We start from the raw sequence: 57,671 nt of genomic DNA, 5'->3' as shown, positions 1-57,671 counted from the left end.
CGCTTCGGGCGTTTGCTCCGGGCTCAGCGACATCAGCAGCGGCGAGCGTTCTTCGACGATCGCCGACGCGCGCGGCCAGTCTTGTTGCACAACCGCGGCTTCGAGAGCGCGGGTCAGATCCAGCGCGCGGTTCAGCGAATCGTTCATCATGAGTTCCGGTTAGCGGCGTGCGTGCGTTACTTCGAGTTCAGGGAGCCCGACAGGCCGCCGCCGCCGAACAGCTGGTTCAGGTAGGCCGTGTTGTTCTGCATCGTCGTCATCAGCGTGTTCAGCGCCGAGAACTGCGCGTTGTACTGATCGGTCAGCGTGCTCTGGTAGTTCGTGAGCTGCGTCGCCTGATCCGACAGATTGCTCAGGTCGGTGTTCAGGTTTTGCGTGCGCTGGTCGATCGTGCCGCTCGACTGCGTGTACGTGTTGATGAAGTTGTTCAGCGTCGTGCCGATGCCGTTCGTCTGGTTGAACACGGCAGCGACGGTCGAGCTGTTGCTCGAGAGCGCAGTTTCCAGCGTCGTCGAGTCGACGGACAGCGTGCCGTCGTGCTGCAGGTTGATGCCGATCGACGACAGGCTGATGGTCTTGCCGCCGACGGTAATGCCGCCGCCGACCAGGCCGCCGAGGCTGTTCGTGATCGTGTTCGTCATCGAGTCGCCGAGCAGCGGGCCGGCTTGCGAGCCCGTTGCCTGGGTCGAGTCCCACGTCAGCCCCGTGGCCGTCGTGACGTAGCTGTTGTAAGCGGTGACGAAGTCGTTGATGGCCTTTTCGGACGCCGACGTGTCGTTCGTGATCGAGATCGTCTGCGTGCTGTTGGCCGTCGCGTTCGAGATGTCGATGTTCACGCCCGTCAGTGCCGACGTGATGACGTTCGACGCGCTCGTGATCGCGTTGCCGTCGATCGAAAAGTTCGCGTCCTTGCCCGTCGTGACCTGCGTGAAGCTGGCCGTGTTCAGGCCCGAGTCGAGACCTGTGCCTGCCGACACCGACACGGTGTTGGCAGCGCCCGTCGCCGTCGAGGTCAGGACCAGATGCTGGCCGTCGGCCGCCGTGATGACGGCAGCCGATACGCCAGGATTGTTGTTCGCCGTATTGATCGAATTGGCGATGGTCGCCAGCGTATCGCTCGACGATACGTTGATCTGCATGGTGCTGCTGCCCACACCGACCGTCAGCGTGCCGCTGCCGAGGCTAGCGCCTGAGGTGTAAGCCTGCGAGGAAATCTTGTTGGCGGTCGCAATGTTGGTGACCTGCAACGTGTAGTTGCCGGCCACTGCGCCCTTGCCGGTTGCCGTCGATGCCGTCACGCCCGTGCCGCTGACCGCGACTGCGAGCTGATTGAGCGACGTGCCGTCGGACAATCCGCTCAATGCCGTCTGCAACGACGAGAGCGACGACTTGATCTTGCCGATTGCGGAGAGCTCGGCGTTGTCCGAGGTCTGCTTGGTCGTGATCGCCGACGATTGAGCCGCAGTTTTCGCCGTCACGAGCGCCGACACCAGTGAATTCACATCGAGGGTCGACTTGGTCGAGCCGCTGATGATGGACTGCGCTGCCTGCTGTAGCAGGGTAGTGATGTCAGTTGATGAAGTCGAAGTCGACGTGGTGGTCATGCGGGTGCTCCGATTGGCGAAACGGACTGCGTTGGGTTCTCGGCGTTCAAATGCATGATGGGAGGCGAGCCTCCCAACCATGCGATCCAGCTATTTTTATAGTCCGAAGCCGGGCGTGAGCCGCGGCTTCGGCGTGCGGCGCCGTACTGCGCGCCGCCAGTCGTTACGCTTACTGGAGGAGCTTCAGAACTTGCTGCGGCATCGAGTTCGCTTGCGCCAGAACCGAAATACCAGCTTGCTGCAGAACCTGAGCCTTCGACAGGTTCGCCGTTTCCGTCGCGAAGTCCGCGTCGGTGATCTGCGAACGTGCTGCGCTCATGTTCGTCGCTTGCGTGTTCGTCGTCGAGATGGCAGCCTGGAACGTGTTCTGCGTTGCGCCCAGCGTTGCCTGGAACGTGTTCACGCTCGTCAGAACGCTGTCGATCGTGCTCATTGCTGCTTGAGCGCCCGATGCCGTCGAAACCGACAGGCCGCTGACGCCGAGGCTGCTCGCGTCCCACTTTTGCGTGCCGAAGTTGGCCGTAATCTGCTGGCCGTTGAACGCGCCGATCTGGAAGTTGACCGAGCCGATACCGTTCAGGACGGACTGGCCGTTGAACGTCGTTTGTTGCGCAACGCGCGTGATTTCCGTCAGACGGGTCGACACTTCCGACTGGAGGTTTGCCAGTGCGTTCGAGTCGAGCGAGCCGTCGCCTGCTTCCACTGCCAGCTGGCGGATACGTTGCAGGTTGTCGACGACCGACTGCAGCGCGCCGTTCGTGGTTTGCACCATCGAGATGCCGTTGTTGGCGTTGGACGAACCTTGCGTCAGCGCGTTGATCGACGCCGTTTGCGTCGTCGAAATCGCGAGACCTGCCGCGTCGTCGGCAGCGGTGTTCACACGCTTGCCCGACGACAGGCGGTTGATCGCCTGCGACAGTGCGCTTTGCGAACCCGACAGGTTGTTCTGCGCGGTCAGCGAAGCGATGTTGGTGTTGATATTCAGCATTTTGCGTCCTCGTTTGTAAAACGCCTCGATGTGGGAGGCTGTTTTGGCTCGGCGTCGCGCCTTACTGTGTGCATTGCGTCGCCGCCTGTCCTGGTTGACGGCGTGGTCAGAAGAAAACTTTAGGGGCGACCTCGCGAAATTTGGGGGCGCATGGGTGCGAGCGGGGCGTCTGTGGCAGTCGCGAAGAGCGCGTATGCTTGATGACCCGCTTTCCTCGCTCGTGGAGATGTCATGCAGAAACGCAAGCTCGGCACGTCGGCATTACAGGTCGTGCCGCTGATGTTCGGCGGCAATGTATTCGGCTGGACGGCCGACGAAGCGATGTCCTTTTCGATCCTCGACGCGTTCGTCGACGCGGGCCTGAATTTCATCGATACGGCCGACGTCTATTCTGCATGGGTGCCCGGCAATCACGGCGGCGAATCGGAGGCGATCATCGGCAAGTGGTTCGCGAAGTCGGGCAAGCGCGACAAGATTGTGCTGTCGACCAAGGTCGGCATGCTCGGAACTCGCAAGGGGCTGTCGGCGGGCAACATTCGCGCGGCCGTCGACGATTCGCTGCGGCGCCTGCAGACGGACTATATCGACGTGTATTTCTCGCATCTCGACGACGAGGAGACGCCGCTCGCGGAAACGCTCGGCGCCTACCAACAGTTGATCGAAGCGGGCAAGGTGCGGCTGATCGGCGCGTCGAACTACGGCGGCGGGCGGTTGCAGGAAGCGTTGCAGATCGCGCGGGACAATGGTTTGCCGCAATATCAGGTGATCCAACCGGAGTACAACCTGTACGACCGCGCCGCCTACGAAACCGACCTCGAACCGGTCGCGCTCGCCGAGCGGTTGGGCGTGGTCTGCTACTACAGCCTCGCGAGCGGTTTCCTGTCGGGCAAATACCGGTCGCGCGACGATCTGTCGAAGAGCGCGCGCGGCCGTAAGGTCGAGGCGTATCTGAACGAACGCGGCTTTGCGATCCTCGATGCGCTCGAACAGGTGGCGGGCGCGCACGGCAGCACGCCGGCTTCGGTGGCGCTCGCGTGGCTGATGGCGCGGCCCAGCATCACGGCGCCGATTGCCAGTGCGACGTCCGTCGAACAGCTGGAAAGTCTGGTTGCCGCCGTGCATCTGACGCTCACGGATGCTGATCTGCGCGTGCTGAACGACGCAAGTGCCTGATCGTAAACGTCAAAAGGCTGGTCGGAGGGGTGTTTTCCTGATATGATCGGGAGTGAATTGAGATCTTTGCTCGTTTCGTCATGGGTTACTGGTGGCGAAACGCTAGCTAGGCGCGGCGCTGCAACGTGCGCTGCCCGCGTTTCGCGGTGAACTCCCACCTCTCTTTTCCGGCCTCCGTGGCCGCATCGCCTCTCGTTTCAGTAGTGCTTTGCCAGATCTGGAACGACCGGAGGGCCGGCGCGTGAGTGGGCTGACCGCCACGCAATTAACCGTATCAAGCGTTTTTAGGAATTACATGACGACGATTCTTCTGAAGGAAAATGAGCCGTTCGAAGTGGCAATCCGCCGCTTCCGCCGCGCAATCGAAAAGAATGGCCTGATCGCAGAACTGCGTGAACGCCAGGCATACGAAAAGCCGACGACGGCTCGCAAGCGCAAGAAGGCAGCTGCAGTGAAGCGCCTGCACAAGCGCCTGCGCAGCCAGATGCTGCCGAAGAAGCTGCACTAAGCACGCTTCCAGGTACGCGAAAGCACGCCAACGGCGGTGTGAGCTTCGAAAGAAGCCACACCGCCGTTTTTCATTTGGAACGTTGGAAGCTGCGGGGAGAGGTGCGCGCGGCTGGTTTGGGAAAGGGAGAACTCAGGCGGCGGTGCGGACGCGTTCGTCGGAAAGGCCGAACTGACGGGCGATCGAGCGCAGACGGTCGCGCCATTCCCAGGTGCCGAAAACGTCGTGTACGTTCTGCAGGCAACTGAGCAGATCGACGGTGACCTGGTCGTAGATGTTCAGGTGAGAGCGCAGCAGCGCTTTCTTCAGCGCGGCCACGCCGACGTCCATATACGTCGGCATTTCAGCAGGCGTTTTGCCGATGAATCGCACGGGAATGCCTTCCATCGCGGTCATGTAATCGCGCGGGTGGATAAAGCTGCCGACCGGGCAACCGCCGCAATAGCCGCGGTACGCGCCGCCACCGCGAGGCAGCAGCGCCGCGCGGCCCTGGCCGAACAGGTGATCGACTGCCCGGTCGTAAATTTCCTGATGCGTCAGGAAGTTATGGTTTTTCATTTTGGTCTCCCCCGCGCATTTGCGCAGCGGTCATTCGTTTATGGTGCAAGGGTCGACAGTATCCTTTGACGGACTTTTCGCCTAAGCCGCGACTACGACGCCGATTACCGTCCAATTCGCGCTTTGCGGATGACCCGCGTTGCACCAGCGATGCCTTGACGCCTGGCTGACTTCCCCGTCCTGAGGCGCGTCGAACGACATCGCGTACATCAGTTATAACGAGCGAAACGCGAAAAAGGTCAGCCGTTGTGTTGGCTAGCGCTCAGTTCTCGCTCCCGGTGGTCATCACGGGCATTCGCCACATGAGCGCAGCCACGCGGGATGACTTTCCTGAAGCGGCTTTGCCCTTGGATCCTTGCAAAACATCGCACCCGTTCGAGCCGGGCGCGATGACGACATGTGTTGCAACCGCGCGACACGCATCGACAGTCGACATATGACGAGCGGCGCCTCACGTCGCGTTCTTCTTACGCCCCTTCTTGCCGAGCGACGCGCACCGCGAATAGCAGGCGCAATCGGTCTGATGGTCGTTGACCATGCCGACCGCCTGCATGAAGGCGTAGCAGATGGTTGTGCCAACAAATTTACAGCCGTAGCCTTTGAGCGCCTTGCTGAGCGCATCCGACACTTCCGTCGATGCCGGCGCGTGCTGGTAGCTCGTCCACGCATTCTGGACGGGCACGTTGTCGACGAACGACCACACGAAATCCGCGAGCGAACCGTGCTCCGTCTGGATCTGCTTGACGGCCTTCGCGTTGAGAACCGCCGATTCGATCTTGCCGCGATGGCGCACGATGCCTTCATCGAGCACGAGCGCGTCGATCTTTTGCGTCGTGTAGCGAGCGACCTTGTCGATATCGAAATTGGAGAACGCACGCCGGTATCCGGCCCGCTTGTTCAGGATCGTCGACCACGACAGTCCCGCCTGCGCACCTTCGAGCACGAGCATCTCGAAGAGATGCTGGTCGTCGCGCGAAGGGACACCCCACTCGGTGTCGTGATAGTGTGCGAGCGCTTCGCTCGTCGCCCAGTTGCATCGCTGCTCAGCCACGTTCAGGCTCCTGCTTGGTTGGTCGATCGCCGGTCGATCGGTTCGCGCCAGCTTAGCGGAACGGGGTGGAGCCGCAACCTGGCCGATCGGCTAATTGTCGTGGGCGGCGAGACCTGCCACGCTATGCAGTAACACATCAACGAGCGAATCGATGAATCAAGACCTCTATCTGATCGGCGTCGACGGCGGCGGCACCGGCACGCGCGTCGTACTGGCTAACGCTGAAGAGCAGGAACTGGCGCAGGGCACTGCGGGACCATCGGCCTTGGGGCTCGGCGTCGAGCGCGCGTGGGAATCGATCCTGGCGGCCAGTACGCAGGCGTGCGCGCTCGCCGGCGTGGCCGCCGACTGGTCGCGTTTCGTCTTCGGCTGCGGGCTGGCCGGCGTCAACAACCGGGACTGGCTGTCCGCGTTTCGCGCAAAGGCGCCGGCGCTCGCCGGTCTGTCGATCGAACACGACGCCTATTCGACGCTGCTCGGCGCCCACGGCGGCGAGCCGGGCGTGATCGTCGCGCTGGGAACGGGCAGCGTGGCGGCAGTCCTGGACCGCGACGGCCAGTGCCGCACTGTGAGCGGCTACGGCTATCCGTCCGCCGACGAAGCGAGCGGTGCATGGCTCGGCCTGCGTGCGATCGTGCATGCGCAGCAGGCGCTCGACGGCCGCGTTCCCGCCGACGAACTCTCGCAGGCATTGATCGAGCACGTCGGCGTGACGGATCGCGACGGGCTCGTGGTCTGGCTGTGCGACGCCAATCAGACGGCCTATGCGAGCATCGCGCGTGTCGTCGTCGCGCATCGGGAGCATCCGTTTGCCGCGCGGTTGCTACAGGACGCCGGTCACGAAATCGGCAAGATGATTGCCGCGCTCGATCCATCCGGAACCTTGCCTGTCGCGCTGTGCGGCGGGCTCGGCAAGCCGTTGAGCGAGTATGTACCTGCACCGTATCGAGATCGGCTCCGTGAGCCGCTTTCGGACTCGGCGCATGGGGCGCTGCAACTGGCCCAGCGGGAAGCCGTTCGGATCGGTCGTGCATGACGGGCAGCGCGCGAGAGCGGGATTGGAAGCGCGCGAGCCGGAACGAAGGGCGGTACGCCCGAAGGCGATAAAATAGACGTTTTCCGACGCCGCAGGCCGCCTCCCATGTACAAAGTCATCGCCAGCGATCTGGACGGAACCCTGCTGAACAGCAACCATCAGGTCGACCCTTTTACGATCAGCACGGTGCGCGCGCTCGAAGCGCAAGGCATACACATCGTGATCGCGACGGGGCGCCACTATTGCGACGTCGCAGGAATTCGCGACGTGCTGGGTATCCGGCCGTATCTGATCACGTCGAACGGCGCACGCGTCCACTCGCCCGACGACGAAATGATCTTCGCCGACGATCTCCAGGCGGACATGGTCAAGGAACTGGTGAAACAGAAGATGGTGGGCGAGCACGGGCGCGTGATCGTCAATCTGTTTGCCGATCGCGAATGGCTGATCGATCGGGACGCGCCGGAGTTGCTGCGCTATCACCAGGATTCGGGCTTTACCTATAACGTGACGGACTTGCTGCAGCACGACGGGGCGGACATCGCAAAGGCGCTGTATATCGGCGACCCGAAAGATCTCGCTGTGGTGGCGGCCAATCTGGAGCGGACGTTCGGCGAGGCGCTGTACGTCACGTATTCGCTGCCGGATTGTCTCGAGGTGATGTCGGCGAACGTATCGAAAGGACGCGCACTGCAGTTCGTGCTCGACCGGTTGAACGTGCCAGCCGCAAAGTGTGTAGCGTTCGGCGACAACATGAACGACATCGACATGCTGGAAACGGCTGGCCATCCGTTCATGATGAACAACGCCAATCCTGATCTGATGAAGCGCCTGCCGGAGGTGCCTCGCATCGGCAACAATTTCGAAGCGGGCGTCGCGCATCATTTGCGCAAGCTGTTTTCCCTCGACGACGAGTTGACGGCGTAAATCTCACCGATCAAATAGAAAGAGAAAGGCGCGTCCCCGTGCGGAGACGCGCCATGCCGAGTGAAGAAAACCAAACCTAGGCGAATGCAGTAGCCGGCTTATACGGCCTTAGTCGCGGTAGCCGCCGCCCCGGTGGTCATTCCATCGGTTGCCGTAGTTGTTGTTATTCCAACGATTGTCGCGATCCCCGCGGCCACGGTCCCAGCCGCGATCGTGTCGATAGCCGTCGTCTCGATGGTCACCCCAATACCGGTTTCCGTAGTACACCGGCTGCGGGGCGGGCGTGACATAGACCGGTGCGGGCGTTCCGAGCGACAGGCCGATGTTCAGGTCCGTATGCGCCTGTGCGACACCGCATGCGCCAGCGGCGAGGCCAACTGCTACGAGCATGTGAGTGACGATGCGCTTCATTGTGCTTCTCCTGTGAATGCGGCGTGTTTGCCGTACAGGTTCAATCTACGCGTCGTCGGCGCACGCTGCTGCGACAGGATGTTACGAAGTGAAAGCATGCGATGCCCGTATTGCCGGCGTATTCCAGTGCTCGGGCAATGTCTCATGAGACGCGACGTCACGAGGCGTCAGGCCCTTTGCCTATATACGTTGGGGCGGCGCGGGCTGGCCGCTCTGAGAACTGAAAGACATTCATAAAGGCGCCGAATGCGACCGTAAACCAGCCTTACATTTGAACCATCTATTAATGTGAAAGAGGCGCGTCTTTCGAGTGATATACAAGAAAACGGGGCGCCGAAGCGCCCCGTTTTCATTCAAACCGGATAGCGGCCAATCACGCCGTCACACGCTCGCGCTCGGCTTCCGCGACGTGCCACGCGCTGCCGGCAACCAGCGGATACACGATGCCGGCGATCACGGCGCCAAGAATCGGCGCGACCCAGAAGAGCCACAGCTGATCGACAGCCGCACCTCCGACGAACAGCGCCGGACCCGTCGAACGCGCCGGATTCACGGACGTATTGGTGACAGGAATCGAGATCAGATGGATCAAGGTGAGGCACAGGCCGATGGCGATGGGCGCGAAGCCGGCGGGCGCCCGCTTGTCGGTGGCGCCGAGAATGACGAACAGGAAGAAAGCCGTCATCACCGTTTCGCACACGAACGCGGCCGGCAACGCGTAGTGGCCCGGCGAACGGTCGCCGTAGCCGTTGCTCGCGAACCCACTTGCGACCAGATGGAAATCCGGATTCCCCGACGCAATGACGGACAGCACATACGCGCCGAGCACGGCGCCCAGCACCTGCGCGACGATGTACGGTACGAGGTCGCGCGCCGGGAAGCGGCCCGCGACAGTCAACCCGACGCTGACGGCCGGATTCAGATGGCAGCCGGAAATATGTCCGATTGCATAAGCCATGGTCAGGACAGTCAGGCCGAACGCGAGCGACACGCCCACGAAGCCGATGCCGAGACCATGAACCGGGCCGGCGAAATTTGCCGCTAGGACGGCGCTGCCGCAACCTCCGAGAACGAGCCAGAAGGTGCCGAACAGCTCCGCCGCAAGGCGCTTGGAGAGGTTCATCGTGTGTAATCCTAATAAGTACGGGGGATTCAAGGACGAGAGCGCACGCGCTGCCCGGCACTTGCGAGCGCAAATTTTAAGCAACGTTGCACAAATGCACTGTCAAGAATTGTCATTCACGAACGCGGAATTATTTCGTGATAAACAACCAGTCGTTTGAACGATTCAGCGATTTTTTATAAATACTCAGACGAAAACTTTTGATAGCGCGGTATTACCCGCCATTGCGAATTTCGTTGGCAGCGGCTAATCTCCGTGCTAACCACTTTTAGAAAAAGAGGGGAGCCCAAATGTCACAATACGCAGATCTGAAGGCGCAGATTGCACGCCTTGAAGCGGAAGCGGCAGAAGCGCGCCGCAGTGAAGTCGGCAATGTGATTGCCGAAATCCGCCAGAAAATCGCCGAATACGGACTTAGCGCACACGATCTCGGTTTCGCCGAGGCGGCGCGCCGCGGACGCCCGCCGAAGAAGGCGCCGCTGCCGGCGAAGTATCAGGATCCGAAGTCGGGCAACACGTGGAGCGGCCGGGGAAAGCCGCCTAAGTGGATTGCCGGCAAGAACCGCGAACGCTTTCTGATCGGGCAGGCGTAATTAGGACTGGCGGCGAAAGCCCCTTGAAGGTGTTCTGGCAGAATTCGCCACTTTTCAGATTCGGCTAATGCGCGGTACGCACTGAAGCACGGGGATAGCTTCATTCAGTAAAACGCATTGGCTGGCCATTGAAGAAAGCGCTTCCATTGCCGTAGCTTCTTGAACGATGGAAAAGAAAAAGCCGCCCGGGGAGGCGGCTTTTTACTGCGAGCGATCCGAAAACCGGACCTGAACGCTCGCGCAAACGACTTACATGAACAAATTACGCGTCAATTCAGTGCATCGGCAGAGTTGACCGTCATCAGCCCACTGCTGCCACGCGGCGAAGCATCGGACGGCGCGTCGCCTCGAGCAGCGCGGTGTAGCTGTCCACATAGTTCTGCGCCATGATCTTCGAGCTGAAGCGGCGTTCGAACTGCGCGCGGATCTCCGTGCGCGACAGTTCGTCGATACGTTGCAGCGCCGCCACGGCACCCTGCACATCCTCGCAGATGAAACCCGTCACGCCGTGGTCGATCACTTCCGGCACCGAACCGCGGTTGAACGCGATGACGGGCGTGCCGCATGCCATCGATTCGATCATCACGAGGCCGAACGGCTCCGACCAGTCGATCGGGAACAGCAGAGCCTTCGCACCCGACAGGAATTCCGGCTTCTGCGCTTCGTTGATCTCGCCGATGAATTCGACGTGCGCCTGCGACAGCAGCGGCTCGATTTCCGTCTTGAAGTATTCCTGATCGACCTTGTCCACCTTGGCGGCGATCTTCAGCGGCAGACCGCTCTGCGCAGCGATCTTGATGGCTGTATCGACGCGCTTTTCCGGACAGATACGGCCGAGAAACGCGAGATATTCCGGCTTCTTGCCCGTTTGCGGCGTCAGCAACTGGTCCGGCAGGCCGTGGTAAATCGTGTTCAGCCAGTTGGCCTGTTGCAGCGGCAGGCGCTGCGAATCCGAAATCGAGATCACGGGGGCATCGTCGAACGTGTCGAACACCGGTTGCAGCTCTGGCAGATCGAGGCGCCCGTGCAGCGTCGTCACGTACGGCGTATCCAGCGTCGAGAACAGCGGGAACGGCAGATAGTCGAGGTGAAAGTGCAGCACGTCGAATTCGTGCGCGATCTTGCGCACCCGCTCGAGCAGCAGCATGTGCGGAGCGAGCGCGTCGCGGATCGTCGGATCCAGACGCAGCGCGCGCGGCCACGCGGCTTCGAGTTTCGCGGACGTCACCGAATCGCCGCTCGCGAAGAGCGTCACATCGTGACCCAGATCGACCAGCGCCTCGGTCAGATACGACACGACGCGTTCTGTGCCGCCATAGAGTTTCGGTGGGACAGCTTCGTACAACGGTGCGATTTGTGCGATTCGCATGCGTGATCTCCTTGTGCAAAGGGGCTTCGCGCGGCGCTGCCTGGCGTGTGGCAAAAAGCGGAAGCCTGTCGGACGGTTGGGCGCGGTGTGCCGCCGCCCGTGGCAGGAAGCCCAATGGGGTTATCCCTAGGTGTCATTATCGGGATCGCCAGCGCCAATTCGAGCTATTTTTCAAACACTTAATGTTGTTACAGCGCGAAACATGATGCGTAACAAGTGCCCTGATGCTGCCGGAAAGCCCGAGGCGATCGGTATCCGGGCAATATCCGCCTTACTTTGGGCCAAAGGACGCAGCATCTTGCGAGGCCATTTCGTCGGACAAAATTGTGCGCTGCCGAACATATCGATGCGAATTTCGCTTTGTTCCAGCTCGAATATGGGCGCATAATCCGCTTCCCAAACCTTTCACGCGAGTTCTCGCGTGTAACCGGTCGGCGCTTTCAGCGCATCAACGGCCGCCCAAATTCCCTGTCGCGAAAATTTGTAGGAAAAACTCCTACAGAAATCCTGGATTTTTCCGTCAATCAGTTGGGGTGAATGTCCGATTTTCGTCGGCTGCCCCTTTCGGGAAAATGCACGCTAACCATAAGCGTGCCGTTCGTGGTTTTTTTTAACGCGATCGAGCAAACGTTTTACGACGGCCTGACCAGCCGTTTTACGACGGCCTGACCAGCCAGATTCAAATCGGGGGAATTCAATGAGCACCCAAAGTGACATGCTCAATGAAATTAGAGAAGTGAACTTGTCCTATTTGCTACTCGCGCAGCGCCTGCTGCGTGAAGACAAGCCAATGGGCATGTTCCGCATGGGCATTTCGGAGCAGCTTGCCGACGTGCTCGCCAACCTGTCGCTCGCGCAGACAGTCAAGCTGGCCGCATCGAACCAGGTGCTGTGCCGCTTCCGTTTCGACGATCACCAGATCCTCTCGTCACTGGCCGACAAGGGCAAATCGACAGCCGTCGCGCAGGCGCACTCCGCCATCCTGATGGCGGGCCAACCCGTCGAGCAGATCGGCTGATACCTGCCGAAGGCCGACGACGGGCGCTCCGGCGCCCGGAGCAAGCCACCCTACGCGCGCCGGCGACGGCGCTTTTACCGTTTCTCGTCCACGCGGCGGGAACGGCAACGGACGCGGGAAGCGAGGCGGATGGCACAAAAAAGCGTGGTGCTCGAAGTCAGGGAAATCACCCTGGCGATTGAACTGATCGAACTCGGCGCGCGTCTGCAGTTGCTCGAAGCGGAGACGACGCTGTCGCGCGACCGGCTGATCAAGCTGTACAAGGAAGTCAAAGGCGTGTCGCCGCCCAAGGGCATGCTGCCGTTTTCGACCGACTGGTTCATGACGTGGCAGCCGAACATTCACTCGTCGCTGTTCTACAACGTCTACCGGTTCATGTCGGGGCTGGGCCGCTGCGAGACGATCCAGTCGATCGTCAAGTCGTACCGCCTGTACCTCGAACACGTGGGAATGCACCATGACGAGCCGGCGCTGAGCCTGACGCGCGCATGGACGCTGGTGCGCTTCTTCGACTCCGGCATGTTGCAGATGACGGCATGCACCCGCTGCCGCGGACATTTCGTCGCACACGCGCACGATCCGCAGCACAACTTCGTATGCGGATTGTGTGCGCCGCCGTCGCGCGCAGGTAAGACCCGGAAAGCCGCCGACGCCCGCTGCGACGAGGCACAGGCGGCCCTCTGCGCACCGCTCGACGATGCGCTGGAAGCCTTGTCCGACGGCGTTGTCACGCCCGTCTGAGCGCCTGCCCGAAGGCCCGCCGCGCGGGCTTCGCCGCCTGCGTGGACCCACTCTGGTTAACACCGCCCTCATCGGGCTCTCATTCCGCCAAAGTTTTCCGACTGCTTGCCGTAAACCTGAATAACGACGGTCTCCCGTCGCATTTCGTGAGGGCTCGGCAGTGCTGATTTTCGTGGGAACACTCGTTACGCTGTTGTCCGTCTTCGGCGGCTATGCGCTGGAGGGCGGCCACCTGGGCGCGCTCATGCAGCCCGTCGAAGTGCTGATGATCGCTGGTGCGGGCGTCGGCGCATTCATTCTCGGCAACGGGATGAAGACGATCAAGGCTACGCTGCGCGTGATTCCGACGCTGTTCAAAGGCGCCAAGTACAACAAGGACGTGTACATGGAGCTGATGGCGCTTCTGTACGTTCTGCTGGCGAAGGCGCGCAAGGAGGGCACGCTCACGCTCGAAGCGGATATCGACGATCCGCAGAAGAGCCCGATCTTCACGCAATACCCGAAGATTCTCGCGGACCATCACATCGTCGAATTCCTGACGGACTATCTGCGCCTGATGGTCGGCGGCAACATGAATGCGTTCGAGATCGAAAGCCTGATGGACGAAGAGATCGAGACGCATCACGCCGAAGGCGAAGCGCCCGCGCACGCGCTGATGAAGGTCGGCGACGCGATGCCCGCATTCGGTATCGTCGCGGCGGTGATGGGCGTGGTGCACACGATGGCCTCCGCCGACAAGCCGCCCGCCGTGCTCGGCGAAATGATCGCGCAGGCGCTGGTCGGCACCTTCCTTGGCATTCTGCTTTCGTACGGTCTGATCGGACCGCTCGCGAGCGTCGCGGAACAGCGCGTCACGGAATCGACCAAGATGTTCCAGTGCATCAAGGTGACGATTCTCGCGAGCCTGAACGGCTACGCGCCCGCCATCGCCGTCGAATTCGGCCGCAAGGTGCTGTTCTCGACCGAACGTCCGTCGTTCGCCGAGCTGGAAGAGCACGTGCGCCGCGTGAAGGCCAAATAAGGGACGCGGGCGATGAGCAAGGACAAAGACCGCGCAATCGTTGTCAAGCGCGCCGCGCCGAAGAAAGGCGGTCACCACGGTGGCGCCTGGAAGCTCGCGTATGCGGACTTCATGACGGCGATGATGGCGTTCTTCCTGCTGATGTGGCTGCTCAGCTCGGCCTCGACCGTTCAGTTGAAGGGCATCGCCGACTACTTCAACCAGCCGCTGAAGATCACGCTGTGGGGCGGCGACCGGAGCGCCGTCGATTCGAGCCAGATTCCGGGCGGCGGCCGCGATATTTCAACCGACAAGGACGGCATCACGCGCCAGACGGACGGCTCGACGAACCGCGCCGAGCACACGGCCGCGCGGGCCGACGACCAGGCGCTGCAGCAGTTGAAGGGCGCCGTCGAACGGCGCGAGCAGGTGCGCCTGCACGACCTGCAGGTCAAGCTGATGGCCGCGATCGAGGCGAACCCGGTGCTGCGCCAGTTCAAGCAGCAGATCCGCATCGACTCGACGCTGCAGGGTCTGCGCATCGAGATCGTCGATACGCAGAAGCGCCCGATGTTCGCGACCGCGCAGGCGATCGTGCAGCCGTACATGCACGACATCCTGCAGGCGATCGGCAACACGCTGAACGACGTGCCGAATCGCATCGTCGTGCAGGGTCACACGGATGCCGTGCCGTACGCAGGCGGCGAAAAGGGCTACAGCAACTGGGAGCTGTCGGCCGACCGCGCGAACGCGTCGCGCCGAGAGCTGATCGCGGGCGGCATGGACGAAGCGAAGGTGCTGCGCGTGCTGGGTCTCGCGTCGACGCAGAACCTGAACAAGGCCGATCCGCTCGATCCGGAAAACCGGCGTATCAGCATCATCGTGCTGAACAAGCGCTCGGAAGACGCGTTGATGCAGGACGACAGCAGTTCGACCACGTTGTCGAACGACGCAGCGGGCGCCACCAAGCCGCTGCTGCAGAAGATTACCCAGCCGGTTTCGCCATCCGTCGCGCAACCTCGATCGCCGTCGGCCAAAGCGCCGCACGCGATGGAGACGGGCAAGACGGGTACGGTCGAAGCGGCAGCGGCCGCGCAGGATGCGGCTGACAAGAGCGCGGCGCCTGCCACGGCGACGCAATGACAGACAGCGGGTGGCGGGAGCGCGCAAGGAGGCGCAACCGCTATCCATCGTGAGCGCAGTGAGGATTGAATGATCAGGCACATTCTGGCAATCGACGATTCGGCAGCGATGCGGCAAATCCTTGCCGCGACGCTGACGGGTGCCGGCTATCAGGTGACGCTCGCGGCCGACGGCAACGAAGGGCTCGAAAACGCGCTCGCGATGCCGTTCGACCTCGTGCTGACGGACCAGCATATGCCGGGCCGTTCCGGCCTCGATCTGATAGCCGCACTGCGCGGCAACCCTTCGTATCGCGACACGCCGATCCTGGTTCTCACGACCGAATCCGGCGAGCCGTTCAAGGCGGCGGCGCGCGACGCAGGCGCAACGGGGTGGATCGAAAAACCGCTCGACCCCGACATGCTGACCGAACTGGTCGCGGCGCTCGCCTGAGCGCACCGGACAGGCAACAGCAACCGATATATGGAAGTGGCATAGCAGCCAGGACTCTCGCGGTGACACACGCATGACACTCGACATCACTCAGTTCTACCAGACGTTCTTCGACGAAGCGGACGAGCTGCTCGCACAGATGGAGCAGCTGCTCCTGAACCTGGACGTCGGCCATCCGGATCCCGAGGATCTCGCGGCGATCTTTCGCGCGGCGCACTCGATCAAGGGCGGCGCGGCGACGTTCGGCTTCACGGCGCTGACCGAGACGACGCACATTCTCGAGTCGCTTCTCGACCGCGCGCGCAACAACGAAATCGTGCTGCGCAAGGACATGATCGACACGTTCCTCGAAACCAAGGACGTGCTCTCCGGCCAGCTGGCCGACTATCGCGCGAGCGCCGAGCCGGACGCCGCCGTCGCGGCTGCGATCTGCGCGAAGCTCGAACGGCTGCACGCGGAAAGCCGCGGCGAAGCGCCGGCTGCCGCGGCCGCACCGGCGGCAGCGCCGGCGCCTGCCGAGGCAGCGGTCGTGGCCGAAGGGCACGCGCCGGAGCATGTCGTCGAACAGGCAGTAGAAGCCGCAGGCGAATGGGCAGACAACGAACCGGCAGAGACCGGCGCTGCTTCGTCCGATGCGGCTGCAGGACCCCATCTGAAAATTACGCTACGGGGCGTGGGGGAAAAGGACCAGGAACTGCTCACGGAAGAACTGGGCAACCTGGGCCGAATCGTCGGACAGGTGAAGGCGGGCGGCGACATCACGCTGTGGCTGGAATCCGATGTGTCGTCCGACGACATCACGGCCGTGTGCTGTTTCGTGATCGACGAAAGTCAGATCGTGATCGGCCGCGGCGCAGCGCCGGCAAGCGGCGCGGAGCAGGGTGCGCCTGGAGCATCCGAATCCGCACAGTCCGAGCCGGCGTCAGCAGCACAAGCGGGGGGCATGGCGAGCGGCGGCGCGGGGGCGCCGGCCGCTGTCGTGCAGCCGGCCGCTGCTGCACAGCCTGCGGTTCAACCCGCGGCACAAGCGGCGCCTGCTCCGGCCGAGCCCGCAATCGTTGCACCGGCTGCCGCAGCAGAGCCGGCAGCAGCATCCGCACCGAAAGCAGCGCCTGCATCCGCCGAAGGCGATCGCAAGGCGCGTCCGGCAGCCGCAGCCAACGCCGCGGAAGGCAGCTCGATTCGCGTGGGCGTCGAAAAGGTCGACCAGCTGATCAACCTGGTCGGCGAACTCGTGATCACACAGGCGATGCTGGCCGAGACCACCAGCACGTTCGACCCGGCGCTGCACGACCGGCTTTTCAACGGCATGGCGCAACTGGAGCGCAACGCACGCGATCTTCAGGAAGCGGTCATGTCGATCCGCATGATGCCGATGGATTACGTCTTCAGCCGCTTCCCGCGTCTCGTGCGCGATCTGGCGGCGAAGCTCGGCAAGCAGGTTGAACTCGTCACCTTCGGTCAGGCGACCGAACTCGACAAGAGCCTGATCGAACGCATCATCGATCCGCTGACTCACCTCGTGCGTAACAGCCTCGACCACGGTATCGAAACGGTCGAAGCGCGCAAGGCGGCGGGCAAGGATTCGACGGGCCAACTGGTGCTGTCGGCGGCGCATCACGGCGGCAACATCGTGATCGAAGTCAGCGACGACGGCGCGGGTCTGCGCCGCGACAAGATTCTCGCGAAGGCCGCGAAGCAGGGCATGACCGTCAGCGACACGATGACGGACGACGAAGTCTGGAACCTGATTTTCCTGCCGGGCTTCTCGACGGCCGAGCAGGTGACGGACGTCTCGGGCCGAGGCGTGGGCATGGACGTGGTGAAGCGGAACATCCAGTCGATGGGCGGTCACGTCGAAATCACGTCGCAGGCGGGCAAGGGCAGCACGACCCGCATCATTCTGCCGCTCACGCTGGCGATTCTCGACGGCATGTCGGTGAAGGTCGGCAGCGAGATTTTCATCCTGCCGCTGAACTTCGTGATGGAGTCGCTGCAGCCGCAGGCCGACGACATCTACACCGTCGCGGCCGGCGAACGCGTCGTGCGCGTGCGCGGCGAATATCTGCCGCTGGTCGCGCTGCACGAAGTGTTCTCGGTCGACGGCGCGCGCACCGAACCGACGCAGGGCATCGTCACCATCATGCAGACGGAAGGACGGCGCTTCGCGATGCTGATCGACGAACTCGTCGGCCAGCAGCAGGTGGTGGTGAAGAACCTCGAAACGAACTACCGCAAGGTACACGGCATTTCCGCCGCGACCATTCTCGGCGACGGCAGCGTCGCGCTGATCGTGGACGTGGCGGCGCTGAACCGCGAAACGCGGGCGTCGCACGGTGCGGCGCTCTCGCTCGCCTGAAACTGAAATTCAACTCATCCCAACCGTTTTGGGGGCAAACGTGGCAGAAGTCCAATCCATCAATTCGAACGGCGTAGCCGGTTCGATCGGCCGCCGCGACGCGCAAGCCGACGCGAGCGGTCAGGAATTCCTGATCTTCACGCTCGGCGCCGAAGAGTACGGCATCGACATCCTGAAGGTGCAGGAAATCCGCGGTTACGACAGCGTGACGCGCATCGCGAACGCGCCGGAGTTCATCAAGGGCGTGATCAATCTGCGCGGCATCATCGTGCCGATCGTCGACATGCGCATCAAGTTTCACCTCGGGCGGGTCGAGTACGACCATCAGACGGTGGTGATCATCCTGAACGTGGCGGGCCGCGTGGTCGGTATGGTCGTGGACGGCGTGTCGGACGTGCTGACGCTCGCCGTCGACCAGATCATGCCCGCGCCGGAATTCGGCGCGACGCTGACGGCGGAATATCTGACGGGCCTCGGCACCGTCGATGGCCGCATGCTGATCCTGATGGACATCGAGAAGCTGATGACCAGCCGGGAAATGGCATTGACGGAAACGCTCGGCAAGTAACGCGGGACGCAGGAACGCCACAGGGTCCAGACAGGTAATCAGGGAGTAGAACAATGCTGAGCAGATGGTCGATCCGGACGACGTTGACGGTCGTGGGGATCATTCTGGTTGCGCTGACGGTGATCGTCGGGGCGCTCGGGCTCACCGCGCTGAGCCGCTCGGGCGACGCGCTGGACAGCATGGCGCATGGCGACATGGTCGCGATCCGCACGCTGAACGACTCGTCTTCGTACCTGCTGCGCTCGCGCGTCTCGCTCGACCGCGTCAACGCACTGACGGCGGCGGGCGAGATCGAGCAGTCGAAGCAGGTGCTCGACCGCGCGGCCGAACTGCTCGGCAAATCGAACGAAAACTGGCAGGCGTTCCTGAACACCCCGAAGAACGGCATCGATCAGTCGCTGATCGACGCCGTGGTCGCGAAGCGCGCGACGCTGATCAACGACGGCGTGAACCCCGAGTTCACGGCGCTGCGCGCAAGCGATCTGTCCGGCTATCACGCGATCGCCGACACGAAGATCAGCCCGATGTTCGTCAGCTACGACAACGCGGCGTCGCCCGTCGTCAAGGCGTTGCAGGCGCACGCGGACCAGCAGCTGGAGAGCACGAACACGCAGATGTCGGTGCTGCGCGCGGCGATCATCGCCGTCATCGCAGTCGCTTTGGTGCTCGTCGTGGCGATCCGCTTCGCGCTGCGCGGCATGATCGTGCAGCCGCTGGACGACGCGGTTGCGTGTTTCGAGCAGATCGCGAAGGGCGACCTGACGCAGCAGGTGAACGCGACGGGCAGCAACGAAATGGGCCGCCTGTTCAAGGCCGTCAAGGCGATGCAGGACAGCCTGCAGACGATGATCAAGTCCGTGCACACGAGCGTCGAGTCGATCGACACGGGTGCGCGCGAAATCGCGATGGGCAACACGGACCTGTCGCAGCGTACCGAACAGCAGGCCGCGTCGCTGCAGGAAACGGCGTCGAGCATGGAGCAGCTGACGGGCACCGTGAAGCAGAACGCCGACAACGCGCGCCAGGCGAGCCAGCTTGCCGTGAACGCGTCGGACATCGCGACACGCGGCGGCGAAGTGGTCAGCCAGGTGGTGAGCACGATGCAGGACATCGCGACCAGCTCGAACAAGGTCGTCGACATCATCAGCGTGATCGAAGGCATCGCGTTCCAGACCAACATCCTCGCGCTGAACGCGGCCGTCGAAGCGGCGCGTGCGGGCGAGCAGGGCCGCGGCTTCGCGGTCGTCGCAGGCGAAGTGCGCAGCCTCGCGCAACGCAGCGCGAGCGCGGCGAAGGAAATCAAGGAACTGATCGGCGACTCCGCCGACAAGGTCCAGAGCGGCTCGACGCTCGTCGGCCGTGCAGGCACGACGATGGACGAGATCGTGCAGGCCGTGCGCCGCGTGACGGACATCATGGGCGAGATCAGCGCGGCATCGGAAGAACAGTCGGGCGGCATCGAGCAGGTCAACCGCGCCGTCGTGCAGATGGACGAAGTGACGCAGCAGAACGCTGCGCTCGTCGAACAGGCTGCTGCGGCTGCCGCGTCGCTCGAAGAGCAGACGCGCTCGCTGCAGACGGTGATCGGGCAATGGCGCGTAGCAGGTGCGCAAGGCGGCGCGAAGGCGTTGCCGTCGGCGAACACGGCGAAGAGCCGCGTGAAGGCAGCCGTCGCGCATGCGGCGAAGCCGGCGCCTGCGCAACCTGTCGTCGCGAAGACGGAAGCGGCAGCGCACGCACGCGTCGAACCGGCAGCGAAGAAGGCGCCCGTGGCGGCTGCCGAACCCGCGCCGCGCAAGACAGCGGTAGCGGCTGCGGCGGCGTCGTCGGACGCAGACTGGGAAACGTTCTGACGAACGGTGGATGGGGATGGACATGCGAACTCCCGGCACCTCGTCCCGCGACGGACGTCTTCGCGCGCCGCGTCGTGAACGCGCAGGCGCAGCGGGCGTTGGGTTCGCTCCGGCAACGGAACACAGCAGGACACTGCACGCGGCAGGCTCGATCGCGCCGCGCGCAGCATGGTTGAACGCAGGTAGTGAAGCAGGCCGCAGCGCATGCAACATCGCAGGCGGTATCGAAAGCAACAGCGGCATTGGCGGGATCGACGGGCGGTGCGGCGCTCCTTATGGAACACGGAAGACATCATGATGGCAACGCGCGCGCAATCACGCCCTGAGCGGGCAGAGCCGGCAAGGACCGGCGAGCAGGCACGCGACTTCGAGTTCACGTCGGCGGATTTCGCCCGCATTCGTGAACTGATTCATCGCAGCGCAGGCATTTCGCTGTCCGATCACAAGCGGGACATGGCGTACAGCCGGCTCGCGCGCCGTTTGCGCGCGCGCGGACTCGACTCGTTCCGCCAGTATCTCGACATGCTCGAAGCGGACAACGACCCCGCCGAGTGGGAAGCCTTCACCAACGCGCTCACCACGAACCTCACCGCATTCTTTCGCGAAGCGCATCACTTTCCGATCCTCGCGGGTTTCGTCAAGCAGCGGCCGGCGCCTGTGTCGGTCTGGTGCTCGGCGGCATCGACGGGCGAGGAGCCGTATTCGATCGCGATGACGCTGATCGAAGCGCTCGGCGATCACGCCGCGCGCCAGGCGACAGTGCTCGCGACGGACATCGACACGCAGGTGCTCGCGAAAGGCGAGGCGGGCATGTACCAGTTCGATCAGGTCAAGCATCTGTCGCCGGAGCGGCTCAAGCGCTTCTTTCTGAAGGGCACGGGCGCGCACGCGGGCATGGTGAAGGTGCGCCCGGAAGTGCGCGCGATGATCCGCTTCGAACAGCTGAATCTGACCGATCGCGACTACCGGCTGAACACGCAGTTCGACGCGATCTTCTGCCGCAACGTGATGATCTACTTCGACAAGCCGACCCAGGCGCAGGTGCTGTCGCGCTTCGAGCCGCTGGTGAAGTCCGGCGGCCTGCTGTTCGCCGGGCATTCGGAGAACTTCACTTACGTCACGCAGGGCTTCCGTCTGCGCGGTCAGACCGTCTATGAACTGACGCGCGACACGGGCGCCGGCCGTACGGCCCAGCGTGCGTCGAACCACGGTGCGACGAGCGGGGTGCCAGCATGAGCGGCCTGCCGATCGCGACCAACCTGTATTTCGACAACCACTTCAAGCGCCCTGGCGTGAAGCTGCTGCCGAACGAGTTCTACACGACGCACGACGACATGGTGCTCGTCACGGTGCTCGGCTCGTGCGTGGCGGCCTGCATCCAGGATCGCACGGCGGGCATCGGCGGCATGAATCACTTCATGCTGCCGGACGACGGCGCCGATGTCGCGCACGCGGCATCCGATTCGATGCGCTACGGCGCCTACGCGATGGAAGTGCTGATCAACGAACTGATCAAGGCGGGCGGCCGCCGCGAGCGTTTCGAGGCGAAGGTGTTCGGCGGCGCGGCTGTGCTGGCGGGCATGACGACGATGAATATCGGCGATCGCAACTCGGCGTTCGTGCGCCGCTACCTCGCGCTGGAAAAGATTCGCATCGTCGCCGAAGACCTGGAAGGCAAGCACCCGCGCAAGGTCGCGTTCATGCCGCGCACGGGTCAGGTGATGGTGAAGAAACTGCGTCTGCAGCAGGAAGAGGGCGTCGCCGAGCGCGAACAGGCGCTCGCGCGCCAAACGGCCGAAGAGCGCGCCGAACGGCTCGCCAAAGCCCGCGCGCGCGTCGAGCTGTTCTCGTCGCCCGCCGCCGCGAAACCGCGCATCGAACTGTTCGGTGCGGGCGGAGCGGCGGGTGCCGGTGCGGCGTCGGGCACGGGCGCGGCGCGCCCGGCCGGCACGAAGCCTCGTATCGAACTATTTGGCGCGACCGCGCGCCCGATTCAACCAAATAACGCCAGGACTGTAGAGGAGGCGTGAGCGCTGTGCAAAAGATCAAAGTATTGTGCGTCGACGATTCGGCGTTGATTCGTAGCTTGATGACGGAAATCATCAACAGTCAGCCTGACATGACGGTCGTCGCCACCGCGCCGGACCCGCTCGTCGCGCGTGACCTCATCAAGCAGCACAACCCGGACGTGCTGACGCTCGACGTCGAAATGCCGCGCATGGACGGCCTCGACTTCCTCGAGAAGCTGATGCGTCTGCGTCCGATGCCCGTCGTGATGGTGTCGTCGCTGACCGAGCGCGGCTCCGAAATCACGCTGCGCGCGCTCGAACTGGGCGCCGTCGATTTCGTCACGAAGCCGAAGGTCGGCATTCGCGACGGCATGCTCGACTACTCGGAAAAGCTCGCCGACAAGATTCGCGCCGCAGCCCGCGCACGCGTGCGCCAGGCCGCGCCCGTGCAGCATGCGCCGGCGTCGTCCGCGCACGCGGGTGCGCCTGCCCACGCTGCGCCCGCGCCGCTCTTCAACAACCCGCTCGTGTCGACGGAAAAGCTGATCATCGTCGGCGCGTCGACGGGCGGCACGGAAGCGATCCGCGAAGTGCTGGTGCCGCTGCCGCCCGATGCGCCCGCTGTGCTCATCGCGCAACATATGCCGCCCGGATTTACAAAATCTTTCGCAACACGCCTTAATGGTTTGTGTCGGATTACCGTTAAAGAAGCTGAGCACGGCGAACGCGTGTTGCCGGGTCATGCGTATATCGCGCCCGGTCATGCACACCTCTTGCTCGCCCGTAGCGGTGCCAACTATATTGCGCATCTGTCAGACGACCCGCCCGTCAACCGGCATCGTCCGTCTGTCGATGTGTTGTTCCGCTCGGCGGCGCAGCATGCGGGGAAGAACGCCGTCGGCGTGATTCTCACGGGCATGGGACGCGACGGCGCAGCGGGTTTGCTGGACATGAGGAAAGCAGGCGCGTACACGCTCGCGCAGGACGAAGCGAGCTGTATCGTGTTCGGCATGCCGCGCGAGGCGATCGCGATGGGGGCAGCGGACGAAATCGCGTCGCTGTCGGAGATGAGCCGGCGCGTGATGACACGTCTGGCGACAATGGGTGATCGCGTTCAGCGCGTATGATGCGGGCCTCGGCGCAAATCTGAGATAAGCCGAAGACCACCGCACATCTGGATTGGGGAAAAAGGAACAGGAAATGGATAAGGGAATGAAGATTCTGGTTGTGGACGATTTTCCGACGATGCGCCGGATCGTCCGCAACCTGTTGAAGGAACTGGGCTACTCGAACGTCGACGAGGCGGAAGACGGCGCAGCCGGTCTTGCGCGTCTGCGTGGCGGCAACTACGAGTTCGTGATTTCGGACTGGAACATGCCGAACCTCGACGGCCTCGCGATGCTGAAGGAAATCCGCGCGGACGCGTCGCTCACGCATCTGCCCGTGCTGATGGTGACGGCGGAATCGAAGAAGGAAAACATCATTGCGGCGGCTCAGGCCGGCGCAAGCGGCTACGTCGTGAAGCCGTTCACGGCCGCGACGCTCGACGAGAAGCTCAACAAGATTCTCGAGAAGATGGCAAAAACGGGGAGCTGATGTGAACCCACCGATCAACGAGCAAGGCGCACGGGAAGACGGCACCGACCTCGCGACCGACCGCATCCTCGCCCGCATCGGACAGCTGACGCGCACGCTGCGCGACTCGATGCGCGAGCTGGGCATCGACAAGCATGTCGAGCGCGCGGCGGAAGCGGTGCCGGATGCCCGCGACCGTCTGAAGTACATCGCGACGATGACCGAGCAGGCCGCCGAGCGCGTGCTGTCGGCGATCGAGGTCGCGAAGCCGATGCAGGAGCAGTTGCAGAAGGACGCGGCCGAGCTGGACGCGCGCTGGGAGCAGTGGTATTCGGCACCCATCGAGCGCGAGGAAGTGCGCGCGCTGATGAGCGACACGCGCACCTTCCTGCGCGGCGTGCCGGAAGTCACGACGGCGACCAATTCGCAGATGCTCGAGATCATGATGGCGCAGGACTTTCAGGATCTGACGGGCCAGGTCATCAAGAAGATCACGGACGTCGTGTATCTGATCGAGCAGCAGCTCCTCGGCGTGCTGATCGACAACATCGCGGCTGAGCGGCGCGAACAGTTCGCCGCGACGGCACAGCAGCTCGTCGCGGAAGCCCAGCACGAGCCGCTGTCGCCGACGGGCAGCCCGCAGAGCCTGTTGAACGGCCCGCAGATCAATCCGGAAGGCAAGACGGATGTGGTCCAGGATCAGGGGCAGGTCGACGATCTGCTCGCGAGCCTCGGCTTCTGAGACGGCGCATCGCGTTGTCCCCCGAGGCGGCGCGGGCCTGCCGCCCCGCCGCCCGCAGCGCGCGCTGTCCATGCGCGCGTCCTCTTCCCCTTTGACGCTTCGCGCGTCATCCCGCCCGGACACCTGACTCGCCGATGCAAGCTGCATCGGCGGGTGCTCCATCGCACAATTAGTAACGGATCACGGCCGTCATCCGCTGGCATACTACGGCCAGGGAGGACGGTTCGCGGGCCGCAACGGCGCTGCATCGCATGCGCGGGCGTCGCGCGCCGGGCCGTTTGCTCCTGAACCAACAAGCCGGGCCCGCGAATTGCGGGTACCGTTCGCTGTCGATTGGGGGAGGTGCATAACCATGTCGATCCGCTCGAGCCGTGCTGTCGTTGCTTCAGCGCTCGGATTCTGCTGTTCTCTGTCTGTCCTGTTCGTTCCGCTGTCCGCCAGCGCCGCGCTAGGCGGCAACCCGATGACGCCGCCCGCCGGGGCGAGCGCCACCACGCGTTCCGTGTCCGGCCCGACGTCGAATGGCGTCGCCACGATGCGCAGCGCATCGTCGGCGAGTTCCGGCGCCACGGCGTCCTCCAGTTCGTCTGCCACGTCGGCGTCGTACACCGTGCGCGAGACGACGCTCGGCAACGGCACAGTGATCCGCGAGTACGTCTCGTCGGCGGGCAGCGTGTTCGGTCTCGCTTGGAGCGGGCCGCAGCTACCCGACCTGTCCGACCTGCTCGGCAGCTATTTCCCGCAGTACGTCGCGGGCGTGACGAACGCGCGCCAGTTGCGCGGCGGCGGCCACGGTCCCGGCATCGTGCAGGACAGCGGGCTCGTCGTGCATTCGGGCGGCCATATGGGCGCATTCTCCGGCCAGGCCTATCTGCCGCAGGCGCTGCCTTCGGGCGTGAGCGCCACCGACATCAAGTGACGACGGGAGACCCATTATGCAATTTGCGTTCAAGCTCGGAGCAGGTGTCCGTGTCGTGAAGGCCGTGTTCGCCGTGTCCGTGATCGCGATGACGGCGTTCGTCGCGGGCTGCGGCGGCGGAGGCGGGGATTCGTCGTCTTCATCGTCGAACAACAGCAACACCGGGCCCAATCAGCAGCCGATCGCCGCGAACGCGGCCAACACGGTGGCCGTGACCGTCGGTCGTGGCGTGAAGGGCATCATCAACATACCGACCGTCAGCGTGACGGTTTGCGTGCCGAACACATCGAATTGCACGACCATCGACAACGTATTGCTCGATACCGGCTCGTACGGCCTGCGCATCGTCAATAGCAGTGCGGTGGCGGCGCTGGGACTTTCCGTCCAGCAGGCGACGGCGGGCGGTCAGCTCGCCGAATGCACGCACTTCGCTGACGGCTTCACATGGGGGACGACCCGTCTCGCGACCGTGAAGATCAGTGGCGAAACGGCGACCAACATCCCGATCCAGGTGATCGGCGATCTGGCCGACTCGACCGTTCCTTCGAGCGGCTGCGTCAACGGCTCGAACGAAAGCACGGCCGATGCACTCGGCGCGAACGGCATTCTCGGGCTCGGCGTGGCGCCCGTGGATTGCGGCTCGGCGTGCTCGGTGCAGGCGAACGTCGCGCAGTTCAGCAATTACTACGCATGCCCGAACGGCACGAACTGCACGCGGACGCTGGCAGAAACGTCCAAACAGGTGGCCAACCCGATCCCGAACTTCGCGACCGACAACAACGGCGTGATCGTGCAGATGGCCCCCATTTCGGCGAACGGCGCGGCGTCGGCGACAGGAACGGTCGTGTTCGGCATCGGCACGCAGTCGAACAACGCCAATGCGGCGGGCACGACCTACACCACCGACGCGTCCGGCGATTTCCCCGCTCGTGGCCAGTCGAACACGGTGTTTCTCGATTCCGGCTCGAACGGCTACTTCTTCCAGAACAGCACGATTCCGTTGTGCGGCGGCAATCTGTCGGACTTCTATTGCCCCACTTCGACGGTGCAGCGTACGGTGAATCTGCTGGGCGCGAACGGTGCGAAGGGCACGGCGACGATCAACATCGCGAACGCGCAGACGCTGCTCAGCAACGCGAGCAACTATGCATTCAACGACCTCGGCGGGCAGGTCAGCTCGCTGACGGGGACGGATCTCGGCTTGCCGTTCTTCTACGGCCGGTACGTCTACTACGGGATGGACAAGAGCGCGACAGGCGGCTCGGGGCCGTTCGTCGCGTTCTGAGCGAGCAAGGCGGCCCGCCGTATAGCGGGCCGCCGTCTTACCATGCGTGGTCCGCCTGCCGCTCGGGCCGCGCCGTTGCCTCGCCCATCGCTTGAAATACCCCCGTTTCCCCGCCCTTATCCGTCAATCGCCGCTCGACGTCTGCAGGAATAATCGCTCTCACTGAAAAAGGGCATGTTGCCCTTCCAGCTGGAGAGCGCGTTGGCAGAGGATAGCGACCTCGAAAAAACCGAATCAGCCACCCCCCGGCGCCTGGAAAAGGCGCGCGAGGAGGGGCAGGTTGCGCGCTCGCGCGAACTGGCGACGTTCGCCCTCGTCGCGGCCGGATTCCTCGGCGCGTGGGGCATGTCGGGCATGATCGGCGAGCATGTGCAGACGATGCTGCGCACCGCCTTCACCTTCAATCACGAAACGGTATTCGACCCGAAGCGGGCCTTCATCAGCGCGGGCGCGGCCACGCGCGAAGGCGCCTACATGCTGATGCCGCTGCTCGCGCTGCTGGGCCTCGCCGCGCTGCTTGCGCCGATGGCGATGGGCGGCTGGCTGCTGTCGACCAAATCGCTGGCGCCGAATTTCGAGCGTCTGAACCCTGTCAGCGGTCTCGGCCGCATCTTTTCGATCAACGGTTGGATCCAGCTCGGCATGTCGCTGGCGAAGATCGTCGTGGTCGGGCTGATCGGCGGGCTGGCGATCTGGCATCGCCGCGAAGACATCCTCGCGCTTGCCACGCAGCCGCTGCACGTCGCGCTGTCGAACGCGGGGCATCTGATCGCCGTGTGCTGCGCGATGACGGTCGCGGGCATGTTCCTGCTCGCGGCGCTGGACGTGCCGTATCAGCTGTGGAGCTTCCACAAGAAGCTGCGCATGACGAAGGAAGAAGTGAAGCGCGAGCATCGCGAAAGCGAGGGCGATCCGCACGTCAAGGCACGCATCCGCTCGCAGCAACGGGCGATGGCGCGGCGCCGGATGATGGCGAACGTGCCGAAGGCCGACGTCGTCGTGACGAACCCGACGCACTTCGCGGTCGCGCTGCAATACACGGACGGCGAAATGGGCGCGCCGAAGGTGGTCGCGAAGGGCGTGAACCTCGTGGCCGCGCGCATCCGCGAACTGGCCGTCGAGAACAACGTGCCGTTGCTCGAAGCGCCGCCGCTTGCGCGTGCGCTGTATCACAACGTCGAACTGAATCGCGAGATTCCGGGCGCGCTGTACGGCGCCGTCGCGGAAGTGCTCGCCTGGGTTTATCAACTGCGCCGCTTCAAGGAAGACGGCGGGGTTGCGCCTGTCGCGCCGACGGAACTCGACGTTCCGCCGGAGCTGGACAAGGGCGGCGTGTCGGATGACGACGCCGGCCAGGAAGCTGCCGACGCACTCGGCGGCGACAATCAAAGTAATGGAGTATCAGCATGAACGCCCGCGCGGGTTTCCTTTCACGACGGCCGGACGCGCTGAACGGCACCAATCTGCGGGCACTGGCGGGCCCGCTTCTGATCTGCATGATCCTCGGCATGATGATCCTGCCGTTGCCGCCGTTCCTGCTGGATCTGCTGTTCACCTTCAATATCGCGCTGTCGGTGATGGTGCTGCTCGTCAGCATGTACACGATGAAGCCGCTCGACTTCGCGGCCTTCCCGAGCGTGCTGCTGTTTTCGACGCTGCTGCGGCTGTCGCTGAACGTCGCGTCGACCCGTATCGTGCTGCTCGAAGGCCACACGGGTCCGGGCGCGGCGGGTGCGGTGATCGAGGCGTTCGGCCACTTCCTCGTGGGCGGCAACTTCGCGGTCGGTATCGTCGTGTTCGTGATCCTGATGGTGATCAACTTCATGGTGATCACGAAGGGCGCGGGACGTATCGCGGAAGTGTCGGCGCGCTTCACGCTGGACGCGATGCCCGGCAAGCAGATGTCGATCGACGCCGACCTCAACGCCGGCATGATCAACGAAGATCAGGCCCGCAAGCGCCGCATGGAAGTCTCGCAGGAAGCCGAGTTCTACGGTTCGATGGACGGTGCGAGCAAGTTCGTGCGCGGCGATGCGATCGCGGGTCTGCTGATCATGGTGATCAACATCATCGGCGGTCTGATCGTCGGTGTCGTGCAGCACGGCATGGACTTCGCCGACGCCGGCAAGACCTACACGCTGCTGACCATCGGTGACGGCCTTGTCGCGCAGATTCCGTCGCTCGTGATTTCGACGGCGGCGGGTGTGATCGTGTCGCGCGTCGCCACCGACGAAGACATCGGCACGCAGCTGACGGGTCAGCTCTTCACGAACCCGCGCGTGCTGATGATCACGGGCTCGATTCTCGTGCTGATGGGCCTGATTCCGGGCATGCCGCACTTCGCGTTTCTGCTGCTGGGCGGCGGCGCGATCCAGCTCGCCCGCACGATGAAAAAGCGCGCTGCGCAGAGCAAGACCTCGACGGCGCTCGCCGAAGTCGCACCGCAGGCGCTCGCGCCGTCGGAAGCCGCGGAAGCCAGCTGGGACGACGTGACGATGATCGACGCGCTCGGCCTCGAAGTCGGCTATCGCCTGATCCCGCTCGTCGACAAGAACTCGGACGGCGAACTGCTCAAGCGCATCAAGAACATCCGCAAGAAGTTCGCGCAGGAAATCGGCTTCCTGCCGCCCGTCATTCATATCCGCGACAACCTCGAATTGCGGCCGAACGGTTACCGGATCGCGCTCAAGGGCGTCGAAGTGGGCGTCGGCGAGGCGTATCCGGGCCAGTGGCTCGCGATCAACCCAGGCCAGGTCACGGCGGCACTGCCGGGCACGCCGACCACGGACCCGGCGTTCGGGCTGCCCGCGATCTGGATCGATACGAATCTGCGCGAACAGGCGCAGGTGTACGGCTACACGGTGGTCGATTCGAGCACGGTCGTCGCGACTCACCTGAATCACCTCGTCGTCACGCATGCGGCGGAACTGCTCGGCCGTCAGGAAGTGCAGGCGCTGATCGAGCGGATGCAGAAGGACGCCGCGCCGCTCGTCGACGATGTCGTGCCGAAGATGCTGCCCGTCGCCACGCTGCAGAAGGTGCTGCAGAACCTGCTCGAGGAAGGCGTGCCGATCCGCGACATGCGCACGATTCTCGAAGCGCTGTCCGAGCACGGCTCGAAGATCACCGATTCGCACGATCTGACGGCCGTGGTGCGCCTCGCGCTCGGCCGCGCGATCACGCAGCAGTGGTTCCCCGGCAACGGCGACATCCAGGTGATGGGCCTCGACTCGAATCTGGAGCGGCTGCTCACCCAGGCGCTCGCGACGGGCTCGAATCCTGGCCTCGAACCGGGCCTCGCGAATACGCTGCTGATGGAGACGCAAAAGGCCATGATGCGCCAGCAGAACCTCGGCCTCACGCCGGTGATGCTGGTCCAGCATTCGCTGCGTGCGATGCTTGCGCGCTTCCTGCGGCGCAGCCTGCCGCAGCTCAAGGTGCTGTCGTATGCGGAAGTGCCCGACACGCGCCATGTGCGGGTGGTGAACGTGATCGGCGCGCACGGCTAGGCGACCACGGGCGACGCTTACTCGACCTTTCCCAGCCTGTCCGTTCCACCGCGTGTCTTCTCTCGAAGGCCGGTTCGCATCTCGCGGCCGGCCTTTTTCATTGGCGCGCACGGCGTCTCGATGCACAAGGCCGAGCCCATTGCGCGGCGTGGCTGTGCGCGGTCCGCCGGTCAAAATTCCCGAGCTTTCGGGCCGTTGCACGTGCACCGAATGCCTGAATTGCCAGCGTTTCACCGTCTTTATTGCCCGATGGTGGCTGGTCATCTTTCGCAATAATTCATCTCATCGGGAAACGGTATGTCGCCGGTCCGCGTAGCTCATCGGAGAATCAGCTTGAACATTCGCAAATTTGTCGGTGCAACGAGTCGTGACGCGCTGCGTCTCGTCCGTGAGGCATTGGGCTCCGATGCAGTCGTGTTGTCGAATCGCACCAACGAAGACGGCACGGTCGAGATCGTCGCCGTTGCCGACCGCGATCTGAGCGCGATTGCGCCGCGCGGCCAGGAAGGCACCGCATCCGGCAACCTGAACGCAGGCACGAACGCGGCAGCAGGCGGTACGCGCGCACTGATGGCGCCGACCACCTCGCCGACGCTGCCGTCGATGCCCGTCAATCCGTATGCGAGCGGTATGCCCGACGTGTTCTCGTCGGTGTTCGGCGCAAGCCCCGAAGCGGGCACCGAGCGTATGCCCGCCGCGAGCGAAGAGAAGGCCGAGCCGCAGCCGGCAGCGACCGCGAGCGCAGCGGCCGAGGCACCCGCCGCGAATGCATCGCGCGCAAGCGACGACGTCCGCGTCGAACTGCGCGCGGAAGCACGCAGCGAACTCCCCGCAGCGCCCGGTGCCGCCGCGAAACCGGCAGCGCCTGCGATGCCTGAAGCGCCGGCTCGCCAGCGCACGATGGCCGAAACGAATCCGTGGCTGATCGATCACGCGCGCCGCATCGCGGCCAAGGACGTGGTGCCGGCAGCCAATCCGACGATGACGCCTGCCGCCGCTGTCGCGCGCGGCCTGGGCACGCCCGTCGATGCAGTGAACGAAGAAGCGAAGCCCGATTGGGCACGCGAAGCGGCGCAACTTGCCGCACGCCGCGCCGCGCAGAAGGGCCACGTCACGCCGACGGTGGCGGAAGGTGCGAGCGACATCAACACGGCACGCGACGCGCGCAAGGGCGCAGCCGGCGACATCACGCCGAAGGTTGCCGCCGCGCTGACCGAATCGATCCAGTCGCGCATCGAGCAGATGGTCAACGAGACCGTGATGCACGAACTGGGCGCGATGCGCGGCATGATGGAAGAGCAGTTCGCGGGTCTGCTGTGGGCCGACCGTCAGCGTCGCAGCCCGACGCATGCTGCACTGACCAAACATCTGTTCGCCGCCGGCTTCTCGGCGCAACTCGTGAAGATGGTGATCGACAACCTGCCGGAAGTCGACGGCCTGGACGAAGGCATGGAGTGGGTGCGAACGGTGCTCGAATCGAACGTGCCCGTGATGGAGAACGAAGACGCGCTGATGGAGCGCGGCGGTGTGTTCGCGCTGATGGGCCCGACGGGCGTCGGCAAGACGACGACCACGGCCAAGCTCGCAGCGCGCTGCGTGATGCGCTTCGGCGCGAGCAAGGTCGCGCTGCTCACCACCGACAGCTACCGGATCGGCGGTCATGAGCAACTGCGTATCTTCGGCAAGATCCTCGGCGTGTCGGTGCATGCGGTGAAGGACAGCGCCGACCTGACGCTCGCGCTCTCCGAGCTGCGCAACAAACACATCGTGCTGATCGACACGATCGGCATGAGCCAGCGCGACCGTCTGGTGTCCGACCAGATCTCGATGCTGTGCCGCGCCGGTCAGCCCGTGCAGCGCCTGCTGCTGCTGAACGCGACGAGCCACGGCGACACGCTGAACGAAGTCGTGCAGGCCTATCAGAACGCGCCTGACCAGCAGCCGCTCGCCGGCTGCATCCTGACCAAGCTCGACGAAGCGACCAATCTGGGCAGCGTGCTCGACACGGTGATCCGCTACAAGCTGCCCGTGCATTACGTATCGACGGGACAGAAGGTGCCGGAGAACCTGTACGTCGCGACGAAGAAATTCTTAATCAAGAGCGCCTTCTGCATTCCGCGCGACAACTCGCCGTTCGTCCCGCAGGACGAAGACGTGCCGGCACTGCTGTCGGCCCTGTCGGCCCGTTCGACCGCCGATCTGCACGAGGTTCGCTTTGGATAAATTCGTGCTGGACCAGGCAGAAGGACTGAGGCGTCTGCTCGCGCGTTCAGGCTCGCGGATCGTGGCCGTCGCTGGCGGTTCGCACGGCGTGGGCGTGACGACGACGGTGGTGAATCTCGCCGCCGCGCTCGCGGAGCAGGGCAAGGACGTGCTGGTGATCGACGAGTGTCTCGGCGAGCGTTCAGTGAGCGCGATGCTGGGCGGCGTGCGCGGCGCTGGCAATTTCTCCGCGGTGATGCGCGGCGAGATGACGCTCGACCAGGCAGCCGGCCGTCATGCGCTGGGCTTCGCGGTGCTCGCTGCATCGCGCGGCAATCGCGAGAGCTGCACGCGGGAGCAGATGGGCGTGGTGCTGAGCGGCCCGGCCGATGTCGTGCTGATCGACGCGCAGGTGGATCGCGAAGGCTCGCTGTCCGCGCTTGCGATGCAGTCGCACGACCTGCTGATGGTGACGCGCGTCGCGGCGCAGGCGATCACGGATGCCTATGCGTGCATGAAGCGCCTGCACTTCGCGCATGCGATCGCACAGTTTCGTGTGCTCGTGAACCACGTGCAGAGCGTGGCCGATGCGCACACCGCTTTTGAAAACCTGGCGGGCGTGGCGGGACGTTATCTCGCCGTGTCTCTGGAAGATGCCGGCTGCGTTGCAGCCGATCCTTTGATGGTGCGAGCCACGGAGTTGTCGCGTTGTGTCGTCGATGCTTTCCCATCGGCACCTGCTGCGCGCGATTTCCGTCATATCGCAGCCGAACTGCAGTACTGGCCGATGCGGCCAGCGATTTCGTCACGGACGCATGGCGTGCCGCCGACGACCGTAACAGCGGCGCAATTCGCCGATCAACCGTCTGCGCAGCACGCCTGAAGGCAAGGAAAAGGGGAGCACGATGTACAACGCTCAAGGAAAAATTTCGCAAGCCGACGTTTTGACGAAATACGCACCGCTGGTGCGTCGTCTCGGTTTGCAGCTCGTCGCCAAGATGCCGGCGAGCGTCGATCTCGACGATCTGATTCAGGCGGGCATGATAGGCCTGCTGGACGCGGCGAGCCGTTACAAGGAAGACCAGGGCGCGCAGTTCGAGACGTACGCGAGCCAGCGTATTCGCGGCGCGATGCTCGACGAGCTGCGCAGCAACGACTGGCTGCCGCGTAGCTTGCGCCGCACGTCGCGCGAGGTCGAGAGTGCCGTGCATCAGGTTGAGCAGTCGCTGGGCCGCTCGGCGAGCGAGACGGAGATTGCCGAGCATCTGAAGATGCCGCTCGACGAGTACCAGTCGATGCTGCAGGATCTGCACGGCAGCCAGCTGATCTATTACGAAGACTTCGATCGTTCGGCGGACGACGAGCCGTTCCTGGATCGCTATTGCGTCGATCATTCGGATCCGCTGTCGGCGCTGCTGGATGAATCCCTGCGGGGCGCTCTGGTTGAGGCGATTGACCGCTTGCCGGAGCGGGAGAAGCTGCTGATGTCGCTGTACTATGAGCGCGGGTTGAACCTGCGCGAGATTGGGGCTGTGATGGAGGTGAGCGAGTCTCGGGTTTGTCAGCTGCATTCGCAAGCTGTGGCGAGGTTGAGGACTCGGCTGCGCGAGCAGGCTTGGGCTTCGGCTGAGACTAGTTAGTCTGGTTTTTTGCCCTGCGGGCGGCCTTCGTTGTTCCTTCGAGAGCTGATCTTTTTTAAGGTCGGCTCTTTTCTTTTTTGGTGCGCTTGTTTTCCTGTTGGCATCTGCGGCTTTTGCTGCGCTGGCATCCGCGATTTGGTGTTGGTCGTTCATGCGTTGCCCCTGTGCGGGGCGGCACTTACTTTCTTTGCCGCCGCAAAGAAAGTAAGCAAAGAAAGCGGGCTAACCCCGCCAATGCTAGTGATTGCCTGCGGGCCCCCAACGGGTCCCGCACTCCACACGGCATCGAGCTACTCAATGCTCGTTGCCAGCGCCTCGAACGGGCGCATCACCCGCTCCAGTCACCCGTAGCGCAGCCAGCGGCAGCGACTCGTCTGCGCCGCCCAGGTGGCAAACTGTGTGTAGGTTGTTGCACTGCATGCGTTGGCGCTTCTACGACACCGATCCCGCTTTTCAGTCCGGAGTGGTGCACTTCGATCGCGATGGCCTACACACAGTTTGCCACCTGGGCGGCCGTGGACGTCTGGTCGCGCACCCTGTGATGGGGGCGTGTGAAGTAGGTGATGCGCGTGTTCAGGGCGTTGGCAACGGGCGGAAAACGAAGTGTTGCCGTGTGGAGTGTGGGACCGGTTGGGGGCCCGCAGGCGGGAAGAAGGATTGGCGGTGTGAGCGGCTTTCTTTTGCCTACTTTTCTTTGCCGCTGCAAAGAAAAGTAGGTGCCGCCCCGCACAGGGGCAACGCATGAACGACCAACACCAAAACGCGGATGCCAGCGAAAGCAAAAGCAAAAGCAAAAGCGCGGAGCAAAAACCAAACGGCGCAGCCCGCGCCTCGAAGGCCAAACCCCAAAAAGCAAAACCGGCACCCAAAGGCACCGGTCCGGTAAGAAGCAAAGAAGAACAGGGGAATCAGAAAGGGGCCAAGCCCCTCCGACTCAAACCCCAAAAGCAGGAACCCGCCCGTCAGGGCCATACAACGCTCCACGCTCCGGCCCAACGGCCACATTCAAGGCGGCCAGAGCCCGGCGGTTGTACTCCATGCGAGTACGAATCAACGCGCCGTTGGTAGTGTTGAACCGCTTGGCCCGCTCGACGGACTTCTGCAACAACGACCACTGCGTCGCAAGACGCGAATCATTGGCGACGGCCAGCTCCATGCCCTTCCATCCGGCAGGATAACCAAGCTCCGAAAGCTGCGAGTCGCGAACCTTCTCCAGTACGGAGAGCTTCTCCACCAACTCCATCTTCTTTTCGACGATGGGCGGCAGCGTGTCGATGGGATGCACCGTGGTCAGCGCCCTCTCCTCGGCAGCGAGGACGGAGGCAAACAGCTCCACAGCGGAATATTCGTCGATGACGGTGGCAAGCAGGGCGTCTTTCATCACTAAACAACTCGCTAGGCACCGGATTGCGGCTTGCGCAGCCCGGATGTGTCACAAATACCGCCCGGCACCCAGCGCACCGTTCATCGGTGCGTCATCAGTTACCGGACGACTGGCTCTTCTTCTGCAACAGGTCGCGCGCCGTTGCCAGCACGCCGTCAGCGATCTTCCCCGAGTCGATCGTCAACGTTCCGTCCTTGATCGCCTGCTTGATCGACGCGACATGCGACGTGTCGATGTCCGACGAACCGGCGCTCGCGAGGCTGTGCAGTTGCGACGACAGTCCCGACAGATTGACACTCGCGTCACCCGACGCGCCCGTGGCCGTCGACGTCGACGCGCCGACACCGCCCGTCGTCGCGGTGTCGCCTTGCTGCGTGCGCTGCAGGCCGTCTTTCAACGTCTGCAGGCCTGAATGGGTAGTGGAATCAACTTTCACGATCGGCTTCCTGAACGATTTGAATGTAATAACGGCATTCACCCATCGAACTTTAGCTCAACCGATCCGACCCATTTTTCAAGTTGTAACCACTGCAATCCCGCTTCAGAGCTGGATTTCGACCGTTCCGGCGTCCTTCACGATGCCCTGGATAATCTGCCCGTTCGCCGTCTTCACCTTGACCGGCTGACCCGGCGACGCGTTGTTCATCGCGCTGCCTTCCGCCGAAATCGCAAACCCCGGCCCCTGAGCGACGACCTTCACGCTCTGGCCGATCGACACCGCCTCGGCGCTCTTCAACATGTCGCGTCGCAGCGGCAAACCCGGCGACACGCGCATCAACGCGACCGAGCCGACCACCTGCGACGGATCGGTGATCACGGCTTGCGGCAGAACCGTCAGATCGCCGTCGCGCGCAACGAGATCGGAGGCCGACAGCAGCTCGCCCGGCGCAATCGAGCGCCCGGCGACGAAGTACGTCGCGTGAATCGAAACCTTGGCCTGCAGATACAGCGTCCACGGACGCTCGCCGGCGCAGCGCACGCCGACCGTCGTGCGGCCCCAGACACGCGCACCCGTCGGCAGGAACGGCTCGAGCGTCGTGCACGCGGCGAGACCGCGCGGAAACACCGTTGCGACGGTGATGTCGACCTTGCCCGGCAAACCCGCCGACTGCTGCTGCAAATACGTGAGCGCCGCACGGCGGATCGATTCGCCGTCCTGTTGTCCGGGCGGCGTCGGCGCGGCGGGTTGAGCCGCTGCCTGCGCCGGTGCTTGAGTGCCTGCCTGAGCAGCAGCCACGCCATTGCGCGCGGCGGCATTGCCGGCGGGAGGATTCACGGCGATCGGCTGTACGCCCGCCGTTTGACGCGCAACAGCCTGAGCGGGCGCGACCATCACAGGCATCACCTGACGCGACGCCGGCTGCAGGCTCACGCGCATCATGCCCGGTGCAGCGGCATTCATATTGGCCGGCGCGACGGGCGCACTCCGCTGTGCGGGCGTTTCGTCCGCGCCCGGAATCACGATCGCACCATCGGCACGGGCGGCTTGCGCGAAGCGGTCCGCGTCGCCGCGCGGATTCGCGGCAAGCGTTGCGGGCGCAACGGACGGCCCAGCCGGAACGCTCGCACGCGGCGCGGCAGCGGGCGACGGCGTATTGATGCGTTCGGCCATCGCCTGCAGTTCGGCAGGATTCTTCTCGCCGGGTCCGGCGATCACGATCGGTCCGCCGCCGGACGAGCCGCTTTCCTGTGCATGCGCAACGGATGCAGCGGCGCAAGCGCTGACCAGCGCCATCGCCGACAGCGTCCGGACAGCGCACGCGCCCATACGGCGAGCTTCGCGCGAAGCGGTGGCGGGCAAGGGCATGGTCGTTCTCCTTCATTGATGCATCGGTACGCATCGCATTCTAGAGATCGCGCCCTTCGTGCAAACGGTGAATAGAGGCGTCCTTTCCCGGCTATTCGTCCGATTAAGTCTTGCGCCCCGCCCGCACAATGCGTCACATGCAAAAAGGCCTTCCGGCCGGCGCAGTCGAAACGCTTCTTACCGAACAAGGCGGATCGACGGTGCGGACGGGCGGCCCTGGACCGTTCCACGGAGAACCCAATGCTGGACAAACTCGATGCCGAATTTGCCTTTGGCCGCCAGGCGCTCGATGTGCGCGCCTATCGCCAGGAATTGCTGTCGTCGAACATCGCGAACTCCGATACGCCGGGCTATAAGGCTCGCGATATCGACTTCGCTTCGTCGCTCGCGGGTGCGCTGAAGAAAAGCGGCGGCTCGACGGCGGGCGCGTCGAACAATTCTCAGCTCGCTATGACGCAGCCGGCCGGCGTGTCGCAAGGCATGTCGATGACTTCGACGGAGCCGGGCCACATGACGGGCAAGGCGCGCCTCGTCGCGACGGGCGGCCCGACCGACGATTTCGGCCGCGTCGCCTACCGCATTCCGGCGCAGCCTTCGCTGGATGGCAACACCGTCGATCTGGACGCCGAGCGCGTGCAGTTCGCCGACAACTCGCTGCACTTCGAGTCGGGCATGACGGTGTTGTCGCAGCAGATCAAGGCCATGCTGTCGGCGATCACGTCGAACGGTTGATGAATTGCGCTGCCCTCCATAGAGAAGGCGGCGCGCTGGACCAACGCTAGAAACCAGAACGCTACGGGATTAGACGCCGGTGCACCGGCAAGAGAGGTCGAAAAGCCATGCCATCCCTGATGAACATTTTCAACGTCGCCGGTTCGGCGATGTCCGCGCAGTCACAACGCCTGAACGTGACCGCGTCGAACCTCGCGAACGCCGACAGTACGACGGGCCCCGACGGCAAGCCATACAAGGCGAAGCAGGTCGTGTTCGCCGTCAACCCGATCGGCGGCGCGCGCACGGGCTCGGGCCAGCAGGTCGGCGGCGTGCAGGTGACGGGTGTGATCGACGATCCGACGCCGATGAAGACGTCGTATGAACCCGGCAACCCGGCCGCCGACGCAAACGGTTACGTCCAGTTGCCCAACGTCGACCCCGTGCAGGAAATGGTCAACATGATTTCGGCATCGCGCTCTTACCAGGCCAACGTCGAAACGCTCAACACCGCGAAACAGCTGATGCTGAAGACGCTCACGATCGGAACCTGAGGAGAAGCTCCTTGACTACCAGTACCACTATCGGCAACAACGGCGCGTCCGTTTCGCAGACGTTGCTCGACACGATGAACGGCACGACCAGTGCGTCGTCGTCTTCGTCGAGCAGCTCGTCGAGCGCGACCTCGGGCAGCGACCTGCAGAACACCTTTCTGCAACTGCTCATCGCGCAGATGAAGAACCAGGATCCGACGAGCCCGATGGACAGCTCGCAGATGACCTCGCAGCTCGCGCAGATCAACACGGTGACGGGCATCGGCCAGCTGAACTCGTCGCTGACCTCGCTTGCTTCGCAACTGACGACCAACCAGCAGACGCAGGCCGCGAACCTGATCAACTCGACGGTGCTCGCACCGGGCGACAGCTTCTCGGTGTCGTCGGGCAAGGCAACGGGCTTTGGCGTCACGCTCGCCAGCGACGCGACGGACGTGCAGGTCACCGTCAAGAACTCGGCAGGCCAGATCGTCAACACGATCGACCTCGGCAAGCAGTCCGCTGGCACGATCCCCGTCGGCTGGACGCCCGTCGACAAGAGCGGCAACGCGCTGCCCGACGGCACCTATACGTTCACGGCTGCAAGCACGACGGCAAACGGCACGGGCGCGCCCACCACGCTGTCGGCAGCGACCGTGCAAGGCGTCATCAAGCAGACGGACGGCACGCCTGGACTCGTTCTGTCGAACGGCAAAACGGTTGGCCTGTCGACGGTCGCCGCCATTATCTAAACGCATTCAGCATCACCAGATACGGAGACCGTCATGGGTTACCAACAAGGATTGAGCGGACTGGCAGGCGCATCGAGCGACCTCGACGTCATCGGCAACAACATCGCGAACGCGAACACCGTCGGCTTCAAGCAGGGCGCTGCACAGTTCGCCGATATGTACGCGAACTCGGTCGCCACGGCCGTCAACAACCAGATCGGTATCGGCACGCGCATGTCGCAAGTCGAGCAGAACTTCTCGCAAGGCACGATCTCGACGGACGACATCGCACTGCACGTCGCCATCAACGGCAGCGGCTTTTTCCAGATGTCGAACAACGGCTCGCTGACATACTCCCGCAACGGCGTGTTCCAGCTCGACAAGAACGGCTACATCACGAACGCCGACGGTCTGAAGCTGATGGGCTACGCGGCGAACGCGAACGGCATCATCAACACGGCCGGCACGGTGCCGCTGCAGGTGCCGACGGCGAACATTCCGCCGACGGCCACGACGACCATCACGGCAGGCCTGAACCTGAACGCGCAGGACGCGCTCAAGCTGGGCACGCCCGCTGTGAACTTCACGACCAGCACGGGCAGCCTGACGAACAACGGCGTGTCGATCACGGACGCGACGCAAGGCACGAACGCGAACACGTACACGATCACGTTCTCGAGCGCGACGGCCTACACGGTCACGTCGAGCGACGGCACGAGCACCACGGGCACGTACTCCGCCAACTCGCCGATCAAGCTCGGCAACGGCGAGACGATCACGCTGGCGGGCACGCCGGCAACGGGCGACTCGCTGACGGTCTCGCCGACGGCGCTGGCCTTCGACCCGACCAACAGCGCGACGTACAGCTACTCGACCTCGGTGCCCGTGTACGACTCGCTGGGCGGCGAACAACAGGTCGATATGTACTTCGTGAAGACCTCGGCCGGTTCGTGGGATGTCTACGCGGGCAAGGACGGCAACGTGTCGACGACGAAGGTCGGCACCGCGAAGTTCGACACGTCGGGCAATCTGGTCAGCACGCTCGACTCGTCGGGCAACCCGACCTCGACGCTGTTCGCGTTCAACTTCTCGATCCCGAACTCGGACGGCTCGGCGACGCCGCAGAGCCTGACGCTGAAGATCGGCGGCACGACGCAGTTCGGCAGCAAGGACGGCACGAACTCGCTGACGCAAGACGGCTTCGCAGCCGGCCAGCTGACCAACTTCACGGTCGGCACGGACGGCACGATCACCGGCAATTACTCGAACGGCCAGACGGCTGCACTCGGCCAGGTCGCACTCGCAACGTTCGCGAACCAGAACGGCCTGATCAACCTCGGCAACAACCAGTTCCAGGCAACGGCTGCTTCGGGCGTTGCAGTGGTCGCCGCGCCGGGCTCGACGAACCACGGCTCGCTGCAAGGCGGCGCGACGGAAAACTCGAACGTCGACCTGACGAGCGAGCTGGTGAACCTGATCACCGCGCAACGCAATTACCAGGCGAACGCGCAGACGATCAAGACCCAGCAGACCGTCGACCAGACGCTCATCAACCTGTAATCGCTGACGTACCGACACCATCATGGACCGGCTCATATACACCGCGATGTCGGGCGCGACCCAGGCGCTCGAACAGCAGGCCGTGGTCGCGAACAACCTCGCGAACACCTCGACCACGGGTTTCAAGGCCCAGCTCGCGACGTTCCGCGCCGTGCCGATGGCGTTCGGCGACGGCAGCACGATTCAGGACGACACCACCCGCACTTTCGTGCTGTCGTCCACGCCGGGCGCGGACTACACGCCCGGCCCGCTCCAGCAGACGGGCAATCCGCTCGACGTCGCGATCCAGGGTCCGGGCTGGTTGTCCGTCCTGACGCCCGACGGCCAGGAAGCGTACACGCGTGCAGGCAACCTGCACGTCGACGAAAACGGCCAGCTCGTGACGGCCAGCAACATGCCCGTGGTCGGCGGCGGCGGCCCGGTGGCCGTGCCGCCCGGCGCGCAGGTGACGATCGGCAAGGACGGCACGGTATCGGCGCTGATGCCGGGCGATCCCGCCACGACGATCGCGCTCGTCGATCAGCTGAAGCTGGTGAATCCCGCCCCTGGCGCGCTCACGCGCGGCAATGACGGCCTCTTTCACACGAGCGACGGCAATCCCGCCGACGCCGACCCCGGTGTGGTCGTCGCGGCTGGCGCCCTCGAAGGCAGCAACGTGAACCCGGTGTCGGCGATGGTCTCGATGATCACCAACGCCCGTCAGTTCCAGATGCAGACCAAGATGATCGAGTCCGCCGACCAGAACGAACAGTCGGCCAACAAGCTGCTGAACTTCAGCTAATCCCGACGCAGATTTAACGGAACGCGCCACGCTGCGTTCAGGAGAAACAAGTGAACCGCTCACTCTATATCGCCGCCACCGGCATGAATGCGCAACAGGCGCAGATGGACACGATCTCGAACAACCTCGCGAACGTCAGCACGAACGGCTTCAAGGGCTCGCGCGCGGTGTTCGAAGACCTGCTGTATCAGACGATCCGCCAGCCGGGCGCGAACTCGACGCAGCAGACGGAACTGCCGTCGGGCATCCAGCTTGGCACGGGCGTGCAGCAGGTCGCCACCGAGCGTCTGTACACGCAGGGCAACCTGCAGCAGACGGGCAATTCGAAGGACGTCGCGATCAACGGCCAGGGCTTCTTCCAGGTGCAGATGCCGGACGGCACGACGGCGTACACGCGCGACGGCTCGTTCCAGACCAACTCGCAAGGCCAGCTCGTCACGTCGAGCGGCTATCAGGTGCTGCCCGCCATCACGATTCCGCAGAACGCGACGTCGCTCACGATCGGCAGCGACGGCGTGGTGTCGGTGACGACGGCAGGCTCGACGGCGACGACGCAGATCGGCTCGCTGCAGATCGCCACCTTCATCAACCCGACGGGTCTCGATGCGAAGGGCGAAAACCTGTTCGCGGAAACGACGTCGTCGGGCACGCCGAACGTCGCGACACCGGGTCTGAACGGCGCCGGCACGCTGAATCAGGGCTACGTCGAAGCATCGAACGTGAACGTCGTGCAGGAACTGGTGAACATGATCCAGACCCAGCGCGCGTACGAGATCAACAGCAAGGCCGTGACGACCTCCGACCAGATGCTGCAGACGCTCAGCCAGATGCCGGTTTAAGCAGGCTGATAGTCGGAAACACTTAGGCGGTAATCAAGATGTCGCACTTCATTCGAACCCAGATTCCTCTGCGCAGCGCGCGGGCAGTATCGATGCTCGCTGGCGCTGGCGTGCTCGCAGCCGCGCTCGGCGGCTGTGCGCTCGTGCCGAGAGAGCCGATCACCCAGCAACCGATGACGGCCGTGCCCCCGCCGCCGCCGTCGCTGCAGGCGCCCGGCTCGATCTACAACCCGGGTTACGCTGGCCGGCCGCTGTTCGAAGACCAGCGTCCGCGCAATGTCGGCGACATCCTGACCATCGTCATTTCCGAAAACATCAACGCGACGAAGTCGTCGGGCGCGAACACGAACCGCAACGGCGAGACCAAGTTCGGCGTGCCGACGGCGGGCTTTCTCGGCGGTCTGTTCGGCAAGGTGAACCTCGACGCGACGGGCGCCAACACGTTCAAGGCAACGGGCGGCGCCAATGCATCGAACACCTTCAGCGGCACGATCACCGTCACGGTGATCGGCGTGCAGCCGAACGGCAATCTCGTCGTCAGCGGCGAGAAGCAGATGCTGATCAACCAGGGCAACGAGTTCGTGCGTTTCTCGGGTGTCGTCAACCCGAACACGATCAGCAGCCTGAATGCCGTCTACTCGACTCAGGTCGCGGACGCGAAGATCGAGTACTCAGCCAAGGGTTACATAGACGAGTCGCAGAACATGAGCTGGCTGCAACGCTTCTTCCTCAACGTCGCGCCGTTCTGATCATGCAAACCTTCTTTTTCTCCCGTCTGAAGCCCGTCATCGGATTCGCCGCGCGCGTGTTCGCGGTGGTCGCGCTCGCGTGCGCCGCGCTGCCCGTCACGACGCACGTCGCCCATGCGGAACGCCTGAAGGATCTCGTGCAGATCCAGGGCGTGCGCGACAACCCGCTGATCGGTTATGGTCTCGTCGTCGGTCTCGACGGCACGGGTGACCAGACCACGCAGACGCCGTTCACGACGCAAACGCTCGCGAACATGCTCGCGAACCTCGGCATCTCGATCAACAACCAGCAGGCGGGTTCGAGTTCCAGCAACAGTTCGCTTTCGAGCATGCAGTTGAAGAACGTCGCCGCCGTGATGGTGACGGCGTCGCTGCCCGCGTTCGCGCGTCCCGGCGAAGCCATCGACGTGACGGTCTCGTCGCTCGGCAACGCGAAGAGCCTGCGCGGCGGCACGCTGCTGCTCACACCACTGAAGGGCGCGGACGGCCAGGTGTACGCGCTGGCACAGGGCAACATGGCCGTCGGCGGCGCAGGTGCGAGCGCGAACGGCAGCAAGGTGCAGGTGAACCAGCTTGCGGCCGGCCGCATCACGGGCGGCGCGCTCGTCGAACGTTCGGTGCCGACGACGATTTCGCAAGCGGGCACGATGCAGCTCGAACTGAACGACATGGACTACGACACGACGCAGCGCGTGACGTCCGCGATCAACAACGCGTTCGGCTTCGGCACGGCGGTTGCGCTCGACGGCCGCACGATCCAGTTGCGCGCGCCGACCGACCCGGCGCAGCAGGTGCAGTTCATGGCGCAGTTGCAGAATCTCGATGTGAAGCCTGGTCAGGCGGCTGCGAAGGTGATCCTGAATGCGCGCACGGGCTCGATCGTGATGAACCAGATGGTCACGCTGCAGAATTGCGCGGTTGCACACGGCAATCTGTCCGTGATCGTCAACACGCAGCCGGTGGTGAGCCAGCCGGGTGCGTTCTCGAATGGCCAGACGGTGGTTGCGCAGCAGTCGCAGATCGCGCTGAAGCAGGACAACGGCGCGCTCAAGATGGTGAGCGCGGGCGCGAATCTCGCCGAAGTCGTGAAGGCGCTCAATGCGCTCGGTGCGACGCCCGCGGATCTGATGTCGATCCTCCAGGCCATGAAGGCAGCGGGTGCGCTGCGAGCCGATCTCGAGATCATCTAAGGAACAACAAGAATGAACTCCGACACGACGCGTAACGCCGCGAATGACCTGACCAATCGGTTCGCGCTCGACACGCAGGGCTTCGATGCGATGCGCGCGCAAGCAGCCGCGAATCCGCGCGAGGCGATGAAGTCAGCTGCAAAGCAGTTCGACGCCGTCTTCACGCAGATGATGCTGAAGAGCATGCGCGATGCGACGCCGCAAGACGGTCCGTTCGATTCGCACGATTCGGCGACGTTCACGTCGATGATGGATCAGCAGCTTTCGCAGCAGATGTCGTCGAAGGGCATCGGCGTTGCGGACGCGATGCTCAAGCAGCTGATGCGCAACTCCGGTGTATCCGGCGACGATTCGAACGCGGGCAACAACGTCGCTTTGAATGCGCTGGCGAAGGCCTATTCGAATCCGGCCAACAACGGCGCGCTGAAGATGGGCAAGGGTTATTCGGCGAACAGCGCGCTGACGCCGCCCGTGCGCGGCGACGGTTCGTCGGACAAAGTCGATGCGTTCGTCGACAAGCTGGCTGCTCCGGCGCAGGCCGCGAGTGCCGCGACGGGCATTCCGGCGCGCTTCATCATCGGCCAGGCCGCGCTCGAATCGGGTTGGGGCAAGCGCGAGATCAAGAAGTCGGATGGCTCGACGAGCCACAACATCTTCGGCATCAAGGCCACCGACGACTGGACCGGCAAGACCGTGGCGACGGTCACGACCGAGTATGTCAACGGGCGGCCGCAGCGCGTGGTCGAGAAATTCCGCGCATACGATTCGTACGAGGAAGCAATGACGGACTACGCGAGCTTCCTGAAGTCGAATCCGCGTTATGCGCAGGTGATCAATTCGTCGCGCGACGTGAACGGCTTTGCGCAGGGCATGCAGCGCGCCGGTTACGCGACCGATCCGCACTACGCGAAGAAGCTCATTTCGATCATGCAAAAGATGGTGTGACGATTGCCGGCGCGGCGCGCCCGAGTGTGTCGGGGAGCGTCGCCGCGCAGCACCTGACGGGCATCGCGCCGACGGCGGTGCGATGTCGTTGAGGCCACCCGTTCGGCGGTTGGCCAGAGCCGTTTTTCTCTTCTGTCCAGTCTCTTCCATTTGCCGGATGCGCAATGAGTTTCGCGTATCCTGTCTTCGTTGCGGCGTCAAACGTTTGCGGAAAATATTTCGTAAAACCGGGCTAAACTTTGATCCGACGCTGCCGCTAAACAGTCAGACCCGATACCGGAAAGCGTAGAAAATTCCGGTCCCACGCGTGTTTCGCGACCGATGCAGGCCGGGCTGAGACCTGGCTGACCGTGTACGCGCGACGTGCCCGCAAGAACGAAGAGAAATTGGCAAGGCCATGAATACCACCCAGTCGAATGGTGATAACCGCGAGACGGAAGGCGTCGACTTCGGCCGCCGCAATCCGCTTGAGATCGGTGTGCAGTTGCGCAACCTGCTCAACCGCGGCGATTTTCTGACCGTGCAGTACAAGGGCGGCCAGCTCGTGACGAAGATCCTCGAGGTGGACGTGCGAGAGCGCACGTTCACGTTCGACTGGGGCGCGCTCGCCGACCAGAACCGCGGCCTGCTGTCATCGCCCGAAGGCCATTTCCACGCGACGCCGGATGGTGTGCGGGTTCACTTTGCCACGCACACGCCGCGCGAGACGACCTTCGAGGGCCGACCGTCGTTCGAGGCCGATTTCCCCGAAGTGCTCTATTACGTGCAGCGCCGCGAGTATTTCCGCGTCGACGCGCCGCTGCTCGATCCGTACATTTGCCGGGGCCGGCTGCCGGATGGCGAGGGTTTCCGCTTCGAGGTGCAGGATCTGTCGCTGGGCGGCATCGCGATGCGGACGAGCGACGCGCGTGTGACGTCGCTGGAGCAGGGCGTGCAGCTGATCGATACGGAAGTGATGCTTGGGGCGCTGGGCACTTTGCAGCTCGATCTCGAGTTGATGTCGAACCGGAGTATCGATCTGCCTAATGGTACGCAGCGGTATACGTTGGGGTTCAGGTTTTTGTCCCTGCCGGGGAATGCTGAGAACACGCTTCAGCGGTTGATTACCCAACTGGAGATGAAGCGGCGCTCGTTGGCGCGCGCTTAACCTGCTTTTTGTTTTTCTGCGGTGGGGCCTTCGAGGCGCGGGCTACGCCGTTTGGTTTTTGCTCCGCGCTTTTGCTTTCGCTTTTGCTTTTGCTTTCGCTTTCGCTGGCATCCGCGTTTTGGTGTTGGTCGTTCATGCGTTGCCCCTGTGCGGGGCGGCACCTACTTTTCTTTGCAGCGGCAAAGAAAAGTAGGCAAAAGAAAGCCGCTCACACCGCCAATCCTTCTTCCCGCCTGCGGGCCCCCAACCGGTCCCACACTCCACACGGCAACACTTCGTTCTCCGCCCGTTGCCAACGCCCTGAACACGCGCATCACCCACTCCAGTCACCCGTAAAGCAGCCAGCGGCAGCAAATGGTTTGCGCCGCCCAGGTGGCAAACTGTGTGTAGGTTGTCGCACCGTACGCGTTCGCGTTCCTACGACACCGCTCCCGTTTTTCAGTCCGGAGTGGACCACTTCCATCGCGACGGCCTACACACAGTTTGCCACCTGGGCGGCCGTCGACTCCTGGTAACGCGGTCCGTGACGCGGGAGTGTGAAGCGGGTGATGCGTGAGTTAGCACGCTGGCAACGGGCACAAAATCAGCGTGATGCCGCCTGGAGCGTAAGAACTGTTGGGGGCCCGCAGGCAACAAGTAGCACTGGCGGGGTGAGCCCGCTTTCTTTGCTTACTTTCTTTGCGGCGGCAAAGAAAGTAAGTGCCGCCCCGCACAGGGGCAACGCATGAACAACCGCTACGAAAGCGCGGATGCCAGCGAAAGCGAAAGCGAAAGCGAAAGCGAAAGCGAAAGCGCGGAGCAAAAACCAAAAGGCATAGCCCGCGCCGAGAAGGCAAGAATGGCGACTGCGTCGCAGAAAAAAAATCGTAACGGCGCAGCCGCGCCGCAGGCAAAAAACCTCATTCCGCCCTCAATGTTCCGCCCACGAGGCCGTTATACAAAGAGTTCGGTCAACCTGGCAGTGCTCATGCATTGCCCCTTACGCCGTCTTTCAGGATGACGCATGTCGAGTAACCTTTTTAGCATCGGCCTTAGTGGACTCAACGCAGCCCAGTGGGGGCTGACGACTACGGGTCAGAACATCAGCAACCAGGCAACGCCCGGCTATTCCGTCGAGCGTCCCGTCTACGCGGAATCGAGCGGTCAGTACACGGGCTCCGGCTATCTCGGCAGCGGCGTGTCGACGACGACCGTCCAGCGCCAGTACAGCCAGTACCTGACGACCGAGCTCAACAACGCTCAGTCGCAGTCCGGCTCGCTCAATTCCTACTACAACCTGATCGCCCAGCTCAACAACATGGTCGGCAGCCCGACCTCGGGTATCTCGAGCGCGGTCACGAGCTACTTCACCGGTCTGCAGAACGTCGCGAACGATGCGTCGAATCCCGCAATGCGCCAAAGCGCCATCAGCAACGCGCAATCGTTGGCGGACCAGATCAACGCTGCCGGCGACCAGTACGATCAGCTGCGCGCGAACGTCAACACGCAACTCAGCGACACGGTCAAGCAGATCAACACGTACAGCTCGCAAATCGCGCAGCTGAACTCGCAGATCCAGTCGCTGAGCGCACAAGGCCAGCCGCCTAACCAGCTGCTCGACCAGCGCGACCTCGCGGTGTCGAACCTGTCGCAACTGGTCGGCGTCCAGGTCGTGCAGGGCGATAGCGGCTATAGCGTGTTCATGGGCAACGGCCAGCCGCTCGTCGTCGCCGACAAGAGCTTCAATCTCACGACGGTCACGTCCCCATCGGATCCGACGGAAACGGCCGTTGCGTACGCAGGTCTTTCGAGCCTTGCAGGAACGACGACGCCGCAAATCCTGCCCGACAGCACACCGCTGGGAGGGCAGATCGGTGGGCTGATGACGTTCCGCAGCCAGACGCTCGATCCCGCCGAAGCGCAACTCGGTGCGATCGCGACGAGCTTCGCCGCACAGGTCAACGCGCAGAACTCGCTCGGTATCGACCTGAACGGCAACAAGGGCGGTGCGCTCTTCACGGTCGGCAATCCGACCGTCTACGCGAACGCCAACAACACGGGCAGCGCGACGCTGGGCGTGACGCTGTCGAATGCGACGCAACCGGTATCGGGTGACTACTCGCTGTCGTACGACGGCACGAACTACACGCTGACCAACCGCGATACGGGCCAGGTCGTCGGCCAGGCGTCGAACCTGACCAACCCGATCGGCGGCATGCAGTTCAACCTGTCAGGCACGATGAACGCGGGCGATTCGTTTACCGTCGAACCGACGCGCGGCGCGCTCAACGGTTTCGCGCTCACGACGAGCGACGGCTCGGCGATCGCGGCTTCGTCGCCGGTTCTCGTGTCGACGGGTACGTCGAACACGGGCACGTCGACGGTAACGCAAGGCACGGTGTCGTCGGGCTACACGCTGCCGAGCACCTCGACGACGCTCACGTACGATTCGACCACGGGTTCGCTGTCCGGCTTCCCGGTCGGCTCGACGGTGACGATCGACGGCACGCCGCCGACCTCGTACAACATCACCGCGACCACGACGCCCGTTCCGTACAACTCGGCCACGGGCGCGTCGATGACGATCACGGGCACGACGATCAACAACGTGTCGCTGCAGATCACGGGCTCGCCCGCGAACGGGGACACCTACACGATCGCGCCGAACCCGGCGGGCGGCAAGGACGGCCGCAACGCACAGCTGATCTCGAATCTGGTGACGGCGAAGTCGATGGGCAACGGCACGCTGACGCTGACTGACTCGTACGCGAACTATGTGAACGACATCGGCAACCAGACGAACCAGGTCCAGACATCGAACAAGGCGCAGTCGGCGCTGGTGACGCAGATCACGACGGCGCAGCAGGCGATCTCGGGCGTGAACATCAACGAAGAAGCCGCGAACCTGTTGCAATACCAGCAGCTGTATCAGGCGAACAGCAAGGTCATCCAGACAGCACAGACGCTGTTCCAGACGATCCTTGGCATTTTCCAGTGAGGCGTTGAACGCATATGCGCATCTCTACTTCGCAATATTTCGGCATGAACGTCCAGACGATGGACGATCAGCAATCGACGCTCGCGCAGCTGTATCAGCAACTGTCGAGCGGCGTGAGCCTGTCGACGCCGTCGGACAATCCCGTCGGCGCGGCGCAGGCCGTGCAGCTCAGCATGCAGGGCGCGACGCTCTCGCAGTACTCGAGCAACCAGAACACCGCGCTGCAGGCGCTGCAATCGGAAGACGGCTCGCTGTCCAGCGTCAATACGGTGCTGACGTCCATCAACACGCTGCTCGTGCGTGCCGGCGACGGCTCGCTGAACGACGGCGACCGCGGCGATATCGCGACGCAGCTGCAGGGCATCCGTAGCCAGCTGATGGGTCTCGCGAACGGCACGGACGGCTCGGGCAACTATCTGTACGCCGGCTATCAGGCAGCGACGCCGCCTTTCTCGGTCGATGCGAGCGGCGCCGTGCAATACAACGGCGACAACGGCATCCAGAACGTGCAGGTGACGGGCACCCGTAACATCGCGATCGGCGATACGGGCCGCGACGTGTTCCTCGGCATTTCGCCGGCGGGCAGCTCGCCTGTGACGGCGGGCAATTCGGCCAACACGGGTTCGGGCACGATCGGCAACGTGTCGGTGAGCAACCCGACCGATCCGACGAACCAGGACAAGTACACGATCAACTTCACGTCGGCGACGACGTACACGATCACGGACGTCACGGCGGCCACGACGAGCGCGCCGCAGACGTACGCGGCGGGTCAGGCGATCACGCTGGGCGGCGGCGGCCAGAACGTGACGATTTCGGGCGCGCCGAATGCGGGCGATTCGTTCTCGGTGACGCCGGCGGCGCAATCGAGCACCGACGTGTTCGCGAACCTCGACAAGGTGATTGCCGCGCTGCAAACCTCCGTCAACGGGCCGGGCGGTCAGGCGAACCTGACGAACGCGCTGGGCACGGCGATGACGCAGCTGCACAACACGATGAACAACGTGACGTCGATTCAGACGTCCGTGGGCGGACGTGAGCAGGAGATCGAGGCGCTGCAGACCGTCACGCAAACTAACTCGTTGCAGACGAGCAGCAATCTTGCTGATCTGACGCAGACGGATCTGACGTCGACGATCAGCAAGTACACGATGACGCAGTTCTCGCTGCAGGCTGCGCAGCAGGGCTTCTCGATGATTCAGAAGCTGTCGCTGTTCGATTACATCGGGAATTGATTTCCGGGTTCCCCGGAAGTTTTTTTGTGTCTCGACGACGCCTGGCTCTTTTTTTACGGGTCGGGCGGTTTTGTCTTGGTGTGTTGGTTTCTTCGCTGGCATCCGCGTTTTCGTAGCGGTTGTTCGTGCGTTGCCCCTGTGCGGGGCGGCACTTACTTTCTTTGCCGCCGCAAAGAAAGTAAGCAAAGAAAGCGGGCTCACACCGCCAATGCTAGTCGTTGCCTGCGGGCCCCCAACGGGTCCCACACTCCACACGGCATCGAGCTACTCAATGCTCGTTGCCAGCGCCTTGAACAGGCGCATCACCCACTCCAATCACTCGCAGGCAGCCAGCGGCAGCGACTCGTCAGCGCCGCCCAGGTGGCAAACTGTGTGTAGGTAATCGCACCACATTCGTTCGCGATCCTACGACACCGATCCCGCTTTTCAGTCCGGAGTGGTGCACTTCGATCGCGATGGCCTACACACAGTTTGCCACCTGGGCGGCCGTGGACGTCTGGTCGCGCACGCTGTGATGGGGGCGTGTGAAGTAGGTGATGCGCGTGTTCAGGGCGTTGGCAACGGGCGGAAAACGAAGTGTTGCCGTGTGGAGTGTGGGACCGGTTGGGGGCCCGCAGGCGGGAAGAAGGATTGGCGGTGTGAGCGGCTTTCTTTTGCCTACTTTTCTTTGCCGCTGCAAAGAAAAGTAGGTGCCGCCCCGCACAGGGGCAACGCATGAACGACCAACACCAAAACGCGGATGCCAGCGAAAGCAAAAGCGAATGCGAAAGCAAAAGCGGCGGAGCAAAAACCAAAAGGCGTAGCCCGCGCCACGAAGGCCTCATTGCGTCGCAGACAAACAAGCTACCTTAACCCGGCCGCCACCCGAGCCATCTGATCGATGCCGCTCTCAAACACCCGAGCAAAAAACGGCATCATATTCGGCAGCATGAGCTGAATCAGCAGCAGTCCAGTAATAACAGTAACCGGCAATCCAACCTGAAACACCCCAACCTGCGGCGCAGCCCGATTAAGAATCCCAAGCGCGAGATTGGTAATCAAAAGCGCTGTGACAATGGGCAAAGACAACAGCAGCCCGGCACTGATGACAGTGCTCCCCCATCCAACGAGCACCCGCCAGCCATTCGCCCCCAGCACATTCGCGGACACAGGCAGCGCCTGAAACGTCTGCACCAGCGCAGAAAGCACCTGCAGGTGCCCATCGAACGCGAGAAAAGTCAGAATCGCGATCATGTACACATAGCGCGACATCACGTCCGTCGAACCCGCCGCGTGCGGATCGAAGAACGTCGCGAAGCCGAGGCCCATGCTCATGCCCATGATGTCGCCCGCAGCCTGCACCGCAGCGAACACGATCTGCATCGTGAAGCCGAGCGCCGCGCCGATCAGGAACTGGTTCACGATGATCCAGATGCCCTGCGCGGAAAATACCGTGGCCGATGGCAACGCACCGATCGTCGGTGCGACGATCAGCGTGATGAAGCCCGCCAGGCCGATCTTCACGCGGTTGGGCAGCGATTTGTCGCCAAACGCGGGCGCCGTCGCCATCAGCGCCAGTATCCGCACGAACGGCCACAGGAACGCGGTGAGCCAGACGTTCAGCTGTTCGTAGGTGACGGAAAACATCGCGCGTCGAAAGAAGGAAAGAAAAGGGCGCTCAGCCGGCGAGCGTCGGAATGCTCGTGAACATGTGACGCATGTAGTCGAGCATCTTCGCAAGCATCCACGGACCGATCAGCACCAGCGTCACGGCAATCGCGAACAGCTTCGGAATGAACGACAGCGTGGCTTCGTTGATCTGCGTCGCTGCCTGGAAAAGGCTCACGATCAGACCGACGACGAGCCCCACGAACAGCGGCGGCGCGGCCAGCAACAACGCGATGTACATCGCTTCGTGCGCTAGGGTGGTGACGGTTTCCGGCGTCATGGCGTAACTCTCCCGGCAATGCTGGACTTAAACGAAGCTCTGCGCGAGCGAACCGACGATCAGCTGCCAGCCGTCGACCAGCACGAACAGCATCAGCTTGAAGGGCAGCGAAATGGTCGCGGGCGAAATCATCATCATGCCCATCGACATCAACACGCTCGCCACCACCATGTCGATGATCACAAACGGAATGAACACGGTGAAGCCGATCTGGAAGCCGGTCTTCAACTCGCTCGTCACGAACGACGGCACCAGCAGCGACAGCGGCACGTCTTCCGGACCCTGCATCGGCGGTGCGTGCGAGATGCGCGCGAACAGCGCGAGATCGCTCTCGCGGGTCTGCTTCAGCATGAACGCCTTGAACGGCGCAACACCGCGCTTCACGGCTTCGTCCATCGGGAGCGTGCCTTCGGAGAAGGGCTTGTAGCCGTCGTTGTACGCCTTGTCGAGCACAGGCGACATCACGAACAGCGTGAGAAACAGCGCGAGACCCACCAGCACCTGGTTCGGCGGCGTGGTCGGCGTGCCGATCGCCTGACGCAGCAGCGACAGCACGATGATGATGCGCGTGAAGCTCGTCATCATCAGCACCATCGCCGGCAGGAACGACAGCATCGTGAGCAGCAGCATCGTCTGCACGCTCAGCGAGTACGTCGTGCCGCCATTCGGGCCGGGACTCGTGTTGAAAGCGGGCAGGCCCGCGGCCTGCGCATGCGACAGCGTCGGCACGGCAAGCATCAGCGCGGGAACGGCGAGCGGCGCAGCAAATGCGACACCCTTCAGGATGCGCTTCTTCATCGAAACGGGAGTCTTCGTCAAGGCGTGGGAAGTCACAGCGTCACCGCGCTGCACGTCAGATCGGTCGTACTGCATTACTGTTCTCCGCTGTCGCGTCGCTGGAAACGTTTGGATGCTTCCTGTTTGAGCGCGTCGCGAAAGCGTTGTCCGAAGGTGCCGCTCAACTGGACCGGGCCGCCGGCAGAAGTGTCGCCGGATGCGCCGGGCGCCGCAGGCGTACCGGTGAAAGAAGAGGTGCCCTTGACCGAGCCGGCGGGCATCGTATGCAACAGTCGCACGTTGCCGGGCGCCGCGCCGAGCACGAGCCAGGTGTCGCCCACTTCGACGACGGCCACGCGTTCCTTGCCGCCGAGCGATGTACCGCCGATCGTCTTCACGATCCCGCCGCGCTGGCCGGGTTGCAGGCCGAAGCGGCGCGCGAGCCATGCAAAGCCGAACACGAGGCCGATCACGACGGCGAGGCCGACGATGGTCTGCAGCACGGCGCCGACGCCGAGTGCCGGCACCGCCGTTCCCGCGCCGACGCTCGAGGCGATCTGCGCGGCGTTGTTGACTGCATTCATGTCGGCGGCGTGCGCGAGATTGAAGGCGCCTGCACCGAGCGTGAGACCTGCCAGTGCGACCGTCGACATGAGACGGGCGCGGCGCGGAAGCGGCTGGCCGCTCCCATGTGACGCGGCCCGGGTTACTGCGTATTTCATCGGTTCAGCTTCCGGATACGCTCGGACGGCGTGATGATGTCCGTCAGGCGGATACCGAACTTGTCGTTCACGACGACCACTTCGCCCTGTGCGATCAGGCAGCCGTTGACGAGCACGTCCATCGGTTCGCCCGCGAGACCATCCAGTTCGACGACGGAACCCTGCGCGAGTTGCAGCAGATTGCGGATCGCGATCTTCGTGCGGCCCAGTTCGACGGTCATCTGGACGGGAATGTCCAGGATCATGTCGATGTCGTTGCGCGTCGTGGTCGGCTCGACCTTCGACAGCGGCTGGAACACGCCTGCCGTGTTCGCGCTGACGGCCGTGTTGTCGTTCTGCTCAGCAAGCGCGCTCGCCCAATCGTCGAGCGACGCCTCTTCGGAGCCCGAGCCGGGCATCGGATCATTCACTTTCGACTCTTCCGGCATGTCCATTTCGGGTGTCGAGTTCAACTCAGTCATATCCCGCTTCCTTCATCTGTTCTGCTGCGCTGATCATCTTCTGCACGCGCAACGCGTATTGCCCATTGAAAATACCGTAGCCGCATTCCATCACGGGCACGCCGTCGACCTTCGCGGTGATGTGCTCCGGAATGTTGAGGGGCAGCACGTCGCCCGCCTTCATGTTGAGAATCTCCTGGAACGTCACGGGGATCTGCGCGAGATCCGCCGTCAGTTCCACTTCGGCTGCCTGCACCTGCTGCGACAGCACACGCACCCAGCGGCGGTCCACTTCGAGCGCTTCGCCCTGGATCGGCGAGGAGAGCACGTCGCGGATCGGCTCGATCATCGAGTACGGCATGCAGATATGCAGCGTGCCGCCCGTCGGTCCGAATTCGATCGAGAACTGCGTGACGATCACGATCTCGTTCGGCGTGGCAACGTTTGCGAACTGCGTATGCATTTCCGAGCGCGTGTACTCGAACGACAGCGGGCGCACGCTCTTCCATGCCGCCGTGTAGTGTTCGAACACGAGATTCAGCAGCTTGTGGATGATGCGCTGCTCGGTCTGCGTGAATTCGCGGCCTTCGACGCGCGTATGGAAACGCCCGTCGCCGCCGAACAGGTTGTCGACCACGAAGAACACGAGGTTCGGATCGAACACGAACAGCGACGTGCCGCGCAGAGGCTTCACGTGGACGAGGTTCAGGTTCGTCGGGATCGGCAGGTTGCGCGTGAATTCGCTGTACTTCTGCACCTTCACCGGGCCGACGGAAATTTCCGCCGTGCGCCGCATGAAGTTGAAAATGCCGACGCGCAACAGTCGCGCGAAACGGTCGTTGATGATTTCGAGGCCGGGCATCCGGCCGCGAACGATGCGCTCCTGCGTCGCGATGTTGTACGGGCGAACGCCGGCACGATCGGACTGGTCGGATTGCGAGTCGGACTCGCCGGTGACGCCCTTGAGAAGGGCATCGACCTCCTCCTGGGACATGAACTCTTCGTGGCCCATTCCTATTCCTCGTGCGTCCCTTCGATGGCGCGGTTCAAGATCAAATCAGTCAGCGCTAGGCGCGTTACTGGACGACGAATTCGGTGAAGAGCACGTCGGAGACGTGCACCGGTTGACCGTTGGCCTCAGTCGGCTCTTCGATCAGCTTTTCGAGTTCCGTGGCGAGTGCTTTCTTGCCGTCGAGCGTCGCGAGGTCTTCGGGATGCTTGTTCGACAGTGCGAGCAGCACACGGCTGCGGATCTCAGGCATATGTTCGGTCAAATGTTCCTGCACCTTCGGGTCGGTGAGCTTCAGCGTCAGACCGATGCGCAGATAGTGCTGCTGACCGTCGTCGGACTGCAGGTTCACCGTCATCGATTCGAGCGGGAAGAAGATCGGCGCGGGCGCGGGAGCCGGTGCTGCTGCCGTCGCGGCGGCGGGCGCGCGCTTCGACATGAAGAACCAGACGCCTGCGCCGGCTGCGCCTGCCGCGACCAGTACGATCAGCAGGATCAACACAATGCGCTTGACGAGGCCCGGGGAGGAGGGCTTCGCGTTGGCTTGCTGGTTTGCGGTCGTGGTTGCCATGGAATTGATTGCCTCAATGCTGTAGGTGAATTTTCAGGGTTCTGGCGATGCTGTGATGGGTCGAAAAGAAGGGAAATTCAGGTTTAGCTCGTGTGTTTGCTTTTACTGGCGTTCGCTGGCTTTCCGTTGCATCCGCGATGCGTTTTCGGTTTTCACGCGTTGCCCCTGTGCGGGGCGGCAGTTACTTTCTTTGCCGCGGCAAAGAAAGTAACCAAAGAAAGCCGCTTCAAACCTCCGGTGCCCGCCAGGTTCCCACTGCGTCATGTCACAGTCGATCTGTCGCGCAGCGACGTCCCCACTCGGTAGAAAGCTCGCAGTCAACCGCGCACGGTGCGAAAGCACCACACCCCTTTGGAGCACATACCGCGACCAAACCAGGCCGGGCCGGACCGTGTGCCCCGACCGGGTGTAATTTTCATGCCGCGCGCACCTGCTTTCGGGCTTTCTACGGAGTGTTCGCGTCGCGGCGCGACCGCTCAACTGCGGCATGCCGTGGCGCGAAGCTGGCAGGCACCGGAGGTTTGAAGCCGCTTTCTTTGGTTACTTTCTTTGCGGCTGCAAAGAAAGTAACTGCCGCCCCGCACAGGGGCAACGCTAAAAACATGACAACATGGAGCGGATGCCACCAGAGGCAACAACGCGCCGCTGGCGCAATGCGCCCCGCATCCGATCAGGCGAACGTGTCGACGAGTCCGACCGTGCGGCGCACGGGCATGCTCACCGTCGTCGCGCTGCCGCCCGCGATGTCGATGCCCCCATTGCTACCCCGGCTGCCGCCCCGGCCGCCGCGAGCGCTGCCGCTCTGGTCCTGGCCCTGCTGGCTGGTCTGCCGGGCAAAGCCGTCGCTGACGCTCGCGCTTCCCAACCCGATGCCGCCTTGTTCCATCGCTTCCCGCAGTTTCGGCAGCGCGGCCTCGACCGCGTCGCGCACCTGCTGATGCTGAGAAACAAAAAGGGCATGTGCATGGTTATCGGCAACCTGGAGGACGACCTGTAGAGGGCCGAGGTCGCGCGGGTTGAGCGTGAGTTCCGCCGTCTGCTGATGCGCGTTGGTGAGGAACACGACCTTCTGGCTGAACGCGTCTTCCCAGTCATGGGCGCCGACTTGCGGCGCGATGGAATTCGCCATCGCGGCCGTCGCCGGGTTGGCGCCCTGCGTGAGCGTGGTCGTCGCGCCGGCAGCGGCAGCCGCCGATGCGGCCTGGGTCGCGGCGAGTGCAGCGTTCGTGTCGGCGGCTGCGGCGGGTACGGGCGCTGCTTGAGCGGCATTCGAACCGGCGGCGGCAGCGGCGAGCGTTTC

57 protein-coding genes (1 of these 57 running past the window's edge) are annotated in these 57,671 nt (G+C 63.4%); 38 read left to right on the top strand and 19 right to left on the bottom strand.

Annotated features, from left to right (window positions below):
* From G3N95_RS07720 to G3N95_RS07710, 3 genes are all read right to left on the bottom strand, one after another.
* Positions 1-150, bottom strand: partial view of a flagellar protein FliT gene (locus G3N95_RS07720; protein ID WP_205969416.1) — the 5' portion only. The gene continues 147 nt to the left of window position 1, outside the view; 150 of the gene's 297 nt are visible here — the first part of the coding sequence; the start codon lies at positions 148-150; the stop codon falls past the left edge of the window.
* 26 nt (positions 151-176) lie between these two features.
* Positions 177-1,604 (bottom strand): flagellar filament capping protein FliD, encoded by a 1,428-nt coding sequence (fliD, locus tag G3N95_RS07715; protein WP_205969415.1) that lies wholly within the window; start codon positions 1,602-1,604, stop codon positions 177-179.
* 169 nt (positions 1,605-1,773) lie between these two features.
* On the bottom strand, positions 1,774-2,592 hold the full coding sequence (locus tag G3N95_RS07710) for a flagellin domain-containing protein (protein WP_205969414.1): 819 nt from the start codon (positions 2,590-2,592) through the stop codon (positions 1,774-1,776).
* A 231-nt stretch (positions 2,593-2,823) separates the two neighbouring features.
* Here G3N95_RS07710 and G3N95_RS07705 point away from each other — a divergent pair, with 231 nt between their 5' ends.
* A complete protein-coding gene (locus G3N95_RS07705; RefSeq protein WP_205969413.1) occupies positions 2,824-3,765 on the top strand; it encodes an aldo/keto reductase in 942 nt (313 codons plus the stop codon).
* Between the two features lie 295 nt (positions 3,766-4,060).
* Positions 4,061-4,273: a 30S ribosomal protein S21 gene (gene rpsU, locus G3N95_RS07700; RefSeq protein ID WP_007581560.1), complete on the top strand. Its 213-nt coding sequence runs from the start codon at positions 4,061-4,063 to the stop codon at positions 4,271-4,273.
* Between the two features lie 132 nt (positions 4,274-4,405).
* Here rpsU and G3N95_RS07695 read toward each other — a convergent pair whose 3' ends face one another.
* The gene (locus G3N95_RS07695; protein WP_205969412.1) at positions 4,406-4,831 is read right to left on the bottom strand and encodes a hypothetical protein; all 426 of its coding nucleotides are present in this window, start codon (positions 4,829-4,831) and stop codon (positions 4,406-4,408) included.
* A 451-nt stretch (positions 4,832-5,282) separates the two neighbouring features.
* Positions 5,283-5,882, bottom strand: a complete 600-nt coding sequence (locus G3N95_RS07690; RefSeq protein ID WP_205969411.1) for a DNA-3-methyladenine glycosylase I — start codon at positions 5,880-5,882, stop codon at positions 5,283-5,285.
* A 151-nt stretch (positions 5,883-6,033) separates the two neighbouring features.
* Between G3N95_RS07690 and G3N95_RS07685 the strand changes: the two genes are divergently transcribed.
* The gene (locus G3N95_RS07685; protein ID WP_205969410.1) at positions 6,034-6,918 is read left to right on the top strand and encodes a BadF/BadG/BcrA/BcrD ATPase family protein; all 885 of its coding nucleotides are present in this window, start codon (positions 6,034-6,036) and stop codon (positions 6,916-6,918) included.
* Positions 6,919-7,023: 105 nt separating this feature from the next.
* Positions 7,024-7,845: a Cof-type HAD-IIB family hydrolase gene (locus G3N95_RS07680; RefSeq protein ID WP_205969409.1), complete on the top strand. Its 822-nt coding sequence runs from the start codon at positions 7,024-7,026 to the stop codon at positions 7,843-7,845.
* 108 nt (positions 7,846-7,953) lie between these two features.
* On the opposite strand, the gene G3N95_RS07675 is transcribed toward G3N95_RS07680, so the two are convergent.
* Together G3N95_RS07675 and aqpZ are read right to left on the bottom strand one after the other, a co-directional pair.
* Positions 7,954-8,256 carry a PXPV repeat protein gene (locus tag G3N95_RS07675; RefSeq protein ID WP_205969408.1) on the bottom strand — a complete coding sequence of 101 codons (303 nt, stop codon included), beginning with the start codon at positions 8,254-8,256 and terminating at the stop codon, positions 7,954-7,956.
* A gap of 373 nt (positions 8,257-8,629) precedes the next feature.
* Positions 8,630-9,379: an aquaporin Z gene (gene aqpZ, locus G3N95_RS07670; RefSeq protein WP_205969407.1), complete on the bottom strand. Its 750-nt coding sequence runs from the start codon at positions 9,377-9,379 to the stop codon at positions 8,630-8,632.
* A gap of 290 nt (positions 9,380-9,669) precedes the next feature.
* Here aqpZ and G3N95_RS07665 point away from each other — a divergent pair, with 290 nt between their 5' ends.
* Positions 9,670-9,972, top strand: a complete 303-nt coding sequence (locus tag G3N95_RS07665; protein ID WP_205969406.1) for an H-NS histone family protein — start codon at positions 9,670-9,672, stop codon at positions 9,970-9,972.
* A gap of 301 nt (positions 9,973-10,273) precedes the next feature.
* Here the strand turns inward: G3N95_RS07665 and G3N95_RS07660 are convergent, their stop codons facing one another.
* Entirely contained in the window at positions 10,274-11,341 is a 1,068-nt protein-coding gene (locus tag G3N95_RS07660) for a glycosyltransferase family 4 protein (RefSeq protein WP_205969405.1), read from the bottom strand.
* 697 nt (positions 11,342-12,038) lie between these two features.
* Here G3N95_RS07660 and flhD point away from each other — a divergent pair.
* The 20 genes from flhD to G3N95_RS07560 all read left to right on the top strand — a co-directional run bounded on the left by flhD (position 12,039) and on the right by G3N95_RS07560 (position 34,336).
* Positions 12,039-12,359: a flagellar transcriptional regulator FlhD gene (gene flhD, locus G3N95_RS07655; protein ID WP_205969404.1), complete on the top strand. Its 321-nt coding sequence runs from the start codon at positions 12,039-12,041 to the stop codon at positions 12,357-12,359.
* Between the two features lie 129 nt (positions 12,360-12,488).
* On the top strand, positions 12,489-13,100 hold the full coding sequence (gene flhC, locus G3N95_RS07650) for a flagellar transcriptional regulator FlhC (protein ID WP_205969403.1): 612 nt from the start codon (positions 12,489-12,491) through the stop codon (positions 13,098-13,100).
* Between the two features lie 160 nt (positions 13,101-13,260).
* Positions 13,261-14,121, top strand: coding sequence for a flagellar motor stator protein MotA (gene motA, locus G3N95_RS07645; protein WP_012402326.1), 861 nt, complete (start codon positions 13,261-13,263; stop codon positions 14,119-14,121).
* Positions 14,122-14,133: 12 nt separating this feature from the next.
* On the top strand, positions 14,134-15,243 hold the full coding sequence (gene motB, locus G3N95_RS07640) for a flagellar motor protein MotB (protein ID WP_205969402.1): 1,110 nt from the start codon (positions 14,134-14,136) through the stop codon (positions 15,241-15,243).
* 69 nt (positions 15,244-15,312) lie between these two features.
* Complete coding sequence (locus G3N95_RS07635; RefSeq protein ID WP_205969401.1) at positions 15,313-15,675, top strand: response regulator; 363 nt, start codon at positions 15,313-15,315, stop codon at positions 15,673-15,675.
* Between the two features lie 73 nt (positions 15,676-15,748).
* Positions 15,749-18,034, top strand: coding sequence for a chemotaxis protein CheA (gene cheA, locus G3N95_RS07630; RefSeq protein WP_205969400.1), 2,286 nt, complete (start codon positions 15,749-15,751; stop codon positions 18,032-18,034).
* Positions 18,035-18,074: 40 nt separating this feature from the next.
* Complete coding sequence (locus G3N95_RS07625) at positions 18,075-18,602, top strand: chemotaxis protein CheW (protein WP_205969399.1); 528 nt, start codon at positions 18,075-18,077, stop codon at positions 18,600-18,602.
* Between the two features lie 53 nt (positions 18,603-18,655).
* Positions 18,656-20,455 carry a methyl-accepting chemotaxis protein gene (locus G3N95_RS07620; protein WP_205969398.1) on the top strand — a complete coding sequence of 600 codons (1,800 nt, stop codon included), beginning with the start codon at positions 18,656-18,658 and terminating at the stop codon, positions 20,453-20,455.
* A gap of 294 nt (positions 20,456-20,749) precedes the next feature.
* Complete coding sequence (locus G3N95_RS07615) at positions 20,750-21,691, top strand: CheR family methyltransferase (RefSeq protein ID WP_205969397.1); 942 nt, start codon at positions 20,750-20,752, stop codon at positions 21,689-21,691.
* The gene (cheD, locus tag G3N95_RS07610; RefSeq protein ID WP_205969396.1) at positions 21,688-22,485 is read left to right on the top strand and encodes a chemoreceptor glutamine deamidase CheD; all 798 of its coding nucleotides are present in this window, start codon (positions 21,688-21,690) and stop codon (positions 22,483-22,485) included. The genes G3N95_RS07615 and cheD overlap by 4 nt, the downstream gene beginning before the upstream one ends.
* A gap of 5 nt (positions 22,486-22,490) precedes the next feature.
* Positions 22,491-23,591 (top strand): chemotaxis response regulator protein-glutamate methylesterase, encoded by a 1,101-nt coding sequence (locus G3N95_RS07605; RefSeq protein WP_205969395.1) that lies wholly within the window; start codon positions 22,491-22,493, stop codon positions 23,589-23,591.
* 73 nt (positions 23,592-23,664) lie between these two features.
* Positions 23,665-24,060 (top strand): chemotaxis response regulator CheY, encoded by a 396-nt coding sequence (gene cheY, locus G3N95_RS07600; protein WP_205969394.1) that lies wholly within the window; start codon positions 23,665-23,667, stop codon positions 24,058-24,060.
* Position 24,061: 1 nt separating this feature from the next.
* Complete coding sequence (gene cheZ, locus G3N95_RS07595) at positions 24,062-24,781, top strand: protein phosphatase CheZ (RefSeq protein WP_205969393.1); 720 nt, start codon at positions 24,062-24,064, stop codon at positions 24,779-24,781.
* 352 nt (positions 24,782-25,133) lie between these two features.
* Positions 25,134-25,700 carry a DUF2844 domain-containing protein gene (locus tag G3N95_RS07590; protein ID WP_205969392.1) on the top strand — a complete coding sequence of 189 codons (567 nt, stop codon included), beginning with the start codon at positions 25,134-25,136 and terminating at the stop codon, positions 25,698-25,700.
* 16 nt (positions 25,701-25,716) lie between these two features.
* Positions 25,717-26,985 (top strand): DUF3443 domain-containing protein, encoded by a 1,269-nt coding sequence (locus G3N95_RS07585; protein WP_205969391.1) that lies wholly within the window; start codon positions 25,717-25,719, stop codon positions 26,983-26,985.
* A 201-nt stretch (positions 26,986-27,186) separates the two neighbouring features.
* Complete coding sequence (gene flhB / locus G3N95_RS07580; RefSeq protein ID WP_205969618.1) at positions 27,187-28,395, top strand: flagellar biosynthesis protein FlhB; 1,209 nt, start codon at positions 27,187-27,189, stop codon at positions 28,393-28,395.
* Positions 28,392-30,494: a flagellar biosynthesis protein FlhA gene (gene flhA, locus G3N95_RS07575; protein ID WP_205969390.1), complete on the top strand. Its 2,103-nt coding sequence runs from the start codon at positions 28,392-28,394 to the stop codon at positions 30,492-30,494. Before flhB ends, flhA begins: the two co-directional genes overlap by 4 nt.
* Before the next feature lie 333 nt (positions 30,495-30,827).
* Positions 30,828-32,717: a flagellar biosynthesis protein FlhF gene (gene flhF / locus G3N95_RS07570; protein WP_205969389.1), complete on the top strand. Its 1,890-nt coding sequence runs from the start codon at positions 30,828-30,830 to the stop codon at positions 32,715-32,717.
* Positions 32,710-33,579 carry an AAA family ATPase gene (locus tag G3N95_RS07565; protein ID WP_205969388.1) on the top strand — a complete coding sequence of 290 codons (870 nt, stop codon included), beginning with the start codon at positions 32,710-32,712 and terminating at the stop codon, positions 33,577-33,579. Before flhF ends, G3N95_RS07565 begins: the two co-directional genes overlap by 8 nt.
* Before the next feature lie 22 nt (positions 33,580-33,601).
* Entirely contained in the window at positions 33,602-34,336 is a 735-nt protein-coding gene (locus G3N95_RS07560; protein ID WP_201648894.1) for an RNA polymerase sigma factor FliA, read from the top strand.
* Between the two features lie 934 nt (positions 34,337-35,270).
* Here the strand turns inward: G3N95_RS07560 and G3N95_RS07555 are convergent.
* From G3N95_RS07555 to flgA, 3 genes are all read right to left on the bottom strand, one after another.
* Positions 35,271-35,717 carry a flagellar protein FlgN gene (locus tag G3N95_RS07555; RefSeq protein WP_205969387.1) on the bottom strand — a complete coding sequence of 149 codons (447 nt, stop codon included), beginning with the start codon at positions 35,715-35,717 and terminating at the stop codon, positions 35,271-35,273.
* 97 nt (positions 35,718-35,814) lie between these two features.
* Entirely contained in the window at positions 35,815-36,156 is a 342-nt protein-coding gene (flgM, locus tag G3N95_RS07550; protein ID WP_205969386.1) for a flagellar biosynthesis anti-sigma factor FlgM, read from the bottom strand.
* A 105-nt stretch (positions 36,157-36,261) separates the two neighbouring features.
* The gene (flgA, locus tag G3N95_RS07545) at positions 36,262-37,527 is read right to left on the bottom strand and encodes a flagellar basal body P-ring formation chaperone FlgA (protein WP_205969385.1); all 1,266 of its coding nucleotides are present in this window, start codon (positions 37,525-37,527) and stop codon (positions 36,262-36,264) included.
* A gap of 240 nt (positions 37,528-37,767) precedes the next feature.
* On the opposite strand from flgA, the gene flgB reads away from it, so the two are divergent.
* The 13 genes from flgB (at position 37,768) to flgL (ending at position 50,925) form a co-directional block, all read left to right on the top strand.
* Positions 37,768-38,259 (top strand): flagellar basal body rod protein FlgB, encoded by a 492-nt coding sequence (flgB, locus tag G3N95_RS07540; RefSeq protein WP_205969384.1) that lies wholly within the window; start codon positions 37,768-37,770, stop codon positions 38,257-38,259.
* Between the two features lie 107 nt (positions 38,260-38,366).
* Positions 38,367-38,792: a flagellar basal body rod protein FlgC gene (gene flgC / locus G3N95_RS07535; protein WP_012402298.1), complete on the top strand. Its 426-nt coding sequence runs from the start codon at positions 38,367-38,369 to the stop codon at positions 38,790-38,792.
* Positions 38,793-38,803: 11 nt separating this feature from the next.
* Entirely contained in the window at positions 38,804-39,523 is a 720-nt protein-coding gene (locus G3N95_RS07530) for a flagellar hook assembly protein FlgD (protein ID WP_205969383.1), read from the top strand.
* Between the two features lie 33 nt (positions 39,524-39,556).
* Positions 39,557-41,062 (top strand): flagellar hook protein FlgE, encoded by a 1,506-nt coding sequence (locus G3N95_RS07525; protein WP_205969382.1) that lies wholly within the window; start codon positions 39,557-39,559, stop codon positions 41,060-41,062.
* A gap of 22 nt (positions 41,063-41,084) precedes the next feature.
* Positions 41,085-41,843, top strand: a complete 759-nt coding sequence (gene flgF / locus G3N95_RS07520; RefSeq protein WP_205969381.1) for a flagellar basal-body rod protein FlgF — start codon at positions 41,085-41,087, stop codon at positions 41,841-41,843.
* Between the two features lie 50 nt (positions 41,844-41,893).
* Positions 41,894-42,682 carry a flagellar basal-body rod protein FlgG gene (flgG, locus tag G3N95_RS07515; protein ID WP_012402302.1) on the top strand — a complete coding sequence of 263 codons (789 nt, stop codon included), beginning with the start codon at positions 41,894-41,896 and terminating at the stop codon, positions 42,680-42,682.
* A gap of 38 nt (positions 42,683-42,720) precedes the next feature.
* Positions 42,721-43,431 (top strand): flagellar basal body L-ring protein FlgH, encoded by a 711-nt coding sequence (gene flgH, locus G3N95_RS07510; RefSeq protein WP_205969380.1) that lies wholly within the window; start codon positions 42,721-42,723, stop codon positions 43,429-43,431.
* Positions 43,432-43,433: 2 nt separating this feature from the next.
* The gene (locus G3N95_RS07505) at positions 43,434-44,621 is read left to right on the top strand and encodes a flagellar basal body P-ring protein FlgI (RefSeq protein ID WP_241018307.1); all 1,188 of its coding nucleotides are present in this window, start codon (positions 43,434-43,436) and stop codon (positions 44,619-44,621) included.
* A 12-nt stretch (positions 44,622-44,633) separates the two neighbouring features.
* Positions 44,634-45,566 (top strand): flagellar assembly peptidoglycan hydrolase FlgJ, encoded by a 933-nt coding sequence (flgJ, locus tag G3N95_RS07500; protein ID WP_205969379.1) that lies wholly within the window; start codon positions 44,634-44,636, stop codon positions 45,564-45,566.
* Positions 45,567-45,963: 397 nt separating this feature from the next.
* The gene (locus G3N95_RS07495) at positions 45,964-46,713 is read left to right on the top strand and encodes a flagellar brake protein (protein ID WP_205969378.1); all 750 of its coding nucleotides are present in this window, start codon (positions 45,964-45,966) and stop codon (positions 46,711-46,713) included.
* A gap of 724 nt (positions 46,714-47,437) precedes the next feature.
* Entirely contained in the window at positions 47,438-47,713 is a 276-nt protein-coding gene (locus tag G3N95_RS07490; RefSeq protein WP_205969377.1) for a hypothetical protein, read from the top strand.
* A 3-nt stretch (positions 47,714-47,716) separates the two neighbouring features.
* Positions 47,717-49,690, top strand: coding sequence for a flagellar hook-associated protein FlgK (gene flgK, locus G3N95_RS07485; protein ID WP_205969376.1), 1,974 nt, complete (start codon positions 47,717-47,719; stop codon positions 49,688-49,690).
* Between the two features lie 14 nt (positions 49,691-49,704).
* The gene (gene flgL, locus G3N95_RS07480; RefSeq protein WP_205969375.1) at positions 49,705-50,925 is read left to right on the top strand and encodes a flagellar hook-associated protein FlgL; all 1,221 of its coding nucleotides are present in this window, start codon (positions 49,705-49,707) and stop codon (positions 50,923-50,925) included.
* An 843-nt stretch (positions 50,926-51,768) separates the two neighbouring features.
* Here flgL and fliR read toward each other — a convergent pair.
* The 8 genes from fliR to G3N95_RS07440 all read right to left on the bottom strand — a co-directional run.
* On the bottom strand, positions 51,769-52,551 hold the full coding sequence (fliR, locus tag G3N95_RS07475) for a flagellar biosynthetic protein FliR (RefSeq protein WP_205969374.1): 783 nt from the start codon (positions 52,549-52,551) through the stop codon (positions 51,769-51,771).
* A gap of 31 nt (positions 52,552-52,582) precedes the next feature.
* Complete coding sequence (gene fliQ / locus G3N95_RS07470; protein WP_012402292.1) at positions 52,583-52,852, bottom strand: flagellar biosynthesis protein FliQ; 270 nt, start codon at positions 52,850-52,852, stop codon at positions 52,583-52,585.
* A 27-nt stretch (positions 52,853-52,879) separates the two neighbouring features.
* Positions 52,880-53,650, bottom strand: coding sequence for a flagellar type III secretion system pore protein FliP (gene fliP / locus G3N95_RS07465; protein ID WP_241018306.1), 771 nt, complete (start codon positions 53,648-53,650; stop codon positions 52,880-52,882).
* A gap of 74 nt (positions 53,651-53,724) precedes the next feature.
* On the bottom strand, positions 53,725-54,282 hold the full coding sequence (gene fliO, locus G3N95_RS07460; protein ID WP_241018314.1) for a flagellar biosynthetic protein FliO: 558 nt from the start codon (positions 54,280-54,282) through the stop codon (positions 53,725-53,727).
* 65 nt (positions 54,283-54,347) lie between these two features.
* Positions 54,348-54,812 (bottom strand): flagellar motor switch protein FliN, encoded by a 465-nt coding sequence (gene fliN / locus G3N95_RS07455; protein ID WP_205969371.1) that lies wholly within the window; start codon positions 54,810-54,812, stop codon positions 54,348-54,350.
* On the bottom strand, positions 54,805-55,803 hold the full coding sequence (gene fliM / locus G3N95_RS07450; RefSeq protein WP_205969370.1) for a flagellar motor switch protein FliM: 999 nt from the start codon (positions 55,801-55,803) through the stop codon (positions 54,805-54,807). The genes fliN and fliM overlap by 8 nt, the downstream gene beginning before the upstream one ends.
* Positions 55,804-55,867: 64 nt before the next feature.
* On the bottom strand, positions 55,868-56,371 hold the full coding sequence (fliL, locus tag G3N95_RS07445) for a flagellar basal body-associated protein FliL (RefSeq protein ID WP_205969369.1): 504 nt from the start codon (positions 56,369-56,371) through the stop codon (positions 55,868-55,870).
* A gap of 670 nt (positions 56,372-57,041) precedes the next feature.
* Positions 57,042-57,671, bottom strand: a 630-nt coding sequence (locus tag G3N95_RS07440; protein WP_205969368.1) for a flagellar hook-length control protein FliK, incomplete at its 5' end; no start/stop codon positions are given.

This window comes from Paraburkholderia sp. Tr-20389 (assembly GCF_017104565.1).
In the GTDB taxonomy this organism is placed as follows: Bacteria; Pseudomonadota; Gammaproteobacteria; order Burkholderiales; family Burkholderiaceae; genus Paraburkholderia.
Note: the sequence above shows the minus strand (reverse complement) of the source record. Positions and strands in the feature narration are given on the sequence as shown.

Bases quoted from the DNA above. Each gene is read 5' to 3' on its own strand.
- flhC (WP_205969403.1), top strand. From the start codon at position 12,489: ATGGCACAAAAAAGCGTGGTGCTCGAAGTCAGGGAAATCACCCTGGCG.
- G3N95_RS07495 (WP_205969378.1), top strand. From the start codon at position 45,964: ATGAATACCACCCAGTCGAATGGTGATAACCGCGAGACGGAAGGCGTC.
- fliQ (WP_012402292.1), bottom strand. From the start codon at position 52,852: ATGACGCCGGAAACCGTCACCACCCTAGCGCACGAAGCGATGTACATC.
- flgL (WP_205969375.1), top strand. From the start codon at position 49,705: ATGCGCATCTCTACTTCGCAATATTTCGGCATGAACGTCCAGACGATG.
- G3N95_RS07660 (WP_205969405.1), bottom strand. From the start codon at position 11,341: ATGCGAATCGCACAAATCGCACCGTTGTACGAAGCTGTCCCACCGAAA.
- rpsU (WP_007581560.1), top strand. From the start codon at position 4,061: ATGACGACGATTCTTCTGAAGGAAAATGAGCCGTTCGAAGTGGCAATC.
- G3N95_RS07710 (WP_205969414.1), bottom strand. From the start codon at position 2,592: ATGCTGAATATCAACACCAACATCGCTTCGCTGACCGCGCAGAACAAC.
- G3N95_RS07555 (WP_205969387.1), bottom strand. From the start codon at position 35,717: ATGAAAGACGCCCTGCTTGCCACCGTCATCGACGAATATTCCGCTGTG.
- motB (WP_205969402.1), top strand. From the start codon at position 14,134: ATGAGCAAGGACAAAGACCGCGCAATCGTTGTCAAGCGCGCCGCGCCG.
- flgK (WP_205969376.1), top strand. From the start codon at position 47,717: ATGTCGAGTAACCTTTTTAGCATCGGCCTTAGTGGACTCAACGCAGCC.
- flgC (WP_012402298.1), top strand. From the start codon at position 38,367: ATGCCATCCCTGATGAACATTTTCAACGTCGCCGGTTCGGCGATGTCC.
- G3N95_RS07585 (WP_205969391.1), top strand. From the start codon at position 25,717: ATGCAATTTGCGTTCAAGCTCGGAGCAGGTGTCCGTGTCGTGAAGGCC.
- G3N95_RS07695 (WP_205969412.1), bottom strand. From the start codon at position 4,831: ATGAAAAACCATAACTTCCTGACGCATCAGGAAATTTACGACCGGGCA.
- aqpZ (WP_205969407.1), bottom strand. From the start codon at position 9,379: ATGAACCTCTCCAAGCGCCTTGCGGCGGAGCTGTTCGGCACCTTCTGG.
- flgJ (WP_205969379.1), top strand. From the start codon at position 44,634: ATGAACTCCGACACGACGCGTAACGCCGCGAATGACCTGACCAATCGG.
- G3N95_RS07680 (WP_205969409.1), top strand. From the start codon at position 7,024: ATGTACAAAGTCATCGCCAGCGATCTGGACGGAACCCTGCTGAACAGC.
- G3N95_RS07490 (WP_205969377.1), top strand. From the start codon at position 47,438: ATGAACAACCGCTACGAAAGCGCGGATGCCAGCGAAAGCGAAAGCGAA.
- G3N95_RS07675 (WP_205969408.1), bottom strand. From the start codon at position 8,256: ATGAAGCGCATCGTCACTCACATGCTCGTAGCAGTTGGCCTCGCCGCT.
- flgB (WP_205969384.1), top strand. From the start codon at position 37,768: ATGCTGGACAAACTCGATGCCGAATTTGCCTTTGGCCGCCAGGCGCTC.
- fliP (WP_241018306.1), bottom strand. From the start codon at position 53,650: ATGAAGAAGCGCATCCTGAAGGGTGTCGCATTTGCTGCGCCGCTCGCC.
- fliL (WP_205969369.1), bottom strand. From the start codon at position 56,371: ATGGCAACCACGACCGCAAACCAGCAAGCCAACGCGAAGCCCTCCTCC.
- G3N95_RS07505 (WP_241018307.1), top strand. From the start codon at position 43,434: ATGCAAACCTTCTTTTTCTCCCGTCTGAAGCCCGTCATCGGATTCGCC.
- fliO (WP_241018314.1), bottom strand. From the start codon at position 54,282: ATGTCGACGGTCGCACTGGCAGGTCTCACGCTCGGTGCAGGCGCCTTC.
- cheD (WP_205969396.1), top strand. From the start codon at position 21,688: ATGAGCGGCCTGCCGATCGCGACCAACCTGTATTTCGACAACCACTTC.
- G3N95_RS07525 (WP_205969382.1), top strand. From the start codon at position 39,557: ATGGGTTACCAACAAGGATTGAGCGGACTGGCAGGCGCATCGAGCGAC.
- G3N95_RS07560 (WP_201648894.1), top strand. From the start codon at position 33,602: ATGTACAACGCTCAAGGAAAAATTTCGCAAGCCGACGTTTTGACGAAA.
- G3N95_RS07590 (WP_205969392.1), top strand. From the start codon at position 25,134: ATGTCGATCCGCTCGAGCCGTGCTGTCGTTGCTTCAGCGCTCGGATTC.
- flhD (WP_205969404.1), top strand. From the start codon at position 12,039: ATGAGCACCCAAAGTGACATGCTCAATGAAATTAGAGAAGTGAACTTG.
- flhA (WP_205969390.1), top strand. From the start codon at position 28,392: ATGAACGCCCGCGCGGGTTTCCTTTCACGACGGCCGGACGCGCTGAAC.
- G3N95_RS07685 (WP_205969410.1), top strand. From the start codon at position 6,034: ATGAATCAAGACCTCTATCTGATCGGCGTCGACGGCGGCGGCACCGGC.
- G3N95_RS07635 (WP_205969401.1), top strand. From the start codon at position 15,313: ATGATCAGGCACATTCTGGCAATCGACGATTCGGCAGCGATGCGGCAA.
- fliM (WP_205969370.1), bottom strand. From the start codon at position 55,803: ATGGGCCACGAAGAGTTCATGTCCCAGGAGGAGGTCGATGCCCTTCTC.
- cheA (WP_205969400.1), top strand. From the start codon at position 15,749: ATGACACTCGACATCACTCAGTTCTACCAGACGTTCTTCGACGAAGCG.
- fliD (WP_205969415.1), bottom strand. From the start codon at position 1,604: ATGACCACCACGTCGACTTCGACTTCATCAACTGACATCACTACCCTG.
- G3N95_RS07615 (WP_205969397.1), top strand. From the start codon at position 20,750: ATGATGGCAACGCGCGCGCAATCACGCCCTGAGCGGGCAGAGCCGGCA.
- flgA (WP_205969385.1), bottom strand. From the start codon at position 37,527: ATGCCCTTGCCCGCCACCGCTTCGCGCGAAGCTCGCCGTATGGGCGCG.
- fliN (WP_205969371.1), bottom strand. From the start codon at position 54,812: ATGACTGAGTTGAACTCGACACCCGAAATGGACATGCCGGAAGAGTCG.
- flgH (WP_205969380.1), top strand. From the start codon at position 42,721: ATGTCGCACTTCATTCGAACCCAGATTCCTCTGCGCAGCGCGCGGGCA.
- G3N95_RS07665 (WP_205969406.1), top strand. From the start codon at position 9,670: ATGTCACAATACGCAGATCTGAAGGCGCAGATTGCACGCCTTGAAGCG.
- G3N95_RS07705 (WP_205969413.1), top strand. From the start codon at position 2,824: ATGCAGAAACGCAAGCTCGGCACGTCGGCATTACAGGTCGTGCCGCTG.
- cheY (WP_205969394.1), top strand. From the start codon at position 23,665: ATGGATAAGGGAATGAAGATTCTGGTTGTGGACGATTTTCCGACGATG.
- flgF (WP_205969381.1), top strand. From the start codon at position 41,085: ATGGACCGGCTCATATACACCGCGATGTCGGGCGCGACCCAGGCGCTC.
- G3N95_RS07620 (WP_205969398.1), top strand. From the start codon at position 18,656: ATGCTGAGCAGATGGTCGATCCGGACGACGTTGACGGTCGTGGGGATC.
- fliR (WP_205969374.1), bottom strand. From the start codon at position 52,551: ATGTTTTCCGTCACCTACGAACAGCTGAACGTCTGGCTCACCGCGTTC.